At 61.3% G+C, this 57671-nt stretch carries 42 protein-coding genes, 1 other RNA gene and 2 pseudogenes (1 of these 45 running past the window's edge); 19 read left to right on the top strand and 26 right to left on the bottom strand.

Annotated features, from left to right (window positions below; all coding sequences use genetic code 11):
• Window positions 1-400 carry the 5' portion of a GntR family transcriptional regulator gene (locus IFU31_RS20295; protein WP_192104416.1) on the bottom strand. Its footprint begins 371 nt before the window's first position, so the window shows 400 of its 771 coding nt (coding positions 1-400); the start codon lies at window positions 398-400; the stop codon falls past the left edge of the window.
• 179 nt (window positions 401-579) lie between these two features.
• On the opposite strand from IFU31_RS20295, the gene IFU31_RS20290 reads away from it, so the two are divergent.
• The 8 genes and pseudogenes from IFU31_RS20290 to IFU31_RS20255 all read left to right on the top strand — a co-directional run bounded on the left by IFU31_RS20290 (window position 580) and on the right by IFU31_RS20255 (window position 8987).
• Entirely contained in the window at window positions 580-2280 is a 1701-nt protein-coding gene (locus tag IFU31_RS20290; RefSeq protein WP_122480205.1) for a lactate permease LctP family transporter, read from the top strand.
• Between the two features lie 216 nt (window positions 2281-2496).
• The gene (locus tag IFU31_RS20285) at window positions 2497-2769 is read left to right on the top strand and encodes a hypothetical protein (protein WP_122480206.1); all 273 of its coding nucleotides are present in this window, start codon (window positions 2497-2499) and stop codon (window positions 2767-2769) included.
• 78 nt (window positions 2770-2847) lie between these two features.
• Window positions 2848-3240, top strand: a transfer-messenger RNA (tmRNA) gene (gene ssrA, locus IFU31_RS20280).
• Window positions 3241-3532: 292 nt separating this feature from the next.
• The gene (locus IFU31_RS20275) at window positions 3533-5404 is read left to right on the top strand and encodes a DNA/RNA helicase domain-containing protein (protein WP_192104414.1); all 1872 of its coding nucleotides are present in this window, start codon (window positions 3533-3535) and stop codon (window positions 5402-5404) included.
• A 645-nt stretch (window positions 5405-6049) separates the two neighbouring features.
• Window positions 6050-7447: pseudogene (locus IFU31_RS20270) on the top strand (YfjI family protein).
• Window positions 7434-7793 (top strand): hypothetical protein, encoded by a 360-nt coding sequence (locus IFU31_RS20265; RefSeq protein ID WP_192104412.1) that lies wholly within the window; start codon window positions 7434-7436, stop codon window positions 7791-7793. Before IFU31_RS20270 ends, IFU31_RS20265 begins: the two are co-directional and overlap by 14 nt.
• Window positions 7771-8751, top strand: coding sequence for an integrase domain-containing protein (locus IFU31_RS20260; protein ID WP_192104440.1), 981 nt, complete (start codon window positions 7771-7773; stop codon window positions 8749-8751). The genes IFU31_RS20265 and IFU31_RS20260 overlap by 23 nt, the downstream gene beginning before the upstream one ends.
• Window positions 8748-8987: a hypothetical protein gene (locus IFU31_RS20255; RefSeq protein ID WP_192104410.1), complete on the top strand. Its 240-nt coding sequence runs from the start codon at window positions 8748-8750 to the stop codon at window positions 8985-8987. Before IFU31_RS20260 ends, IFU31_RS20255 begins: the two co-directional genes overlap by 4 nt.
• 117 nt (window positions 8988-9104) lie before the next feature.
• Here IFU31_RS20255 and qatC read toward each other — a convergent pair whose 3' ends face one another.
• The 3 genes from qatC to IFU31_RS20240 all read right to left on the bottom strand — a co-directional run bounded on the left by qatC (window position 9105) and on the right by IFU31_RS20240 (window position 12960).
• Complete coding sequence (gene qatC / locus IFU31_RS20250) at window positions 9105-10433, bottom strand: Qat anti-phage system QueC-like protein QatC (RefSeq protein ID WP_342345298.1); 1329 nt, start codon at window positions 10431-10433, stop codon at window positions 9105-9107.
• A complete protein-coding gene (locus IFU31_RS20245; RefSeq protein WP_192104406.1) occupies window positions 10412-10927 on the bottom strand; it encodes a hypothetical protein in 516 nt (171 codons plus the stop codon). The genes qatC and IFU31_RS20245 overlap by 22 nt, the downstream gene beginning before the upstream one ends.
• A gap of 236 nt (window positions 10928-11163) precedes the next feature.
• Window positions 11164-12960, bottom strand: a complete 1797-nt coding sequence (locus IFU31_RS20240) for a KAP family P-loop NTPase fold protein (protein ID WP_192104404.1) — start codon at window positions 12958-12960, stop codon at window positions 11164-11166.
• Window positions 12961-13519: 559 nt separating this feature from the next.
• On the opposite strand from IFU31_RS20240, the gene IFU31_RS20235 reads away from it, so the two are divergent.
• Window positions 13520-14041 (top strand): GAF domain-containing protein, encoded by a 522-nt coding sequence (locus tag IFU31_RS20235; protein WP_192104402.1) that lies wholly within the window; start codon window positions 13520-13522, stop codon window positions 14039-14041.
• A gap of 4 nt (window positions 14042-14045) precedes the next feature.
• On the opposite strand, the gene IFU31_RS20230 is transcribed toward IFU31_RS20235, so the two are convergent.
• Together IFU31_RS20230 and IFU31_RS20225 are read right to left on the bottom strand one after the other, a co-directional pair.
• Entirely contained in the window at window positions 14046-14705 is a 660-nt protein-coding gene (locus IFU31_RS20230; RefSeq protein WP_192104400.1) for an ATP-binding protein, read from the bottom strand.
• 59 nt (window positions 14706-14764) lie between these two features.
• Window positions 14765-15106, bottom strand: a complete 342-nt coding sequence (locus IFU31_RS20225) for a hypothetical protein (RefSeq protein ID WP_192104398.1) — start codon at window positions 15104-15106, stop codon at window positions 14765-14767.
• A gap of 360 nt (window positions 15107-15466) precedes the next feature.
• On the opposite strand from IFU31_RS20225, the gene IFU31_RS20220 reads away from it, so the two are divergent.
• Both IFU31_RS20220 and IFU31_RS20215 read left to right on the top strand, forming a co-directional pair.
• Window positions 15467-15670: a hypothetical protein gene (locus IFU31_RS20220; protein ID WP_192104396.1), complete on the top strand. Its 204-nt coding sequence runs from the start codon at window positions 15467-15469 to the stop codon at window positions 15668-15670.
• A gap of 1021 nt (window positions 15671-16691) precedes the next feature.
• Window positions 16692-18887: a TonB-dependent receptor gene (locus IFU31_RS20215; RefSeq protein WP_192104394.1), complete on the top strand. Its 2196-nt coding sequence runs from the start codon at window positions 16692-16694 to the stop codon at window positions 18885-18887.
• Here IFU31_RS20215 and IFU31_RS20210 read toward each other — a convergent pair.
• Window positions 18884-20491, bottom strand: a complete 1608-nt coding sequence (locus IFU31_RS20210; RefSeq protein ID WP_192104392.1) for an ATP-binding cassette domain-containing protein — start codon at window positions 20489-20491, stop codon at window positions 18884-18886. The two genes, IFU31_RS20215 and IFU31_RS20210, sit on opposite strands and share 4 nt — an antisense overlap.
• Window positions 20492-20739: 248 nt before the next feature.
• Here IFU31_RS20210 and IFU31_RS20205 point away from each other — a divergent pair, with 248 nt between their 5' ends.
• Window positions 20740-21666 carry a hypothetical protein gene (locus tag IFU31_RS20205; protein ID WP_192104390.1) on the top strand — a complete coding sequence of 309 codons (927 nt, stop codon included), beginning with the start codon at window positions 20740-20742 and terminating at the stop codon, window positions 21664-21666.
• Between the two features lie 42 nt (window positions 21667-21708).
• Here IFU31_RS20205 and IFU31_RS20200 read toward each other — a convergent pair whose 3' ends face one another.
• Window positions 21709-21990 carry a BrnA antitoxin family protein gene (locus IFU31_RS20200; RefSeq protein WP_192056360.1) on the bottom strand — a complete coding sequence of 94 codons (282 nt, stop codon included), beginning with the start codon at window positions 21988-21990 and terminating at the stop codon, window positions 21709-21711.
• 196 nt (window positions 21991-22186) lie between these two features.
• Between IFU31_RS20200 and IFU31_RS20195 the strand changes: the two genes are divergently transcribed.
• Window positions 22187-22756, top strand: a complete 570-nt coding sequence (locus IFU31_RS20195; protein WP_192104388.1) for an isochorismatase family protein — start codon at window positions 22187-22189, stop codon at window positions 22754-22756.
• Here the strand turns inward: IFU31_RS20195 and IFU31_RS20190 are convergent.
• From IFU31_RS20190 to IFU31_RS20165, 6 genes are all read right to left on the bottom strand, one after another.
• On the bottom strand, window positions 22669-23766 hold the full coding sequence (locus IFU31_RS20190; protein ID WP_197975956.1) for an ABC transporter ATP-binding protein: 1098 nt from the start codon (window positions 23764-23766) through the stop codon (window positions 22669-22671). The two genes, IFU31_RS20195 and IFU31_RS20190, sit on opposite strands and share 88 nt — an antisense overlap.
• Window positions 23766-24791, bottom strand: coding sequence for an ABC transporter ATP-binding protein (locus tag IFU31_RS20185; RefSeq protein ID WP_192104383.1), 1026 nt, complete (start codon window positions 24789-24791; stop codon window positions 23766-23768). The genes IFU31_RS20190 and IFU31_RS20185 overlap by 1 nt, the downstream gene beginning before the upstream one ends.
• Complete coding sequence (locus IFU31_RS20180) at window positions 24788-25675, bottom strand: ABC transporter permease (RefSeq protein WP_192059973.1); 888 nt, start codon at window positions 25673-25675, stop codon at window positions 24788-24790. The genes IFU31_RS20185 and IFU31_RS20180 overlap by 4 nt, the downstream gene beginning before the upstream one ends.
• Window positions 25676-25688: 13 nt before the next feature.
• Entirely contained in the window at window positions 25689-26639 is a 951-nt protein-coding gene (locus IFU31_RS20175) for an ABC transporter permease (protein WP_192104381.1), read from the bottom strand.
• 60 nt (window positions 26640-26699) lie between these two features.
• The gene (locus IFU31_RS20170) at window positions 26700-28376 is read right to left on the bottom strand and encodes a peptide ABC transporter substrate-binding protein (protein WP_192104379.1); all 1677 of its coding nucleotides are present in this window, start codon (window positions 28374-28376) and stop codon (window positions 26700-26702) included.
• Window positions 28377-28497: 121 nt separating this feature from the next.
• Window positions 28498-29832 (bottom strand): NAD(P)/FAD-dependent oxidoreductase, encoded by a 1335-nt coding sequence (locus IFU31_RS20165; protein WP_192104377.1) that lies wholly within the window; start codon window positions 29830-29832, stop codon window positions 28498-28500.
• A gap of 138 nt (window positions 29833-29970) precedes the next feature.
• Here IFU31_RS20165 and IFU31_RS20160 point away from each other — a divergent pair, with 138 nt between their 5' ends.
• Window positions 29971-30774, top strand: coding sequence for an IclR family transcriptional regulator (locus tag IFU31_RS20160; protein WP_192056350.1), 804 nt, complete (start codon window positions 29971-29973; stop codon window positions 30772-30774).
• 11 nt (window positions 30775-30785) lie between these two features.
• On the opposite strand, the gene IFU31_RS20155 is transcribed toward IFU31_RS20160, so the two are convergent.
• Window positions 30786-32087, bottom strand: a complete 1302-nt coding sequence (locus IFU31_RS20155; protein ID WP_192104375.1) for an NAD(P)/FAD-dependent oxidoreductase — start codon at window positions 32085-32087, stop codon at window positions 30786-30788.
• Between the two features lie 465 nt (window positions 32088-32552).
• On the opposite strand from IFU31_RS20155, the gene IFU31_RS20150 reads away from it, so the two are divergent.
• Window positions 32553-33896, top strand: a complete 1344-nt coding sequence (locus tag IFU31_RS20150) for an MFS transporter (protein WP_213016780.1) — start codon at window positions 32553-32555, stop codon at window positions 33894-33896.
• 9 nt (window positions 33897-33905) lie between these two features.
• On the opposite strand, the gene IFU31_RS20145 is transcribed toward IFU31_RS20150, so the two are convergent.
• A complete protein-coding gene (locus IFU31_RS20145) occupies window positions 33906-34865 on the bottom strand; it encodes a sensor domain-containing diguanylate cyclase (protein WP_192104372.1) in 960 nt (319 codons plus the stop codon).
• A 3-nt stretch (window positions 34866-34868) separates the two neighbouring features.
• Window positions 34869-35867, bottom strand: a complete 999-nt coding sequence (locus tag IFU31_RS20140; RefSeq protein WP_122480242.1) for a response regulator — start codon at window positions 35865-35867, stop codon at window positions 34869-34871.
• Between the two features lie 391 nt (window positions 35868-36258).
• Between IFU31_RS20140 and IFU31_RS20135 the strand changes: the two genes are divergently transcribed.
• The 3 genes and pseudogenes from IFU31_RS20135 to IFU31_RS21950 all read left to right on the top strand — a co-directional run bounded on the left by IFU31_RS20135 (window position 36259) and on the right by IFU31_RS21950 (window position 39954).
• Entirely contained in the window at window positions 36259-37845 is a 1587-nt protein-coding gene (locus IFU31_RS20135; protein WP_192056342.1) for an aldehyde dehydrogenase (NADP(+)), read from the top strand.
• A gap of 192 nt (window positions 37846-38037) precedes the next feature.
• A pseudogene (locus tag IFU31_RS21955) lies at window positions 38038-39099 on the top strand (methyl-accepting chemotaxis protein); the annotation flags it as partial.
• Window positions 39091-39954, top strand: a complete 864-nt coding sequence (locus IFU31_RS21950; protein WP_446731006.1) for a methyl-accepting chemotaxis protein — start codon at window positions 39091-39093, stop codon at window positions 39952-39954. The pseudogene IFU31_RS21955 and the gene IFU31_RS21950, both read left to right, overlap by 9 nt.
• A 104-nt stretch (window positions 39955-40058) precedes the next feature.
• On the opposite strand, the gene IFU31_RS20125 is transcribed toward IFU31_RS21950, so the two are convergent.
• The 6 genes from IFU31_RS20125 to IFU31_RS20100 form a co-directional block, all read right to left on the bottom strand.
• Window positions 40059-41477, bottom strand: coding sequence for a hypothetical protein (locus IFU31_RS20125; RefSeq protein ID WP_192104370.1), 1419 nt, complete (start codon window positions 41475-41477; stop codon window positions 40059-40061).
• 76 nt (window positions 41478-41553) lie between these two features.
• Window positions 41554-42450, bottom strand: coding sequence for a LysR family transcriptional regulator (locus tag IFU31_RS20120; RefSeq protein WP_122480246.1), 897 nt, complete (start codon window positions 42448-42450; stop codon window positions 41554-41556).
• Between the two features lie 69 nt (window positions 42451-42519).
• On the bottom strand, window positions 42520-43101 hold the full coding sequence (locus IFU31_RS20115) for an NAD(P)H-dependent oxidoreductase (RefSeq protein ID WP_192104369.1): 582 nt from the start codon (window positions 43099-43101) through the stop codon (window positions 42520-42522).
• 202 nt (window positions 43102-43303) lie between these two features.
• Window positions 43304-44518, bottom strand: coding sequence for an aldose 1-epimerase family protein (locus IFU31_RS20110; RefSeq protein WP_192104368.1), 1215 nt, complete (start codon window positions 44516-44518; stop codon window positions 43304-43306).
• A 158-nt stretch (window positions 44519-44676) separates the two neighbouring features.
• Window positions 44677-45567, bottom strand: a complete 891-nt coding sequence (mmsB, locus tag IFU31_RS20105; RefSeq protein ID WP_192104366.1) for a 3-hydroxyisobutyrate dehydrogenase — start codon at window positions 45565-45567, stop codon at window positions 44677-44679.
• Window positions 45568-45576: 9 nt separating this feature from the next.
• Complete coding sequence (locus IFU31_RS20100; protein ID WP_122480250.1) at window positions 45577-47103, bottom strand: CoA-acylating methylmalonate-semialdehyde dehydrogenase; 1527 nt, start codon at window positions 47101-47103, stop codon at window positions 45577-45579.
• A 100-nt stretch (window positions 47104-47203) separates the two neighbouring features.
• Here IFU31_RS20100 and IFU31_RS20095 point away from each other — a divergent pair, with 100 nt between their 5' ends.
• Complete coding sequence (locus IFU31_RS20095; RefSeq protein ID WP_122480251.1) at window positions 47204-48139, top strand: LysR family transcriptional regulator; 936 nt, start codon at window positions 47204-47206, stop codon at window positions 48137-48139.
• 28 nt (window positions 48140-48167) lie between these two features.
• Here IFU31_RS20095 and recD read toward each other — a convergent pair whose 3' ends face one another.
• From recD to recC, 3 genes are read right to left on the bottom strand one after another with little or no spacing between them, the layout of a single operon-like run.
• Entirely contained in the window at window positions 48168-50249 is a 2082-nt protein-coding gene (recD, locus tag IFU31_RS20090; protein WP_192104365.1) for an exodeoxyribonuclease V subunit alpha, read from the bottom strand.
• Complete coding sequence (recB, locus tag IFU31_RS20085) at window positions 50246-53941, bottom strand: exodeoxyribonuclease V subunit beta (RefSeq protein ID WP_192104364.1); 3696 nt, start codon at window positions 53939-53941, stop codon at window positions 50246-50248. The genes recD and recB overlap by 4 nt, the downstream gene beginning before the upstream one ends.
• A complete protein-coding gene (gene recC, locus IFU31_RS20080; RefSeq protein ID WP_192104363.1) occupies window positions 53938-57417 on the bottom strand; it encodes an exodeoxyribonuclease V subunit gamma in 3480 nt (1159 codons plus the stop codon). The genes recB and recC overlap by 4 nt, the downstream gene beginning before the upstream one ends.
• Window positions 57418-57671: the final 254 nt, after the last annotated feature.

The raw sequence follows: 57671 nt of genomic DNA, 5'->3' as shown, positions 1-57671 counted from the left end.
AGACATCCATCGCCTGCCTCAGTCGATCGCGGTCGATCTCGGTGGCGCGCTGCGCTGCATAGAAGGCGCACGACGCTTCCAGGGTATGGCGAAACTCGAGCAGGTCGCGTTGGCTTTCCGGATTGCTTTCCAGCAACGCCAACAGCGGATCGCTGAAGGTTGAGCCAAGCGTGTGGCAGACGTAGTTGCCCCCACCCTGACGGCTGACCAACATGCCCTTGGCCACCAGTTTCTGAATGGCTTCGCGCAAGGAAGGCCGCGACACGCCAAACTGCTCGGCCAGCGCCCGCTCGGCCGGCAAACGCTCGCCCGCCCTTAGCGTGCCCTCGAGAATCATGGCCTCCAGACGCTCGACGATGCCATCGGACAAACGCCGCTGACGGACTTGCTCAATACCCATGGGTGGCTCCAACACACGATTGCCCTGGCCGCACTCGACCAAAGTCATAGACAAGGAAATTGACAGCCCCACGGCTGCGTCCTAACCTGACCGGAACTTATTGTAAATTGGTATTACCAATTCCTGCAATACAGCGCCGTAGCGCCAAGCCTTCCAAAAAAAACAAGGGGCCTCAGTCTATGCAAACCTGGCAGCAGATCTACAACCCGCTCGGCAGCCTCGGGCTATCCGCCCTGGTAGCCGTCATACCCATCGTGTTCTTCTTCCTGGCGCTGGCCGTATTCCGCATGAAGGGGCACGTCGCCGGCAGCATCACCCTGGCGCTGTCCATCGTGCTGGCGATCTTCGCCTACGGCATGCCGGCCGACATGGCACTGGCTGCCGCTGGCTACGGCTTCATGTACGGGCTGTGGCCGATTGCCTGGATCATCGTCGCCGCGGTGTTCCTGTACAAACTCACGGTCAAGAGCGGCCAGTTCGAGATCATCCGAAGCTCGGTGCTGTCGATCACTGACGACCAACGCTTGCAGGTATTGCTGATCGGCTTCTGCTTCGGCGCCTTCCTGGAAGGCGCTGCAGGCTTCGGTGCACCGGTCGCCATCACCGCCGCCTTGCTGGTAGGCCTGGGCTTCAACCCGCTGTACGCGGCAGGCCTGTGCCTGATCGCCAACACCGCACCCGTGGCCTTCGGCGCATTGGGCATCCCGATCATCGTCGCAGGCCAGGTGACCGGCATCGACCCGTTCAAGATCGGCGCCATGACCGGCCGCCAACTGCCGTTGCTGTCGTTGATCGTACCGTTCTGGCTGGTGTTCATCATGGATGGCCTGCGCGGCGTCCGGGAGACCTGGCCGGCAGCATTGGTTGCAGGCCTGAGCTTCGCCATCGTGCAGTACCTGACCTCCAACTTCATCGGCCCGGAACTGCCCGACATCACCTCGGCACTGACCAGCATCGTCTGCCTGACCTTGTTCCTGAAAGTGTGGCAGCCCAAGCGCAGCGCCAGCACTGATCAAGTGGCCGTGAGCGGTGGTGCTGCGGTAATGGGCGGCGGGCCTGCGGGCAAAACCTCGGCAGTGGGCGGCTCCACACCAACGCCCTACAGCCTGGGAGAGATCCTCAAGGCGTGGTCGCCGTTCCTGATCCTGACCGTGCTGGTCACCATCTGGACCCTGAAGCCATTCAAAGCCATGTTCGCGCCGGGCGGCGCCATGTACAACTTCGTGTTCAACTTCGCCATCCCGCACCTCGACCAATTGGTACTGAAGACCGCACCCATCGTCGCCACAGCCACACCGATGCCCGCCGTGTTCAAGTTCGACCCCATCTCGGCCACCGGCACGGCGATCCTGTTCGCCGCGATCATCTCGATGATGGTGCTGCGCATCGACATCAAGACCGCATTGAAGACATTCGGTGAAACCCTGTTCGAGCTGCGCTGGCCAATCCTGTCCATCGGCATGGTGCTGGCCTTCGCTTTCGTCACCAACTTCTCGGGCATGTCATCGACGATGGCGCTGATTCTGGCGGGCACCGGCTCCGCGTTCCCGTTCTTCTCGCCGTTCCTGGGCTGGCTGGGCGTGTTCCTGACCGGCTCGGACACCTCGTCCAACGCCCTGTTCGGCTCGCTGCAAGCCACCACCGCGCACCAGTTGGGCGTCAGCGACGTACTGATGGTGGCCGCCAACTCCAGCGGCGGCGTGACCGGCAAGATGATCTCGCCGCAGTCCATCGCCGTGGCCTGCGCTGCCACCGGCCTGGTGGGCCGCGAGTCCGACCTGCTGCGCTTCACGCTCAAGCACAGCTTGTTGTTCGCGACCATCATCGGCTTGATTACCCTAGCGCAGGCCTACTGGTTCACCGGCATGCTGGTGCACTGATTCCTGACAGATATGCGTCCAACACACCCAACCTGGGGGCGATGTCGCCCCCTTTTGGTGCTAACTGAATTTATTTACATCCGCACACGTTTTCGACAGAACCCCTGCAAAAGGGCGAAGTCCATTCATCAGGCCCGCAAGCAATTGGGCTATTTCTGACTGCGGACGCCGATCCTACCGAGGAGCGCCGAGTCCACCTTGAGTAAGGAGATTCTTATGAAGCGTACCTATCTGTCCGGCCTGATCGTAGCCTCCGCCCTGATCGCATCCCCTGTGTTCGCCGCCGACGACCTGTGCGAAGTGAACATGCAGAAGCTGAACGACGCCAAGACCACTTCGATGCAGCTCGGCGACCCTGCCAAGAGCCAGTACGACGACGCGTACAAAGCCGCCATGGCCGCCCACGCTGCCAAGGACGAAAAAGCCTGCATCTCGCACTCCACCGATGCCATGAACATCCTGATGGATGCTCAGAAAAGCAAAGGCTGATCGCCAAGCCAACCATGGGGTTGGCCTGACGCCGCAAAATGACGTAGACTACGTCTCCCCTGCCTAACCGCAGGGACTGGGGCCGATTAGGATTCGACGCCGGTTGCGAAACTCTAGGTGCATGCCGACTTGGTAACAGAAGTCGTAAATCAACTGTTGCAACTTTCTATAGTTGCCAATGACGAAACCTACGAGGGCCAAGCTCTCGCTGCCTAACGGTAGCTGAGCCGCTCTTCTGGCTACTTCGGTGCCAGCGATCATCAGGGGATGCCTGTAAACCCAAAGTGATCGTCACGCAGAACAGGATCGTCGTGTAGCACGCTGTGGGCAAAGCGACTAAAACTTACACAGCTCGTCCAATGCACCCTGCCAGTCGGGCGGCTGCGGATTAACTCAGTAGACACGGCTAAGCATGTAGTACCGACAGCGGAGTACTGGCGGACGGGGGTTCAAATCCCCCCGGCTCCACCAAATCTGCAGAAGAAGGCGCCTTAGGGCGCCTTTTTTTGTGGGTGCGATTTGGGAGGTGCCGAAGCTCTGTCGGCTTATGACTATGTCTGTCCATGACCGAGGTTGGCACGTGGTGCTGAGCCTGCCTCATGGAAAACAGCCTGAGAGGAAGCGAAAAAAATCCGCTCCGAAAAGCGAAAACTCTTACAATCCGAGCCCACGTTTTCCGATCGCATGTAGCCTGCTACCGTCAAATCTGACGGCAGCAGCAAAACTACGATCAATTCTGAGCTTGGAGCTCTAAGGACCACGAGTGATCGTTTACGCTGCGACCAAACAGCAGTTTCTCAAAGACAGCGATAACGACGATATCGAAGAAGTGATTCTCAGGCATTTCAAAGAAGCCACCGGAAAGAAGGTTGGCGCTTCGGAGATCAAGTCCTGGCAGGGATCGCTGGCTTATATGGCTAAGGTGCTACGCGATGACGGTCTACCCTGCGACGCAGGCCTGGCCATCGAGCTGCATATCCCCCAGTCATCGAAACGCATCGACTTCTTGCTGACGGGCCGTGATGAGTTTCAAGCCAAAAACGCGGTCTTGATTGAGCTAAAGCAGTGGAGCAAAGCCACTGCCACCACAAAGGATGCCATCGTAAAAACGGCATTGGGCGGCAGCCAAGTCGAGACTGTTCATCCCTCTTATCAAGTTTGGTCGTACGCCGCCCTACTGCAGGGCTTCAACGAGGCTGTCTACGACAAAAGCATCGAGGTACGGCCCTGTACGTACCTGCATAACTACGTCAGCGACGGTGTTATCAATTCTGCTCACTACGAACCCTATACCAACAAAGCACCTTTGTTCCTGAAAGGCCCCGCTGAGCTCGAAAAGCTACGAAGCTTCCTGAAGAAACACATCGTCCACGGTGACAACAAAGAGGTGCTTTACGAGCTTTCGAACGGGAAAATTCGCCCATCCAAAGCTTTGTCCGAAGCCCTGAGTGGGCTAATGAAAGGCAAGCCTGAGTTCATATTGATCGATGATCAAAAGGCAATTTTCGAGTCTGCTCTCGCGGCAGCGAGCCAAGCCACTATTGAAGCTCCAAAGGTATTGATAATTGAGGGTGGTCCCGGTACCGGAAAAACGGTACTGGCGATTAACTTGCTGGTAAGGCTCACTGCATTGAGCCTGTTGAGCAAATATGTGTCCAAAAATGCTGCCCCACGCAAGGTGTACGAAAGTAAGTTGATTGGCACTGTAAAGCGAACCCACTTCTCTAATTTTTTTTCAGGTTCAGGTGCATTTATCGATACCGAACCTAACACGTATGATGCGCTCATCATCGATGAGGCTCATAGGCTCAATGAAAAAAGCGGCCTGTACGGAAACCTTGGCGAAAACCAAATCAAGGAGCTGATCGACTCATCGAAATGCGCAATCTTTTTTATCGACGAAGATCAGCGCGTGACCCTTAGCGACATCGGTAGCAAGCAGGCGATTCGCTCCTTTGCCATAGCCAAAGGCGCGACCGTGGAGGAGTACGTTCTGTCCTCCCAGTTCCGTTGCAGTGGCTCCGATGGCTACGTTGCATGGTTGGACGACGTACTGGGGATTCGCCCCACAGCCCACCCCGTGCTCGACACCCGCGACTATGAGTTCAAGGTATTCGATTCCCCCCAAGCCATGCATGCCGCTATCGAACAGAAAAATCACGGTAACAAGGCTCGCGTGGTCGCGGGTTACTGCTGGCCTTGGCTCAGCAAAAAAAACTCCAAAGCTTCAGATATTGTTATCGGCGACGACTACGCACGCCAATGGAATCTGGATGAAGATGGTAGCTTATGGATTATCGCTGAAAACTCTATCGAACAGGTGGGGTGTATCCATACCTGTCAGGGTCTCGAGGTAGATTACATAGGAGTGATCATCGGGCCGGATCTGGTGGTGCGGAACGGCCAGGTGGTGACATCGCCACATGACCGAGATAAGCATGACAAATCGATTCGAGGTTGGAAGAAGTTGATGAAGGAGCAACCTGCTCTGGCACAACAAGAAACAGATCTGATAATTAAAAACACTTATCGGACGCTGATGACCCGTGGGATGAAGGGCTGTTATTTGTACTGCACAGATCCTGAGACCTCACAGTATTTCGCCAGTAAGCTTGTCGAATACAGTCACGACTGACGATCTATAAAACCGTGGCCAAGCAAACATGGCAGAAGATGGAGGCAACCATCATTGAATCTGCCTCGCCATTGTTCCTACGGCCAACCCCCTGCGTTTAGGAAGGCTCCGCATTCCTAAACGCAGGGGGTTGAATTTGAAAGCGACTAATGGTTTCTCCTCCGTTGAGTGCCACGCACTTCCACAGCCATCCAACTCTTCCAAATTTCGAGCGACAGGGAGAAACTTTGCGCCATCCGCGAGCCCACGTCGAACGTAGCTTTGGGCCAAAGAGACTTGCGACAATTTGCGTGACAAACGTCGAATTCAACCGCAACACCCGATGCCGATGATGGCGCCGCAGCCCACGGAATGGACTGCACCTGACTGACAGTCAGGCATGCCCCTGTCATCACCTCGCTGCCTTCACCTGACTCAGGATCTCGCGGCATTGGTCTCGTCAGCCAGTGCAGCCTCCACCCGCCCACTTCTTAGGAGGTGTTCAGGAGGCCAGATCATGAGATGCCCAAGCTCCCGGTCGTAAAGAGCCGTCAGTCCCGCGTAGTGGACAAACCTCACAGGTCGCAGGGGCCTTGATCCCTGGCAACACTCAACAACCGTGGCGGGATGAGTGAGGACGAAGTCGATAATCTCAGGAGGATAGTGATGCAACTGTGCGAAGCGTTCGAGCCACCACAACCATTGCTGGAATACCAGCAGGCGCCACTGCCCTACCCGGTCGAAGCACTCGGGGATCTGTTGGGCCCTGCGGTCGAACGACTGGCCGAGGTGATCGCCGTACCCTGCGCCATGGCCGCTCGATCGGTGCTGGCCAGCGCTGCCTTGGTGAGCCAGGGCCATGCCAATGCCCAACTCGATGGCCGAACCTATCCGTTGTCCCTTTACCTGCTGACAGTGGCGTCTTCGGGTGATCGCAAAAGCGCGGTGGATCATCTGGCGCTGAAGGCTGCCCGCGACTGGGAACGACAGCAGTGGACCCTATATGCAGAAAAGCTCAAAGCCTATCGCGCCGCTACCAGCATCATGGCCAAACCCAAAACCTCAAAGAAACACGCGGAGATGGAAGGCGGTGAGCTATCCGAGCCGGTACCGCCGAGACTGATCATTGCCGAGCCCACCATTGAGGCTCTGGTCAAAAGTCTGTGCCATGGCGTGCCCAGCATGGGCTTGTTCAATGATGAGGGTGGCCAGTTCTTGGGCAGCAGCACCATGAGCAAAGAGAATCTGCTCAAAGCGATCACCACCTTGTCGACACTGTGGGATGGCAGCCCGATCGACCGGGCCCGATCTATGGCCGGAGAAAGCCTGCGCGCCTATGAGCGCCGCCTCAGCCTGCATCTGATGCTCCAGCCCTACCTAGCCAACCAGCTGTTCAAAGACCCGGTGATCAATGGCCAAGGCATCCTGGGTCGTTGCCTGATCAGTTGGCCCGAGCACCTGGCCGGCCAGCGGCTCTACAAAGCGATCGACCTGACCCGAGATGCCAAAGTCCAGTGCTACCAACAGCGGATCACCGCCCTGCTGCAAAAGCCCTGGTCGCTCCACAAGGATGGCTCACTCAATCCCGCCACGCTGGAGCTGACGCCCCGTGCCAGTCGTGCCTGGATTGATATTCACGACACCATCGAGTGCCAGTCTGGCGAATTCGGCGAGCTAGCCGGCGTCTAGCCTGTCGCGAGCAAGGCCGGGGCGAATGTACTGCGTATCGCGGGCGTGCTGGCCATGGTTGAAGAGGCCAGTCAGTTGGATGAAGCACACCTCCAGCGCGCCTCCACGTTGATGGATTACTACCTGGCCGAGATCCAGCGCCTGCCCGAACGGGAGCCGGTCGATAGCCGATGCGAAGAGGCGGATCGACTGCTGCGCTGGCTGGTGCAGAAAGGCTGGACTCACTTCACCATCCGTGACGTCAATCGCAACGGCCCTCGCTTTGCCCGCAAGAGCGCTGACCATACCGCCTCTCTATTGGTCGTGCTGATCACGCATCGCTGGCTGAGCAGCAGCGACGGAAAAACGTTTGAGGTCCGCCATGTTTCGCCATAATGACGCGGTGCGCCGCTACCAGGCGCAACTTCAACCGCAACCAGAATCGCGACGTGTCGCCGCCGCTGTCGCCACCCTGTCGCCACGCGCCAGGCCAGAAACAACGCGGGTTGTCGCCATTGTCGCCGCTGTCGCCACACCACCCTTTGAGCCTGCCAACCTCGCCCGGCTGATCAAGCAACTGCGCGAGGAAGGGGCATTGCTGCAACACCACGAGAACGCCCTCCTGATCCGCCCGACGCATTGGCAGCAGGTGGACAGGCTCAGCCCACACTGGAAAGCGCTGCTGCTATTTCTGCAAACAAACGAAAACGGTGAAGATGATGGCTCTGGTCGGTCGGCGTGAGGGGCGCAACTTTGGCTATGGCCGCCAGCTAAGCTACGCCGTCTCACAAGCGCTCAAGGATCTGTTTGCCGACGGCCACTTCGCCACGGTCAAAGCGCATAGCGATCGCTGGCAAGCGTTCGTGCGTTGGTGTCGGTCAGAGGATGTCCCCGGTTACAACGATGCGCGTCAGATCGATCGACGGACGCTGCAGGACTACGTCGCGTATCTGCGTCAGCAGATACAGCAAGGTGAACTCTGCATCGCCACCGCGCAGAACCGCCTGAGCAGCGTCAACCGCACCCTCGCCGCGCTGCGCGGTGATCAGGACGTGAGGATCGCCAGCCCGAGTCAGGCGTTGGGACAGCAGCGCTCGAGCGTACGCACCCGCGCACCGGATGGCCAAGACCACCAACAGGTGCGACGAGTATTCGAGGTACTTGGCGAACAGCAACACCAGCGGGTAGCCGCGATTGTCCTGTTGGCCCGAACAACCGGCATGCGCCTGCGCGAAGCGATCCTGGCTGACCTGCCACGACTGCAACGCGGAGCCAACCACTTAGGCCGCATCAACATTCAGGACGGCACCAAGGGCGGCCGTTCAGGGGCATCAGCGCCGCGATGGGTTGTGGATAATGAAGAGGTGAAGGCGGCGCTGCAGTTGGCTCGTCATGCGTCGCCGCCCCATAGGCGCAACTTGCTGGCCCGAGACGAAAGCTACGCCGCGTTCCTGCAACAGACCGTGCTCCCCGCCCGCGACACGCTACATGAACACGGGCTGAAGGGCTTTCATGAACTGCGAGCAGCCTACGCCTGTGAGCGTTACGAACAGCTCACTGGCCACGCCGCACCGGTCAATGGTGGCCACTGCTATCGCCTTGACCGTGACCTTGATCAACAGGCGCGGAAACAGATCAGCCTTGAACTCGGGCATAACCGGATCGATGTAGTTTCGGCCTACATTGGAGGTCGAGCGTGACCAAACCCTTCGATATGGCGCTGTTCCTGAGCGGCGTACTAAATGGCTCGCAGGCCATCCAGCAACGACACCTACCGCAAGCTCGAGTCATGCAAGCGGCCATTCAACAACGATGGCAGCGAGACAATCCCGGGACCTGGCAGCTCAAGCATGTGCGGTGGTTTCTCACTCAGCACCTGAAAGACCACTCCGACGCCACCCAGTATTACTATCGACTCACCACCCTCAATACCTGAAAGCCCCTTCCAGTGCCATCCGGTATTGCTATCGACTCACCACCCTATTGGTCTGGGAGTGATAAGGGTATGTGGCCGAAAGCCGCTATTCTCGCACTTCGAGATTACAGATCCCATTCAGAGCAGACCGAGAGACGATAGATAGCTTCTAACCTCCCCCATGCCTCTAGTGGCGACACCTATTAAATAATCACGAGACTGGCGGTGAAGTGGAAGCGGGCCGGATTGACGCACCCATTTCGCGACATCTTCTGCGGGCAATCTGCGGGCCGCCAGGATCATGGCCATCAGATCATCTCTGGCATTCGCATCCCGAACTACTGAAGTCAGATCCGCTCCTCTGGCATGGTACGCGGTGCCGTCCGTCATTCCGGCAGCGTGGAACGAGGCGCGTCGGATGACGCACGGGACGCACTTACCACACTGCTGGTGTGTCCGCTTCCACTTACCACACGATACCGTTTCCGATGCCAGATCCCTCAAGTTCGCTTGATCTAAGCACCCAGAAAGCATCTCTCCCTTCGTCTGAAGCGCGTACGGATTCTCGACTCGTACAGGCAGGCCGACCGTATCCAGGATTTTTTGGAATAGGCCCAAAAAATGTGGGTGCGTCGTCCTAGTACTCAACGCGCCAATGCGGCGAGCAGTCATTGGAGGGTTCAGCGCAATGAGCCCGTTCTCGGGAACGAAAAGTTCTACTGGTGTGCCAGTGACTCGTAGCTGCGCCAGTGTGGCCCCAACCAGTGCACCATAGGCGAGGAAATTGAAGCTTCGAGTGCGCATCTGCACATCGGTTTTTCTCCCAGTCAAGGACACCGGATTTGCTACCGCAGCGAATCTTGAGACCTCCACCGGTAGATGATCCCGAACCATGATTTGCTTTCCCGAGTCACCTCGATATGCATGACTTATCAACAATGGGCGCCTGCCCTCTGCTAATAAATTCAACGCTCCAATACCGCTATCCATCCCCCCCGAGAACAAACTGACGCAATCGTGGCCGGCCATAACGGTGATGCGACCGCGGTTCTGAGACGTGAGCTGTCTGGGTCCATCAGGCAATAGGATGATCTCCCAAAGATCGCCGCTTAAGAAATGCAGAGCCTTCTGTAAAAGCGGTATCGCGGGCTGCCAAAGTTGCGGATCAGCGATGGGGATGAATAAGCGAAGCTCCCGGGCCCAGCCATCATCAGCTTCTGCTTTATCAACAAAAGTATCTGCGGCTGTTACGGCCATGGCTATGGTCAATAAATCGAACCCGGTTCTACTGACCGGAGCACCCAAACGCCTCACTGCAGCGCGAACCGGCCCCCCTATAGAGCAAGTGCCCCGCGCCGGTGGGCGACTGCCGTACATCAGTACGGGAATTTCATTAGCCGTTTGCGAGCGAAGCTGATCAGCTTCGTGATGAAAAATGAGGTCTGTCACTCTTGGTATGCCTCCCATTCACTCCACACTTCGCGGATGGCGGCCATCTGAATCTTTTCAATTTGAGTGCTGGAGAGCGCTTTCAGACTGCCTCCCAACAAGGGACGCATGTGCTTGTCGGTCACCGATTCAACGAGGGAGTACAGTTCCTTCTCGGCCTGCTCGACCTGGCCAGGTGATTCAGCTTTTGCGAACGCATCGTTCGAATCGAGCACCAGCTGTCCAAACACGCATTTGGTGACGTACACCAGCATCATCTGTACAAGCATCTCGTCAGTGATGCTCGCGAAATCAAACTCTTGGTAACCTTCTAGGCATTCAGAGAGCGCCTCGTTCATCGCAACCCGAACGCGATCAGAATCACCGTCCTCAGTGGCAAGCGCCTGCACGATCATGTCGATAGCAATGTCCGTGTCCTGGCCGTTCAACGCAGCGAGATCCAGCCCAAGAGGAGAATGCCCTTCCCTCAATGTGGCCATCGCACCAAATAAGGCTCCACCGGCTCCGGCCATGGAGCCAAACCGGGCAGGTCCAATGCCACTGCCACCGGTTGCACCGCCTGCATAGCTGCTTATCGCAGAGCGAAGGTAATCGCCGTCTCCTGTCGAGACGAATCTCCCCAGGTTTGTTCGGAAGTCTTTAAATCGCTGCGGAGGAGCCTCGGGTACCTGCTGCCCATCGGTGTCCACCCACCCAGGCACAAATGGAGAATTACCCCCAGGCCCTTTGCTTGACGTAGAGGTTCCCATTACTTCTTCTCCCGCTCCTTGTACCAGCTCGCGCCCTTAAGCTTGCTGCTGAGCCAAGGCCGAATTTTGTCCGGCATTACGGTGTGAATGAAATCCGATAGCAGCGCACCGGCTTCTGGTGACTTCTCGGCAAGCAACTGCGCACCGTCGAAGCCGACTGGCTTGCTTGTCCACTCAGAATGCGACCGCATCGATTCAATTAACTGGGTCATGACGGCCGCGTGCTCACCACCGGATATGGTCTGTAGAGCAGCTTTTGCAGAAGGTGACGAGGTGTTGGACGTCCGTTTGAGCACAGCAAGCGCTTCGGCCGCATCAGCAGAAAGACCTGCGCGTAATACCCGTAAGGGAGTGGTTTCCCTGCTCAGATAAACGACCGGACGGAGGTCTACAGTCGAAAGCTGCGGTTCGAGCCTGATCCAATCTCGCACGAGATCTACTTTGGTCCATAAATCCGGACAAGCCTCCGCAAATTTCACGGGGTCTTCCAGTAGTCCCTCCAGTTCGGCCAGCACTTCCGGTTTGCCACCGGCAGCACCATTTATCATCGAGTAAAGATGGGCGACCGCTTTCTCCTCCATGCAACGCTCAAAAAGAGCTACCTTGGCGATTAGGGCCTCGTTTACAGGCATTTCACGCAGTGCCGCTACCCGTACCCTCATTCGAACGACGTTGAGCATACGCTTCACGATTCTGGGGTTACCCAATACGGAGCTGGAGCTAGCGAGCATTGGCGCAATTCGATCAGCAATCGGAAAAGCTTCGGCAACTTCCACTGGCACATTAGAGCCCAGCAACTCTAAGGCCCTCTCTGTGCTGATGGGTTCGTCTCTCCATGCCTTGCGCAAGTTATCTTCAAGCCCGACTCTTAAGGCCTCGACGCGCTCGCCAGAAACCTTGTTACCGGCCGAGGCAAATAGCATGAATAGGTACGCCCGAACCTCCTGAACTCCCAACCTTGGTACACGAACAGGCACTTGAATAAGTTTGTCCAAGTAATCAGTCACATGACGATCACCAGGATCTTTGAAATGCTCGCTGACCGAATGGCGAACCATCTCCTCATCTGCCGCCACGACAAAAGCCGTATGGTTCATGAAGAGGAACAGACGCAGAGCCTCCAAGGTATGAATCGTCTGCTTGGGCAAGCAGCGATCTAAGTTGTCGACAAAAACGACCAACGTTTTGTCGAGACCGATGAGGACATCTGAAAACTCCTTTCGGAACGCCTCGATCTGTTTGGGAGGAGTTTGCTGCGTTTCTGGGCCAAGCAGCCCGCTAAAGCTATCCTTCGCTTTACCACCTTCATCTTTGAGAGTTCCTAACGAGTCATGATCCGCTTCACCCGAAAAGAGCTTCCCCAGAGCTTCCACCCCTTTCGCACCCAAACCGAAAGCAGGCATACCCAAAGCAAGCGCTCCTCCTTCGACCATGAGACCAAGCATTCGCATTTTGTTGGCCCGCGCAAAAAGCTTCTTCGCTTCAGGTAGAAAGCTGGTTTCTTCGGCAGCGTCGATAAGGGTGGAGGCGATGACCTCCATCAGCGCGGCGCGGGAGTCATCGAAGCCCTGATACAACCAGGCGTCAAAACGAACGACGACGAATTCAGACACTCCCTGAGGAGGGTTCAGTCCATGCTCGATCAGATTGAGCAGCGTGGACTTCCCAGTACCCCAGGAACCGAACACGCCTACGGTAACCGGACGCATGGACGGATCACGGATGACGTCCACAACAAGATCGGCTACTTCTGAGTAATTCAGAAAATCGTTTTTTGTATCGACATCAGCCCACATCTGAGCCTCCTTGCTTGCGGACCATCCCTTGCTTACGAGCTGGGCTTGCTATCACAGACACGCAGCATCGCCTTCATGATCGACATCATTCGTTAAAAAGCGATTCAATGCCACTATTTCGAAATCTAGTGACAAACCTCTTCGTATCAGTTCATTAGGCTTTTGTAGTCACAGGCAAAAGCCCGCTCTGCGAACAAGCCTTGCATTAGATTGAGTTGCAGTACGAGGTTGAGATCATCGGACGCTTGCTAATCAACTTCAATTCATGGGTGCGCAAGTGAAATGCCATTTCGCACGGTATTCCAGTTGGTATTCCAACCAAAAAAATAAAATTATATTGCCTTATAAAACAATATTTTACTGAGTGAATTCAAGTTACCCCGGCACACCAAGCAAGCCTCACAAACCCAACACTGCACGTGTCTCGCCAATGCTTTTTCTGTGCCTGAACCGATGACTCAGGCTCAATCGCACCAGTGCCATAACATCGCTCCAGCCGCCCCCCCCTTGCAGAACCTCAATCACAGGCCGCAAACTCCCCAAAACGACGAGGTACCCCATGGCCCTAGACTACCCGCCCAGCCTCCTGTCCCAAGAAGAACGTTCAGCCATTGCTGAAATCGAAGCCACTACCAACATCCTGCGGTTGGTGACCAGGCTCACCAACATGCGCTTCGCCGCGATCACCAAATTTGGCGACGCTGAGTTGGTCATCTGCTCAGTGCACGATTCCGCTGACCTGGGAATCGGTGCGGGTGAGGCTTTTCCGCTGGAAGACACGATCTGCAGCGAGTTTCAGCGGGATCCCGCGCCGTTGCTGATCCCGAGAGTGAGCCATGACCAGAGCTTTGCCTCACGACTGATCGTCAAGACCTATGATCTGGACAGTTATGTAGGCGTGCCCATTTTTCTGCCTGATGGCCGGTTGTACGGAGCGCTCTGCGCGATCGATTCGCGGCCTGTGCTGTTTGAAGATCCGGATGTGTGCGAAACGCTGGAGATTTTTGCCCGGTTGATCGGGTGCATATTCTTTGCGAGCTTGGCGGTGAAGGTGGCGAGTGCCGGGATTGAGTTGGAGTGATAGCTCAGGTCACGTTCGAGCGATGTGTACACACCGCCCCACACAACAGGCGCGACAACTGCTCCACCGAATACGGTTTATGCAACAACTCGAATCCATCGGTTCCCTTCTCTGCCAGCACATGGCTGTATCCCGATGTCAGCACTACAGGTAACCCTTCGTATCGCCGACGAATCTCATGGGCGAGTTCGATACCCGTCATCCCCGGCATTACCACATCGGAAAACACCACTTTGAATCGGCTGGCGTCGCGGGCCAGCTCGGCCAATGCTTCCTGTCCATTGATGGCAAGGATCGGCCGGTAGCCCAAATCCGACAGTGATTGCATCGCAAAGGCGCCCACCTGAGGGTTGTCTTCGACGATCAATACACCGGTGCCGTGTCCGTGTACCAACTCATGGGTCGCCTCGACACTCCGTGGCTCGCGCGGCTCGGATGCCTGGGGCAGGTAGAGTGTGAATGTGGTGCCTTGATCGACTTCACTGTCCACGGTGATCTCGCCACCCGATTGCTTGGCGAACCCGAATACTTGCGACAGGCCAAGGCCCGTGCCCTGCCCCACGCCTTTGGTGGTGAAAAAGGGCTCGAATATCCTGGCTAGGTGCAGCGGCGCGATGCCGCTGCCGGTATCGGTCATCGAAATCACTACTTGATTGCCCGGCATTATCGGCTGTTCGTCAGACTCGGCTCCCCGGTACGCTGGGCCTACTCGGATGATGGGCGTTAGCGGTTGTCGAACCGGGCGTAAGCATGGCCATCAGCGGAGAGACTGGCGCCCTGCTGGGTGTGCGCCAGGTCGTCGCGGTGGATCAGTTCGAAAAGCGACAGGCCGTAGGCGTCGCTGTAGAGCAGCCACTGCTGCGGCCCCCAGTGAAGGGCCGCGATGCCTTTGGTGTTTAATACCAGCGATAAGGCAGTGCGCAGGGATGCAGGCCATGAGCGGCAATCGGCCAAGGCGGTGCGGGACCAATCCGTGTCGCGCACCACGTCCCCCATTTCTCCGCTGCCGATCATGGCCGGGACAGGAGCCAGCGTATTGGGGGAGTTCGAGCAAGTCTCCTTCACGACCCACGAGCCTCTTTGTATTTATGCTCGTGACACTGCTTGCAAACAATCAACCGGCGCTAGTGCCTGGGCTAGATAGGCATCACAGTTGACCTCCCCACCCACCCTGCCTATCCTCCCGCTCGTTACGCCACATGCGTGACCAGGTTTGACGGCCTGTCTTACATACGAACGCGCAGTCTCAAGACTCGGCACGGGCGCTCTTGCACCCGCTCCGGACTCTATGGCGGCTGTGCGTGGGGCACCTTCGGGTGCGCCGGGTTCGTATGTGACCGGTCCGTCAACCCATGCACAGCTGCCACCCACTCGTTTGACGGCGAGTGCTGGCAGATCTCCCCTCACATACGGAAGTCGCCCCCCATGAAAGATCAAACGAATCTCGCTGCTTACCAATCGCTTCAACGCGCTAGCCAATTGCTAGATACCGCGTCTGTGCTTGCCGCGGAAACGAGCGATGCCAACCAGCAACTCTGTCGCGCGCTTAACCAGGCTGTGGCCTTGCTGACGGAAACGAGCAGGACGTTGGTGGAGGATTCTCTGCTTGAAATGAAGTTGCGGTTCTAACCTCACGCCTGATCAGTCAGACGCAAAACTGAGTGCCTGTCGATCGCGAATGGTGTCGCTTTGAACATAAGCGGCCCCTCACTGGACTGGCCTCCCTACCCCATCGGACTAAACCCCGAACCCGCCGAACAATACCGCTCCCGCAGTGCCGAATTCCGCTCTACACGGCACTGCTCCTTGAACCACTGCTTCGCGCCTTTCCTGCACTCGCGGTATTCAATCGACCCGCTTCGGTAACCCCTGCACACGCTACCGTAATCCACCCGGTTATCGCTGACACTCCATGAAGCGGTGTATGAATTCTTCCTGTCCCAACCGAGTATTTGGTGCGACTCAGAGCTACTGCTGCTACCACCACGCCGAACCGGCTGAGTACCCTGCCCCGCCTTGTACTCCGCCAGATACTGCGCCGACACCATCCCCTGCACGGCCCGTTCCTCCCGCGCAGGCCTGGGCGCATCGCCATACCGACAGCGCAACGTCTGATCAGTAATCGCATTGTCCCCGCCCATGCACTCCTGCAAGCTTTTTGGCGCAGCTGGAGCCACTGCTTGCACAACGGGCGCAGATACAGGCGCAGGCTCAACAACTGGCCGTTCCAACCGCTCAACCGGTTGAGGTAGCGCAGCCGTGCGCGCCGGCTCCAGATACGCCGCAATCCGCGACCAGTTCATCCCCACCGCTACCACTGGCACCAACAGCCAACACCACCACCCCGGATGCACACGTTGTTGAACGCGTGGTCGCGGCGCTATGGGCTCGTCGAGCAGGTCGTCTTGCTGACTCATTTGAATTCCATTTCCCAGACAAAGGTAGAAACACCATCACTGAACTAACTATCGGTAGCCCTTTGCCATTCTTTAGACGTTGCCCCTCCGCTGCACCGTCATAGTGCCGTGTGAAAAATCCCTTAAAAAATCGTTAACGCTTCGTGAAACTCTTGCTAGGATATTCGACTGAGATTCATTCGCACCTGCCAGGAAGGCGCCCCTTAACCTCTATCTTCGTCGGAATTCCTTCCATGGTCCTTCGTTTTCCTTCTCGCCCTACTCTTCTGGCGCTGTGCTGCTCTGTGAGCATCGGCGCCCACGCGGCGGACGCTCTCGTGCTCGATGCCACGTCGATCGACGCGCAAACCAACAGAACCACCAAGGGCGCTTCACCCGATGTGTTTGCCGGTGGCCAAGTCGCGCGCGGTGGGCAGATGGGTGTACTGGGTAACCAGGACAACATGGATGTGCCGTTCACGCTGACCAGCTACACGTCGAAGCTGATCGAAGATCAGCAGGCGGAGGACGTGGGCGATGTGTTGCTCAATGATCCGTCGGTGCGTCAGTCGTTCGGTTTCGGCAACCAGGCGCAGGTGTTCGTGATTCGTGGTTTGCCGCTGTCGAGCGATGACATTTCCTACAACGGTTTGTATGGGGTATTGCCGCGGCAGATCATTTCCACCGATGCGGTAGAGCGGGTCGAGGTGTTCAAGGGGCCGAACGCGTTCATCAATGGCGTGAGCCCGACGGGGACCGGGCTGGGCGGCAGTGTGAACCTGGTGCCCAAGCGGGCAGGTGATGAGCCTATCCGTCGCTACACGCAAGACATCAGCACGGATGGCCGCGTGGGCGAGCACCTGGACTTGGGCCAGCGGTTCGGCGAGGACAACCGTTTCGGTGCGCGGGTGAACCTGGCGCAGCGCGAGGGTGATACGGCCATCGACGACGAGTCCCAGCGCACCAAGCTGTTTACGCTGGGGCTAGATTATCGGGGTGACAACTTCCGCCTGTCCGGCGATTTCGGTTATCAGAAGCAGCGCATCAACAACCTGCGCAACTCGGTGCGTTTGGGCACCATCACGAGCATTCCACGGGCGCCGGATGCCAGCCACAACTACGGTCAGGATTGGACCTACAGCCAGACAGAAGACACCTTCGGCATGTTGCGTGGCGAGTGGGATCTCAACGAGGACTGGACGGCCTACGTGGCGGGTGGCGCGAAGCACACGCGTGAGAACGGTGTGTACGGCACGCCGGTGCTGACGGATTCGAGCACGGGTGCGGCGACCATCGGCGGGTCGAAGATTCCGCACGATGAAGACAATGCCACGTTCATGACCGGGATCAACGGCAACCTGCAGACCGGGCCGGTCAGCCATCAGATCAGCGTGGGCGCGTCGAGCATCTGGACCGAGCAGCGCAATGCCTATGAGTTCTATCAATCCACGGGTACTACCAATATCTACAACACCGCGCCCCTGGCGAAGCCGACTGCAGTGAGCTTCGCGGCCGGAGACATGAGCGATCCCGGCATCACCGGCAAGACGCGCAACCGCAGCCTGGCGGTGTCGGATACTTTGGGTTTCTTTGACGACAAGGTACTGGTGACGGCAGGGCTGCGACGCCAGCAGTTGCTGGTGCAGAACTATGCCTATGAGTCGACCACTGGTGTCGGCGGCTCGCGCACTTCCATGTACGACGAGGCGATCACCACGCCGGTGTATGGCATCGTCTACAAGCCAGTAGAGTCGGTGTCGCTGTTTGCCAACCGTATCGAGGGGTTGTCGGCGGGGCCAACGGCGTCGGGTCAGGTCGTCAACGTGGGTGAGGCGTTTCCGCCGGGGCGCACCAAGCAGGTGGAAGCCGGGATCAAGCTGGACAAGCAATCGTGGGGTGCCACGCTGGCGGCATTTCGCATCGAGCGGCCAACCGATGGTTTCACGCAGAGCTTTGCAACGCCCGGTGGCGGCACCGTCGATGTGTACGTACGCGATGGCAAGCAGGTCAACCGCGGGGTCGAGTTGAGTGTGTTCGGCGAGCCGGTGGAAGGCTTGCGCTTGATGGCCGGCGGTACACGCCTGCAGTCTGAGCTCCAAGACACCGCGGGCGGCTTGAACGACGGCAACCACGCCATCGGCGTGCCGACGTTCCAGCTCAACGCGACTGTGGACTGGGACGTGCCGGGGCTGAACGGCCTGGCACTCAACGCCCGTGCCCTGCGCACCGGCGGGCAGTATGCCGACCAGGCGAACACCCTGAGCCTGCCCACCTGGAACCGCTTCGACGCGGGCGCGCGTTACACCTTCAAGGTCGAGCGCAAGGCCGTCACCTTGCGCATGAACGTGGAGAACATCACCGACAAGAACTACTGGGCCTCGGCCAACGGCGGCTACCTGACCCAGGGTGAGCCACGGCTGGTGAAGTTTTCCGGGACGGTGGATTTCTAAAGGGTGATGGAGTGCGGGTGTGGACGCTGCAGAAGCAACTCCTGGTCCACGCCCAGCGCATCGATGAAGGCGTCGTCGTGGGATACAACCACCAGCGCACCTTGGTACTGACCAAGCATCTGCTCCAGCGCCAGCCTGCTCGGCAGGTCTAGGTGGTTGTCGGGCTCGTCCAGCAACAAGAGCTGGGATGGCCGTTGCGCGTGCAGCAACGCCGCCAACGCTATCTTGAGACGCTCTCCGCCGCTGAGCTGTGAGGTCTGCAGCTGCACGCGGTCGGCGTCGATTCCCAATTGCGCCAGCCGGGTCCTGGCTTCGGCTTCGGGCAGCTCCGGGTTGCTTTCGTAAAGCCACTGCACGGCAGTGCGTTGCGGGTGTTCGAGCCCGGCGTGTTGGTCCAGCCGACCTAACTCCACATTGCAAATGACCTTGCCTGCGCGTGCGAGCAGACGGCCGCTGATGACCTGAAGCAAAGTCGACTTCCCGCTGCCATTCGCGCCCCTGACTGCGATGCGCAGGGGCCCGGTGAGGGTCAAATCGATCGGCGCTGCATGCCCGAACGGCAGTATCAGCTCGTTAAGCTGGAGTACCAGTTTGCCGTTGGGTACGACGGTTTCCGGAGGCAGCATGATGCGCTGGACATCTGTGGCGCAGCGCGCACGCGCATCGGCAATACGTTGTTGTTGCTGGTCGCGGGCGAGCTGTTGCGTGAGGCGTAATTTGCCCTGGCTGTTCTCGCTGCGTTCTTTCTGCGCGTTGGTGATCAGCTTGGTCTGGCTGCCATCACGGGCGTTACGATCGCCGCGGGCATTGCGGCGTTGCTGCCGCTCCATCTGCACGGCCATTTCCCGCTGCTCGCGTTTGGCTTGGGTGCGTTCGCTTTGCAAGGTCGCCTGGAAGGCGTGCTGCTCCTGCTCACGGGCGGCGACGTAATGGCTGTAGTTACCGCCGTAAACAGCAAGACCTATGGGCGACAGCTCGACGATTTCGTCCATGAGTTCGAGTAGGGCGCGGTCGTGGCTGATCATCACCAGTCCATTCGGCCAGCGCTGGATCTGCAGAGCCAGCTTCTGTTGTTGGTCACGGTCAAGATGGTTGCTGGGTTCGTCGAGGATCAGCCAGTCGGCGGTGGATAGCCAGGCGCCCAGCAATGCCACGCGCTGGCGCTCGCCACCGCTAAGGGTGTGCGTGGGTGTGTCGGCGGACAAGTGACCCAGGCCGTTCAGGTCCAGCTCAGCGGACAGGCGTGCTGCACAATCCCAGTGGCCCATCGCGAGCGTATGGTCGTGATCGTCGAGACTGCCCTCCGCAATCCGTTGCAACGCTCGCAGGATATGTTCGACGCCAGCCAGTGCCGCCACGGTGGGAAAGCGTTCGGGCTCGAGCAACTGCGAGACGAGATGGACATGCCCCTCGCAACGGACGCAACCACTGCTAGGCGCACGCTCGGCGGCCAGCAACTGACCAAGCAGGGATTTACCGCTGCCATTGGCGCCGACGATACCGGTGGCTTTGGCGTGGAAGCCGTGATTGAGGTTGTCCAGCAGCAGGCGTCCATCTGGCAGGGTGAGGCAAAGATGGTCTAGCCGGAGATGTCGTTGGGTCATGGGGCTCCTTGTGTGATGACCGTCGGATAGCATCAGCATGAACTGGGGGAATTACCACGTCACACCATTTCAGTTTCGAGTTATTGCCCCGGCCTTCTCTTGGAAAACAGCCCTGTTAGGATGCCCCCCCTTTTGCTGGCCTGGCAGGACAAAACACCTCCAGCCACATTGGACAGGGTGGCCAACAGCTGGCCATGTCCTGTGACTCAACCTCCATTGATCCCCCGGGTAAGGTTTCAGGTACTGATATGCAATGGTTGAAGGACAAGTACGCGGCCACTTCAGTGGCACATCGGCTTTATATGGTTTCGATAGTTCTAGTCTGCTTGGGTTTGTTACTGTCCAGAAGCTGGGGCACTGCCGCTTTGGATGTAACCAGCATGATCGCTGCCGGCTTCATGATTGCGGGCTTCATCATGTGGTGTCTGCCAGTGGCCCGCTGGATGCGTAAGAAATGGCATAAGCCGTTGTACAAAACGCCTATCGTTCTGTTGCACTTGTTAGCACTGCTGGTCGCAACCGGGTTATCGCGCTTTGCTGTTTCCGAAGCATTGGGCTTGCCGCCGCAGTCTTTTGATCTGACGGTTGGCCTGCTGGCGTTGCTGTTCTATATACCGGCGTGGATGGCGGTGGTGGCGTTTTTGCTGTTCCTTGGTGGACTGCTGCTGCTTGCAGTCACAGGTATTGCGGTGGTTGTTTTTGCGGCTATTCAGATGGGTGCCTCATTCCTGAAAATCTTCGGCGTTAATTACTCTCCTCAGTTCAATCCGGCTATGGCGTTGTTCCACTCTGGAGGCGCTATTGCAGCTGGCATGGTGCTGGTTGCGTGCTATTCGTTCTTCACTGACAGCTATCAGCCTTGGGTGCTGTCGGCGATCAGAACGACTGCCGTGATCGCCGATTTTCACCCCGCCCCGAATTACCCCGGTGTACGACCCGGCGAAAGAATTCACCCGTTGGATAACGGTTACACGGCCTATGCACAGGAGCAGCCTGACCACAGCATCGTGATCGGCGTCAGGACGCAGGAGAACAGCGCACATGATCAGCCGTTGGCCAATCCCATCCCCTCTCCGGGGCAGGTGATGAAGCCGCTTTTTGAGCGGTTGTCTGTTCCGGCAGAGCCGGGGAAAGGCGTCCTGAACGAAGCAACAGAACCGCGCGTTCATCCGTAAGAAGCTGGGCATGGCCGCGATGTTCGCGACGAAAACCCGCCGTTAACTCTGCAGATCCGAAGGGTCATGGGTCTTGAGCCAATCCGCCAATGCGGCATTCATGCGCGTTTGCCAACCGGGCCCGGAGGCTCGGAACTCAGCGAGCACGGCAGGTTCGATGCGGATCGAAATACGCTCTCGCACAACACCGGCCTTGGGCCGGCCACGACGGATCACTCGAGTACCTTCGTACTCGTCGGCGCGCTCGAAAAAGGCGTCGGTCAGCTCCGGGGCATCGTCAGGGTCGATCCAGTCGATGTCGGTAGCGGTCTTGTTCTCGCTCATTGGCTTTCCTCATGGAAATGATGCGGCGCACGGGATCCACACCTCGAGGATCACTCGCGCGTGCACAGGCCTGCGGCGCTGAAGATCATAGCTGTTTCAGGTACGCCTGCCACGCATCCCACCCCCACCCCCCATTGAACGCCCCTGCCCCTTACCGCACACTGCCCCCCATTCTTTTCCAATCAAACGGCCTTCCATGAGCGACCAGCCCAACCCCATCCCTCTCATCATCCTCGACGTGCAAGACGCCATCGACCAGCCGAAGTGGAATGGCAAAAGCAACCCCGGCTACCTGGAAACCATTCAGCGGCTGCTGCAGCTTTGGCGTACGAATGGTTGGCCGGTAATGCACGTGAAGCACGATGAACCAACGCCCACATCGACGTACCACACTCACGGGCCGTGGAATGGCATCAAGCGGGAAGTTGCCCCCTTGGACGGTGAACCGGTGATCACCAAACAGCAGAACTGTGCGTTCATTGGCACCGAGTTGGATACCGTGCTCAAGGCCATGCAGGTGACGCGCTTCGTGCTGACGGGCGTGGTCGTTCATAACAGCATGGATGCCACCGTTCGCGCCGGGAAGGCGCTGGGTTACAGCATCACCCTCCCCTCGGACGCCACTACTGCGGTACCCGTGACGGGGGCGGATGGAACCGTTTGGGATGCGGGCACCGTTCATGATCTGACGTTGGCGATACTCGGCAGCGAGTACGCCGAGGTGGTGCTGGCCAGCGATGTCGTCGAGGCGCTCGGGCTGGCGTGATCGGTGAGCGGCGAAACCAACTCCAAATCATCCCGAATACACGCCACCCCATGCGCCACCCCCACCTCCCTCAACAGCGGCCGATCCTGCGCGCAGGCGGGCAGTACGTACGGGCAGCGGGTGCGAAACGCACATCCCGAAGGCGGTGAAATAGGGCTCGGGATATCGCCCTGCAGCACGATCCGCTGCCGCCGCTGCCCCGGTTCGGGCATGGGGATCGCCGACATGAGTGCTTCGGTGTACGGATGGCGCGGGTTGCTGAACAGCTCGCGAGTGGGCGCGATTTCGACGATGCGGCCCAGGTACATCACGGCGACGCGGTCGGCGATGTGGCCAACCACGGCCAGGTCGTGGGTGACGAACAGCATGGTCAGGTTCATCTGTCGGCGGATGCGCGCGAACAGGTTGAGCACCTGGGCCTGGACCGATACGTCGAGGGCGGACACCGGTTCGTCGGCCATGATGAATTCAGGCTCCAGGGTCAGGGCGCGGGCGATGCCGATGCGCTGGCGCTGGCCGCCGGAAAATTCGTGGGGGTAGCGGTCCAGGTACTGCGCGGCGAGGCCGACGGTTTCCAGGGCCTGCCCGGCCTTTTCGCGGCGCCCGGCGGCATCGAGTTCAGGGTTGTGGAAACGCAGGGGCATGGCGAGGATTTCACCGACGCTCATGCGCGGGTTGAGGGAGCCGTAGGGGTCCTGGAAGATCATCTGCATGCGCTTGCGATAGGGTTTGAGCAGGCGGTCGTTGAAGGGCGTGATCTCGGTGTTGTCGAAGACGATGTGCCCGTCGGTAGGTGGGTCGAGCATCATCAGGCTGCGGCCCAGGGTGCTCTTGCCCGAGCCACTTTCGCCCACCAGGCCGAGCACTTCGCCACGGGCGATGCTCAGGTCGACGCCATCCACGGCGCGGACCAGGTTGTCGTCGCGGTCGCGGCGGCTGGCGAGAAACGTCTTGCGCACAGGGAAGTGTTTTTTCAGGCCGACGACGTCGATCAGGGGACGTTCTTTCATCATGCACCTCCGTGTTCGACGGGCAGTTCGCGCCAGCGCACGCAGCGCAGGTCATGGCCCAGTTCGATTTCTTCGAGTTCGGGCGCCTGGCTGTCGCAGCGGCCGGCGATGCTGTAGGCGCAGCGCGGGTGGAAAGCGCAGCCGCTGGGCGGCGAGCTGGGATCGGGGACGAAGCCGGCGATGGTGCCCAGCTCACCCTGCGCCAGCCCGGCCTGTTCGAAACGCGGCACGGCGGCCAGCAGGCCGCGGGTGTAGGGCATGCGCGGCGAGGACAGCACCTGGCTGACGCTGCCCTGTTCGACGATACGCCCGGCGTACATCACCATGACCCGGTCGGCGATTTCCGCCACCACGCCGAAGTTGTGGGTGATGAACAGGATGGCCATGCCGTTCTTCTTCTGCAGGCTGCGCAGCAGGTCGAGAATCTGCGCCTGTACGGTGACGTCCAGCGCCGTGGTGGGCTCGTCGGCGATCAGCACGTCCGGCTCCATGGCCAGGGCGATGGCGATCATCACCCGCTGGCGCATGCCGCCGGACAGCTCGTGCGGGTAACAGTCCAGGCGCTTGACCGGCTCGGGAATGCCGACCTGCTCCAGCAGTGCCAGCGCACGCGCACGGGCGTCGGCCTTGCTCAGCGATTGGTGGAAGCGGATCGCCTCGGCGATCTGGTCGCCCACGCGGTGCACCGGGTTCAGCGAGGTGAGCGGTTCCTGGAAGATCATCGCCACGCGGTTGCCGCGTACGTGGCGCATCTGCTGCTCGCCCATGGCCACCAGGTCGATAGGCTTGCCGTGGTGGTCGGCAACGATGGCGCTGCCGTCGATGCGGGTTTTCGGCGCCTCGGCGAGCAGCTTCATGATGGCCAGACTGGTGACACTTTTGCCTGAACCGCTCTCACCTACCAAGGCGAGGGTTTCGCCGGCGCCGATGGTGAAGTTGATGTCGTGCACCACAGGGACGTAGCCGGCCCCCTTGCGGAAGGCGACGTTGAGGTGCGCCACGGCGATCTTTTCATCTGCGTTCATTTCAGGTCGCTCCTGCCGTCCAGCGCGTCGCGCAGGCCGTCGCCGATGAAGTTGAAACTGGTCACCGCCAGGGTGATGGCCAGCCCGGGAATGATCGCCAGCCAGGGCGCCTTGCCCAGGTACTGTTGGGCGGCGTTGAGCATGTTGCCCCAACTGGGCAACGGTGGCTGGATGCCGTAGCCGAGGAAGCTGATGTAGGCCTCCAGCAGGATGGCGTTGGCGATGGTCAGGGTGGCCGCGACGATGATCGGGCCGATGGCGTTGGGCATCAGTTCGCGGAACATGATCCAGCGGTTGCTGGCGCCGATCATGCGTGCGGCCAGGGTAAAGTCGCGCTCGCGCAGCGAACGGATTTCAGCCTCGACGATGCGCGAGATTTCCATCCAGCTGGTCACGGCGATGATCAGGGTGATCATCATCGGGCTGGGCTTGGTGAAGGCTGCCAGAACCAGTACCAGGAACACGCTGGGAAAAGACAGGAACGCATCGACGAAGCGCATCAGGCCGGCGCCGACCCAGCCGCGGTAGTAACCGGCGATGACGCCGATCAGGGTGCCGATGACGATGCTGATGAGCATGGCGCAGAAACCCACCATCAGCGAGATACGCCCGGCGTTGAGCAGGCGCGCGGCGGTGTCGCGGCCCAGGGCGTCGGTGCCCAGGTAGTGATTGCCGGTGAACGGTGGCGCGAAGCGGTTGCGGATGTCGATAGTCAGGTCGTTGTAGTGCAGCAGGTAGGGGCCGAACACGCAGGCCAGCACCAGTACGGTGATCATCACCACACCGAGCACGGCCAGTTTGTGGCGCATGAAACGGCGCAACGTCGGGTTGGCCAGCCATGCCCAACGGGGCGAAGCAGGCAGGTAACGAGTGGCAGTGGTCATCGGCAATACTCCTTCAGGCCAGCCGTACGCGGGGGTCGGCTACGCCTATCAGCAGGTCGGCAAGCAGGTTGCCCAACAGCACCAGCACCGCCGAAAACATCAGGATGCCCATGATCACCGGGTAGTCGCTGTAGCCCAGGCTGTCGAGAAACAGCCGGCCCATGCCGGGCCAGGTGAACACCGTTTCGGTGACCAGCGCGCCACCGAGAATGGTCGGGATCTGCAGCCCGGCCAGGGTGATCATCGGCAGCAGCGCGTTGCGGATGACGTGGTGGGTGAGCACCCGACGATAGGGCACGCCCTTGGCGCGGGCGGTGCGGACGAAATCCTGGTCGATCACGTCCAGGGTGGCGGAGCGCATGTAGCGGCTCCAGATCGCCACGTTGACCAAGGCCAGCACCAGCACCGGCAGCACCAGGTGAATGGCGTAGTCACCCAGGGATTGGTCACCGATGGTGTACATGTTGCCGGCCGGCAGCCAGCCCAGGTGCAGGGAGAAAAAGAAGATCGCCACCAGGCCGAACCAGAAGGTCGGAACCGACAGCGCCACCATCGCACCCACCGTGGCCAGGGTGTCGAACACCGAATAGCGACGCACTGCGCCAAGCACGCCGACCCAGGTGCCGATGACGATCGACAGCACGGTCGAGGTGCCCATCAGCAGCAACGTCGCGGGCAGGTGTCCGGCAATCACGCTGAGCACCGGGCGGCCGTCGCGAAACGAGTGGCCCCAGTCGCCGACGAACAGGTGGCTGAACCAGTCGATGTACTGCACCAGCAGCGGCCGCTTCAGGCCCAGTTGCTCGGCGATGCGGTCCAGCTCGGCCTGGCTCATGCCGGGGTTGAGGGCGAATTGCGACATGGGCCCGCCGGGGGCCAGGTTTAGCACCATGAAGCCGATCAGCGAAACCAGCACCAGCACCACGGCGCTCTGCCCCAGGCGGTTGAGAATGTAGTTGGGCATGCGTCAGATCCTCTGCGGTACGAACGACGCCCGGCCGTGCGGCCAGGCGTGGGCGTGCATTCAGGTCCAGGACCAGGTGTTGACGTTCCAGGGTTCAATGCGCAGGTTGATGTTGCCGGTGAAGCCCTTGAGGCCCGATTTGTAGCCGCGCACGTAGGTGTACTGGAACAGCGGCAGAATGGGCAGGTCCTGGCGGATGAGGTCCTGCACCTGCACGTACACCGCCTTGCGCTGGGCGACGTCCTGCATGGAGGCACCCTGGGCGAGCAGTTCGTCGACCTTGGCGTTGACGTACTGCGAGTTGTTCTGCCCGGCGCCACCCTTGGCATTGGTCGACTGCGAACCGAAGTAGTCGCGGGTGTCGGGGTCGGCCCCGGTGAGGAAGTTGTTGCCGACGATCACCGAGTCGAATTTGGACTGCACCCAGTACTCGCCCCACATCACGGCGGGCGGCAGGTTGGAGATTTTCATTTCCACGCCGATGGCCAGCCAGGTCTGCTGGATGAACTGCTGCGCCTGTTCACGGATCTGGTTGCCAGCGGTGGTGGAGTTGGTGAACGACAGGCGCACCCCGCCCTTCTCGCGAATGCCGCCTGCACCCGGTTTCCAGCCCGCGTCATCGAGCAGTTTGCTGGCCGCTTCGATGTTGAAGCTTTGCTTGGGCAGGTTGGGGTTGTAGTAGGCCGACTGCTGCGGCATGTAGGTTTCGGTGGGCAGCACCAGGCCGAAATACAGCTCGTCGATGATGGTCTTCTTGTCGATGGCCATGTACAGCGCCTGGCGCACGACGGGGTCCTTGAACTGCGGGCGCTCCATGTTCAGCGTTACCGATTCGATGGTGGCCACCGGCAGGATCACCACGGTGCGTCCGGCCAGGTCCTTGGCTTCCTCGTAATGGTCGGGGGTGATGCCCTGCATCGCGGTGACGTCGATGTCGCCGGTCTTGAACTGGGTGTAGAGCACGGTGAGGTCGGGGATGTACTTGAAGATCACGCTTTCAAGCTGCGGTTTGGTGCCGTAATAGTCCGGGTTGGCCTTGAGCTGGATATGGTCGCCCGCCACCCGCGTGCCCCACTTGAACGGGCCGGTACCGATCGGTGCATTGTTGAACGGTGCGGTGTTGACGTCGGCGGCAGCCGAGAGGATGTGCTTGGGCAGCATGAACGTGGACGACAGAATCGACGCGTAGGGCGCGTAGGACTTCTCCATGCGCCAGTGGATTTCGGTGGGTGAAACCACGGTGATGTCGCGCAGCAGGTCATGCCCCGCGCGGCGGCCACTGCGGAAATTCGGCGAGACGATCAGTTCCAGGGTGTACTTCACGTCTTCGGCGCTGAAAGGCCGACCGTCGTGCCACTTCGCGTCGCTGCGCAGCTTCACCTTCCATTGCAGGCCGTCGGCAGAGATACCGCCATTGGCCACGGTTGGCACTTCAGTGGCCAGGGCCGGGATGAATTCGCCCGTGGGCGCAATGCCGAACAGCGGGTCGAACACGTTCCAGTGGATGCCGTCATCCACCTCGATGTGCGGCATGTGCGGGTTGAACACCGTGGGCTCCTGGGACAGGCCGATGATCACCTGCCCGGACGGCGGCGCTGCCATGGCCGCGAACGATTGGCTGCTGCGGCCCAACGGCAGCAGCGTCCCCGCAGCACCGATGATGGCCATGGCCAGCGCCTGGCGGCGGGTTGGGTTCAACAGAGCGTTGCTTTTATCCGAGTCATCGCGTTGCGACATGCTGAAGCTCCCACTGTGAGGAAGAAAGGGCAGGTGGCAGGCGCTGGAAAGCGTCAGGGACGCTGGACCCGGGCTCGTTCGGACGAGCTTCTGAAGGGTATTGCCGGGTGAACGGGTGGCTCTAGAATCCGGAAATGGGCCGTGGGTTGGAGCCGTCGGTGAAGCGCGAGAGACGAAACGCTTGCGGGTCGACGATCGGGGTTTCGCCGGTGACCAAATTGGCCATCAGCCGCCCGGCCGCCGGGCCGATGCCGAAGCCATGACCGGAGAATCCGGTGGCGATGAAAAAGCCAGGTACGCCCTCTACGGCCGAGATCACCGGCACGGCATCGGGCGTGACATCGATCATGCCGCCCCAGCGCTGCGCGACCCGTACGTTGGCGAACACCGGAAAGGCGCGGGTCAGGCTGGCCAGGGCGCGGTTGGACTGGCGGATCGACGGCACCGGGTCGAGCACGCGGCGGTATTCGAAGGGGCTGGCTTCGTCCAGCGCCCAGCGCTTGGGCAGCACCGCTTCCTGGAAGAAACGCTGGCCCAGGCGAAACGACAGGGACTTGTGTTCCTGCTGCAGAGCAGGCCAGAACTGCCGTGCGTAGCGAAAGGAGTCGGGCACGATGTCAGCAATGTTCTCGTGGCCAGAGGCAACCGTGTAGCCACCGTCCTGACGCTTGCGCACGGCAAAATCCATCGCCCAGATGGCTGCTTCCGGACCACCCTGCAGCGGCGTGGTTCGGATCACTGAATTGAGTACCTTGAGCTGGGGCAGGTGCACCTTCAATGGCGAGCAGAACAGGCTCGACCAGGCGCCGCCGGCCAGCACCACGGACGTGCAGGCGATCGGGCCACGCTCGGTGATGACGCCACTGACCCGGCCCGCCGCGCGCTCGATGCCGCGCACCGCGCATTCGGTGAGGATCACTGCGCCCCGGGCCCGTGCCGCTTCGGCAATCGCCGGGGCCGCCTGCTGAGGCTCGGCGCGACCGTCGTCGGGGGTGTACAGCGCGCCCTTGATCGCTAGCCGCGCGACACCGGGCAGCAAGCCGGCCAGGTCGGTGCCCGAGACCATTCGCGCACGCACCGGGTACTCGTCCAGGTTGGCCTTCCAGCGCTCGTGTTCGGCGTAGCTTTGATCATCCGCGCAGGTGAAGAGAATGCCGGCGCGGGTGTAGCCGACGTCCTTGCCGATGCGCGCGGCCAGGTCGTTCCAGATGTTCAGCGCATGGGCCATCAACGGCAGCTCGCGCGGATCGCGGCGCGAGATGCGCACCCAGCCCCAGTTGCGGCTCGACTGTTCGTGGCCAATGCCGCCTTTTTCGCACAAGGCCACTTTCAAGCCGCGTTCGGCCAGCTCCAAGGCGGTGGATGCACCGACGATGCCGCCGCCGATCACCACCACATCGACTCGGTCCGGCAGGTGTTCATCGCCCTGTACAGGTACTACGCGAGGTCCAGGCATCGGTTGCTGTCATCCCTATGGATCGTGGTGAGAAGGGCCGGGAGGGCCCGGATATTGCACTGCACTTGCCGTGCCTGCCAGACCCAGCCTTGTGCTCGGTGCGGGTTCGGCCATTGTCGTTTCCAGGGAGAGCTACACATGCCCCAAACCGACTCATCCCCAGCTCGTCTGCCGCGCTGCACGACCCAGGGCACGCAAACGCTGGACCGCTCCTTCGACATTCTTCAGGCGATTGCCGCGCGCGGCGCGCCGGGCGCGACCATCGAAGAACTCAGCGCCGATACCCAGCTTAGCCGCGCGACCCTGTATCGGCTGCTCAAGGCGATGAAATCCTACGGCTTCGTGCGCCTGCCACGGCTGCGCGGGCCTTACTTCCTGGGTTACCAGTTGCTCAGCCTGGGTGCCCAGGCCGGCAACACCGGCGGCGTGCGCGAGCTCGCCCGCCCAGCCCTGCTGCGCCTGTGCGAAACCTTCCAGGACAGCTTCTTTCTGTTCGTTCAGGATGGCTACTACGCCTTGTGCCTGGAACTGCACGAAGGAGCCAACCCTACCCAGAGCTTTGCCGATTGCGTGGGCGCGCGCGTGCTCAGCGGCGTCGGCCAGGGCTCGCTGGCATTGCTCAGCCACCTGCCCACTGCGGCACGCGCGCAGATTCTGGAACACAACGCACCGCGCCTGCTGCGCGAATACGCCATCAGCGACAGCGCACTGCGCTCCACCTTCAAGCAGGTGCGCCAGCAGGGTTACGCCTGTGGCCTGGCCGATCGCGTACTGCCGCTGCACACCGGCGTGGCGGTGCCGATCCTGGACGCCGACGCCGCCCCCGTGGGCGCGCTGAGCTGCGCCCTGCCGAGTGTGCGCATGACCCCGCTTTATCAGCAGCGGCTGGTGCAAGCCATGCGCCAGGAAGCGGACCGCATCGCGCAACGGCTCGGGGCTTGAATATGAGCGTGTCATCGGGCGAACCGAGCGAAACGAAACGGCGCGGGATCGACCAAAGGCGCGCTGCCGGTGATCAGGTCCGCCATCAAATGCCCGGCGCCCGGCCCGATACCGAAACCGTGCCCGGAGAAGCCTGTGGCCAGGTAGAAACCGGGCAGGCTCTGCACCTGGTCCATCACCGGCACGATATCGGGCGTGACATCGATCAAGCCGGCCCAGCGCTGCTCGATCCGGGCCTGGGCGAAGATCGGAAACTGCTCGGCAAGCATGCTCAAAGCCTGGTCGAGGTAGGCATCCACCGGCTTGGGGTCATACAGACGCTGTGTCTCGAACGGTGAAGCCTGGGCATTGCTCCAACGCCGGGGCGTGTTGAGCTCCTGCCAGCTCTGGCGGGTCACGCGCAGGCGGTATTCATGGTGGTGAGCCCTGACCATGGGCAGAAAATCGGGCAGGTAGCGAAAGCTGTCCGGTACCAGCGCCGCGACGTTGGCGTTGCGCAGAGCCACGGTATAGCCGCCATCGGCGCGCTTTCTGAACGAGACCTTCTCGGTCGCCACCGCGCACTCCGGGCCGCCTGGCAACGGTGCGGTGCGCATCACCGACCCCAGCACCCGCAGCTGCGGCAGGCGGATACCCAAGTTGCCGCAGAACAGGCTTGACCAGGCACCGGCCGCGAGCACCACGCTGTTGCATCTGATTTCGCCCAGCTCGGTAACCACGGAGCTGATCTTGCCGCCCGAGGTTTCGACACTGCGCGCGGCGCAGCGCACGAACAGCTTCGCGCCGCGTGCCCGGGCGCCCTCGGCGATGGCCGCAGTGGCGATGTCCGGCTCGGCGCGGCCGTCGCTCTCGGTGAACAGCGCGCCGGTCCAGGAGGACGGCACCTTGGCCTGGAGGCGGGCTTGAATCTGCGCGGTGTCGAGCAGCCGCGCCTCGATGCCCAGCGGTTTCGCCTGATCCAGCCAGGCGACCTTGGCCGCCAGCTCCGCGGCGGACTCGCAGGCGTAGAGAATGCCGGAGCGGGTGAAGCCGGTGTCGTGCTGCAACTTCCCCGCCCAACCGTCCCACAGCTTGAGACTGGCGATAGCCAACGGCACCTCGGCCACATCGCGACCCATGGTGCGCACCCAGCCCCAGTTGCGCGACGACTGCTCATGGGCGATGCCACTCTTTTCCACCAGCACCACCGACACGCCCCGTTCGGCCAGGAAGAACGCGGTGCACACACCGACGATGCCGCCACCGATGATCACCACATCGGCGCTGTCGGGCAGTGAGGTGTCGCTGTCGACGTGGGAAATGAGCGGGTACATGGGACTTCCTGCCAATGTCGATACCCAAGGTTTACGCTCCGACACGGCCAACGGCAACCCTTCTGGCAGGGATGCGGCCATGCTCTCACATGCTGAGACGAAGGCATGACCCGGGCTGATTCTGCGATTTTTTTTCAGTCATTATTTGCAACACCTTAGCCGCCATGAGACGTGGCCTGCGGCCATTACCACCGGGCACGTTGTCGCAGGCAAAGCCAGTCCAAGCGGTTGCGCTGAATCGTTTCAGATGCGATAACAAACAGGCAAACGGCGCGAAAATCGCGAATAAAGCAGATCAAAGGGCCCATGCACGCCGTACATCGGCGATCCTCATGTGCCCGCCCCCGCCGTTTGTGCCATCCCTTCGTGGCGTTCTCCTGCTCCTGACCGAGCCTGCCTTTCAACCTCATCGAGGCCATTCATTCGGCGCGCCCAAGCGCCGTGCTGCACACAAGGAACGGACCATTGAGCAATCAATCCACTCCGAACACCCGCCTCTCTCGCCTGTGCGACAAGATCGGCATTCCCTATCCCCTGTTCTGGGGCTTCGTCGGCCTGCTGATTTTCATGATCGGCGACGGTGTCGAACTCGGCTACCTCTCCCCTTTTCTCAGCGACCGCGGCATGCCCGACGGTGAAATCGCCATGGTGTTCACGCTGTATGGCGTCACCGTGGGTATCTCGTCATGGCTGGCCGGTGCCCTGTCCAATATCTGGGGCCCGAAACGGGTGATGATGCTCGGGCTGTTGATCTGGAGCGTGTTCGAAGTGCTGTTCCTGATCTACGGCCTGGAAACCCTGAGCTACCAGATGATCTTGCTGACCTATGGCCTGCGCGGCTTTGGCTATCCGCTGTTCGCCTACGGATTTCTGGTGTGGATCGCCGCGGCAACGCCGTCGCGCAAGATGGGCCTGGCCGTGGGCTGGTTCTGGGTGGCCTATGCAGCCGGTCTGCCGACCTTGGGTTCATTGGTGGCGAGCGTGAGCATTCCACTGATCGGTGCGCTGCAGACGTTCTGGCTGTCGTTCGCGCTGGTGGTGGTTGGCGGCGTGATCGGTCTGGTCGGCATGCGTGAGGCCCACGGCATGCGGCGCCTGGCACCCGAAGGTGAAAAGCCGCTGGTGTCGATGGCCAAGAATGTCACCATCATGTGGTCGCACCCCAAGGTCACGCTCGCCGGTGTGGTGCGCATCATCAATACCTCGTCGATGTTCGGCTTTCTCGTGGTGCTGCCGGGGTTCTTCATGGACACGGTGGGTTTCACCCTGGAGCAATGGCTGCAGCTGCTGACCATCGTCTTCGTGTTCAACATCATCGGCAACATGGGTTCCAGCGTCATCAGCACGCGCATCGGCTACCGCAATACCATCCTCTGGCTGGGCGCGGTGGGCAGCACGATCACCACGCCGCTGTTCTTCTTCATGCCGCAAGCCTTCCCGGATAACTTCCTGCTGGCCTCGGTGTTCGGCGCGCTCTATGGCCTGACACTGGCGTGCTTCGTGCCGCTGTCGGCACTGGCTCCGGCACTGGCGCCGCACAACAAGGCAGCGGCGCTGTCGGTGCTGAGCCTGGGCGCGGGTGCTTCCACCTGGGTGGGGCCTGCGGTGGTGGCGATCTTCAACGAAAGCTTCGGCCTGGAAGGGGTGGTATGGGCGTTTACCGGCCTGTACGCGTTGAGTGCGGTGCTGACGGTGTTCCTGAAGGATCCGGAGCCGGTGCACGAGCCCTTGTTCAGCAAGGCCAAGCGCCGGATCAAGGTGCGCGCGCCACGCCTGGATTATCGCTGGGCGCATGCCTCGAAAGATTGATCGGCACCGTCAGGGCCGCTCGTAGACCGTCACCCGGTTGCGGCCGGCGCGCTTGGAGGCATACAGCGCCTGGTCGGCCCATTCGATCAGTTGCTGGTGCTCGTTGCTGGGGTAGCCCAGATCGGCGACGCCCAGGCTGATGGTGAACCGCACCGGGCCGCTTTCGTGCTCGACCACTTCGGCTTCGATAGCCAGCCGCAGGCGATCGGCCAATATGGCACCGCCCGCCTTGTCGGTGTCCGGCAGCAGCACGGCGAACTCTTCGCCGCCGTAGCGTCCGGCGATGTCCGAATCACGGACCATCGCGCGCAGCACCTGCGCCACGCGCTGGATGACCTGGTCGCCCACCTGGTGGCCATAGGTGTCGTTGACCCGTTTGAAGTGGTCGATGTCGAACATGATCAACGAGGTCGCGTGGCCATAGCGCCCGTGTCGTGCGTACTCGACCTTGAGTGCTTCCTCCCAGTGACCACGGTTGTACAACCCGGTCAGGCGATCGGTGCTGGAAAGCTTCTGCAGTTGCAGGTTCGACGCCTGCAACTGACGGCGGTTGGTGGCCACGTCGGTCACATCGTAGATGACCACGCAGATGTGCTTGATCTCGCTGTTGGTGGAGCGCAACGGCAGGATGGTGGTGTTCTGGTACATGAACGCTTCGTGCCCGGTGATCGGCTGATAGTTCTTGAAGCGCACCAGGTACGGGCGTTGTTCCCAGATGGTGAAGGCCGGCGTGCCGAGGGTGACCACGCTGCTGACCTTCTTGCGGAACCACTCGCGGTCGATCTCCGGGAACAGGCTGAAGAAGGCCTGGCCGATGGCGTCCCTGGGTTGCACGCCGGAGCGGTTTTCCATGAAGGTGTTCCAGACCTGCACCTGGTAGTCGCTGTCGAGCACCACCACGCCAACGTCGATGCTCTGCGTGATCGCCAGCAGCCAGTGAAATTCGTCCAGTTCGATAGGTCTGTTCATGGCTCAGTTCATCAGGTAGTCGAGCTTGTCGCGCAGCAACTGCACCGAGTCTTCGGTGAACAGCAACAGCAAGTCGAAATGAATGCAGTGGCCTTCCAGCGCGTAGCTGATTTCGACAGTCAGGGTCTTTTTCCAGCGGTGCCTGCCGACTTCGATCAGGTCGTCGATCGCGCCGTGGTCGCCGAGAAGGTGCGGATGGCTCTGTGAGAACATCACGTCCAACTGCTGGGCCAGGCCGCTGAGGCAGGCGCCGATGATGACCGACGAGAGGTCCAGAAGCATTTCCTGGTCGGAGTAGTCCAGCGCACTGCGGTTCATCAGTCGAGCCAGGTCGGCGATGTCGCAGTCGTGGAAGATCAGCATCGCTTCACCGGCGATGCCGCCGCCGATGAAGCCTTGGCAGATTGCCGTGATCGGCTGTGTACTCTGCACGTCGGCCAGGACCATGTGCAACTCGCTGGCTTCGAGCAGGTTGACGTTGGGTACGGGCAAGTGGATGAACACGCCGAGCACCTTGGCCAGCATGGCAGCAGCCTGGCCCATGGCAACGTTGATGGCCTCGCGCAGAGCGTCGATGAAGCCGATGTGGATGGTGCTGTCGCTGCCGCCGCGCAAGGGGCCGCCGGTAGTCTTTTCCAGCAGGCCGGCCTGGAGCAGGACTCGGCGCAACTCGTCGGGCTCGGCCGGCTTCTTGATGAAGGCCAGCGCACCGAGTTCGCGTACCCGGCGCAGCGCCTGATCCTGCACGTCGCCGGAGACGACGATGACCTTGCAGCGCAAACCGTGCTCACGCAGTGCTGCCAAGACCTGGTAGCCGTCCATGTCGGGCATGGTCAGGTCGAGCAACATGACATCGCCTTTACCCTCACGGATAGCCTCGAGCGCCTGGCGGCCGTTCACCGCTTGGGTGATGGTGGTGTCCCAATCCGCTGGCAGGGCGCGCAGCAGCTGCTTGCGGGCCATGTTCGAGTCATCGCAGATCAGCAGGGGAATGGGCGGCATGGCCTCTCGTTCTCTTCATGGGGCGACGCGCATGATCGCCATTGATGCACCATTGCTCACCTTACCTCCAAGGCCCTGTTCGCCGCTACCTTGCGTGCTGGCTATTTGCTTTCTTTCGGCGCGAATGCCGATGTGGCTTAGCGCGGTCTGCCTGATTCACCGCATCGACCGCCGACGCGGCTTGCGCCGCTGCTACAAGGGTTGCGAATCGACCACGACAGGCCTCTGTAGCAGCGGCGCAAGCCGCGTCCGGGCTCACCGCGGTCTGCCTGATTCACCACATCTGCGGCCGAGGCGGCTACAGTAGGGGGTTCGGGGGGCAACTTGCCCGGTATATGCTCAAGTTGTATGATGTCTGTTAACAACCCGCCCACAGGACACGGAGACAACAATGCCTAACATCCTCGGTCACAACTTCATCGGCGGCAACCGCAGCGCCAGTGGCGAGCCCAAACTCAAGAGTGTCGACGCCACCACTGGCGAGGCGCTTCCTTATAGCTTCTACCAAGCCACCGATGCCGAAGTCGACGCCGCCTGCCAGGCCGCCGACGACGCTTTCCTGGAATATCGCCAGCTGAGCCCCGCTCGCCGCGCTGAATTCCTCGATGCCATCGCTGACGAACTCGATGCGCTGGGTGATGATTTCGTGGCAGTCGTCTGCCAGGAAACCGCCCTGCCTGCCGGCCGCATCCAAGGCGAACGCGGTCGCACCAGCGGCCAGATGCGCCTGTTTGCCAAAGTGCTGCGCCGTGGCGACTTCCTCGGTGCCCGGATCGACCTCGCCCTGCCCGACCGCAAGCCGCTGCCGCGCGTCGACCTGCGCCAGTACCGCATCGGCGTCGGCCCGGTTGCCGTGTTCGGCGCCAGCAACTTCCCTCTGGCGTTCTCCACGGCCGGTGGCGACACCGCCGCCGCGCTGGCCTCGGGTTGCCCGGTTGTATTCAAGGCCCACAGCGGGCACATGGCGACAGCCGATCTGGTCGGCACCGCCATCATCCGCGCGGCAGAAAAGACCGGCATGCCCAAGGGCGTGTTCAACATGATCTTCGGTGCCGGCGTCGGCGAGCCGCTGGTCAAGCATCCGGCCATTCAAGCAGTCGGCTTCACCGGCTCGCTGAACGGCGGCAATGCGCTGTGCAAAATGGCCGCCGAGCGTGCCCAGCCGATCCCGGTGTTCGCTGAAATGTCCAGTATCAACCCGGTCGTCCTGCTGCCGGACGCCTTGGCCACCCGCGGCGAAACCGTGGCCAAGGAACTGGCGGCGTCCGTGGTGATGGGCGGTGGTCAGTTCTGCACCAACCCGGGCTTGGTGATCGGCGTTCGCTCGCCGGCCTTCAGCGCTTTCCTCGAGCAGCTGCAAACGCAGATGGCTGCCCAGGCGCCGCAAACCATGCTCAATGCCGGTGGTCTGCGCAGCTACAGCAAAGGTGTCGAACACCTGCTGGCCCATGAAGGCATCACGCACCTGGCCGGTAACCCGCAGGAAGGCCAACAGGCTCAGGCGCAACTGTTCAAGGCTGATGTGAGCCTGCTGCTCAATGGCGACGAACTGCTACAGGAAGAAGTCTTCGGCCCGGCCACCGTGGTGATCGAAGTCGCCGACGATGCCGAGCTCAAAACCGCGCTGCAATCGCTGCGCGGACAGCTGACCGCCACCCTGATCGGCGAACCGGCCACCGACCTGGTCAAGTACCAATGGCTGGTGCCGGTGCTGGAACAGAAAGTCGGCCGCATTCTGGTCAACGGCTACCCGACCGGTGTGGAAGTGTCCGACGCCATGGTCCACGGCGGCCCTTACCCAGCCACCTCGGATGCGCGCGGTACCTCTGTCGGCACCCTGGCGATCGACCGCTTCCTGCGTCCGGTCTGCTACCAGAACTACCCGGACGCGCTGCTGCCCGAAGCGCTGCGCAATGCCAACCCGCTGGGCCTGCAACGCCTGGTGAACGGTGAGTGGAGTTCGCAGCCGATCGCTTGATGCAACGGCCGCAACAACCAGACGGCGCGATCTCGATCGCGCCGTTTTTTTTTGCCTCGGTGATCCGACTTTTTGTTTCAGCTCTGCGACGAGGTGCCGATATGGGGGGATCAAGAAGACCTTTTCATGGCGACCACCCATAACCACAACGACGGTCGTCCGGTCTGATCCTTTACTGTCAGGAGCACATTTATGAACGGCTGGTTCGGCAATATCAGCGTTACCCGAAAACTTGCGCTGGGCTTTGGCCTGGTGCTGGTATTGACCGCGCTGCTGGCGCTGACCGGCTGGACCAGCTTGAGCAGCCTGATCCAGCGCAGCAACTGGATGAGCGACATTTCCGAACTGAACAACAGCCTGACCAAGCTGCGCATCGTGCGCCTGCAGTACATGCTCGCCAACGGCGATGATGCATCTGCGCAAACCGTACAGACCCAACTGGACGCTTTCGAGACCCAGCAGAAGAACTTGATCGACGGCTTCAAGAGCCCCGAGAACCTGCAGCGCCTCAAGGCCCAGTCCGAGCAGATCGACGCGTATCAGAAGTCGTTGAACCAGATGCGCGACGGCTACAAGGCCAGCAATGTCGCGCGGCAGAACATGACCGCCACGGCGACGGCTGCCACCGAGCTGGTCAACCAGATCAATCAGGCAGTGCTTGCAGTGCCCGACGGCGACCTGCGCTTCGACGAATTCCAGGCCATCACCCGCGTCCGTGAACTGATCCAGCAGACGCGCTACGACGTGCTCGCCTATACCAGCAACGTCAATGAAAAATCCGAACAGGCCGCCTTCGCCCAGATGGACCGCGCCGTGGCCGAACTGCAGCAGCTGTCCGCCCGCCTGCCCACCGAGCAGTCTCGCTTCCAGCAACTCAACGCCGCGCTGGGCAACTACCGCACTGCAGTCGCCGGCTTCAAGGCGGCAATCGCCAACATCGCTACGGCGCGTGCCGAGATGACCGTGGAAGGCGCCGAAATCGTTCGCCTGAGCGACGAGCTGTACAAGATCCAGATCCAGCGACGCGATGCCGAAAGCGCCGAAGCGCGCAGCTATCAAATCGGCGCCGCGCTGCTGGCCCTGATCTTCGGGATCCTTGCCGCGTGGATCATTACCCGCCAGATCACCCGCCCGCTGCAGCAGACACTCGAAGTCGTCGAACGCATTGCCGGCGGCGATCTGAGTCAAAACCTGCAAGTCACCCGCAAGGACGAGCTGGGCGTGCTGCAACAAGGCATCCAGCGCATGGGCGCAACCCTGCGCGAGCTGATCGGCGGCATCCGCGACAGCGTCACCCAGATCGCCAGCGCTGCCGAAGAATTATCCGCCGTCACCGAACAGACCAGTGCCGGGGTCAACAACCAAAAGGTCGAGACCGATCAGGTCGCCACCGCCATGCACGAGATGACCGCGACCGTTCAGGAAGTGGCGCGCAACGCCGAACAGGCCTCGGTGGCCGCCACCACCGCTGACGATGAAGCGCGTGAAGGCGACAAGGTGGTGGGCGAAGCCATCGCGCAGATCGAGAAACTGGCCGACGAAGTCCGTCGCTCCACCGAAGCGATGAACGCCCTGCAGAAGGAAAGCGACAAGATCGGCAGCGTCATGGACGTAATCAAGGCAGTCGCCGAGCAGACCAACCTGCTGGCCCTCAACGCAGCCATCGAGGCGGCCCGCGCAGGCGAGGCCGGACGCGGCTTTGCCGTGGTGGCCGATGAGGTTCGCGGGCTGGCCCAGCGCACGCAGAAATCCACCGAGGAAATCGAAGGCCTGGTGGCCGGTCTGCAGATGGGCACGCAACAGGTGGCCAGCGTGATGTTGAGCAGCCGTGGCCTGACTGACAGCAGTGTCGAGCTGACACGCCGCGCCGGCACTTCGCTTGCGAACATTACCCGCACGGTGTCCAGCATCCAGGCGATGAACCAGCAGATTGCAGCTGCGGCCGAACAGCAAAGCTCGGTTGCCGAGGAAATCAGCCGCAGCATCATCAACGTGCGCGATGTATCGGAGCAGACGGCCGCCGCCAGTGAAGAAACGGCCGCCTCAAGCGTCGAGTTGGCACGCCTGGGCAACCAGTTGCAGATGATGGTCAGCCATTTCCGCGTCTGAGCACGCACACCCAAATACTGACGCGGCTCACGCCGCTGCTACGGAAACCGATCCCCTGTAGCAGCGGCGCAAGCCGCGTCCGGCCGCAACACGACCCAACCCGCTCACTCCACTTCCTTCAACACCCGCTCTTCATGAAAGAACGCGTTCGGGTCCACACCCGCGCGGAAAAAGTACCCGTAATCCTCCAGGTAATACAGCGTCTCCACCCGCTTGAGGTTGTCTTCCAAGTGCGAACAGCGCAGCTTCTTCGCCTGACCGCTCAAGCGGCCATTGACCTGGGTCGCGGGCAACTGCTGCTCGACACGGCAGTCGAACGCCTGACGCGGCTTGCCGTACTCGCCGACCACGCTGTTGCTCATCTTGCCATCGGTCACATAGCCCAGCTGCGCACCCACCGGCATGTTCTTCCAGTCCCCGCTGAACGCAATGGCATTCAAACCGACGTTGTCCACCATCGGCGCTTCGCCGCTGTAGACGGTTTGCTGGGCCAACGCTACCAAGCCGCGAAAGCTCACCGCCTGCCCCTCGAAATTGCTGCCTTTGGTGCGCACCGAGAGCAGACCCGACGCCTTGTCCTGGCTGAACGATTTTTCCTCGGTGAACGGTGCGCTCTGCCCTTTGAGATGGGCCGTACCGGTTTCCACTACCCGTTTCAGCACCTTTGCCGGTTTCGGCAGGTTCAACTGCTTGACCGCCGACAGCGCCGGCGCCTGCACACGCGGGGTGGCCAGCACCAACGGAGCCTTGCTCCGCGGCTTGAACGCCGGCAATCCGGCCAGGCCTTCGGGCTTGCCGCAGGCAGCGTCGAACACCCGTCGATAATCCGGATCGCTGTCCTTCACGTTGTAAGTCTTGGGCTCGAAGAACACCCCACCATCGGTCACCGTGTTGTGCTCATCCAGGTCATACCCGGCCAGCAGGCTGAACGTCTGCTTGGTGCAGTCCAGGGCATAGCGCTCGCGTTTCTGTGCATAGGGCGCGTTGTGTGGCTGATCGTGGCCGATGGTCGGCGAGTCGTAGGCCGCCCAGAACTGCAACTGCCCCTCGACGGTAGCCAAACTGTTACGGTCGATCAGCACCCATTGCTCATCGCCCTTGCCCAACAGCACCCGCCAATCGGGCTGGGGAGTGGCGGCGCAGGCGCGCTGGAAAGCGGGATTGGCATTCAACGCCGCTACCTGCGCAGCCGGGATCGGACGGGCCGGCGCATACTTGCCATCGGGGCTGGCGAAATAGATGCGTTTCACCCCGTCCAGATAGATGAGGCTGGCGCTGGGGCTGGAACACGCCGCCTCGACTTGCAGCAAAAAGCCGAACGGCGACGTGTCGGTCTTGGGCTGCAGCAACATGAAGCTCAGGCGATCACCGTTGCGCAGCACACTCTGCGGCACGGGCGGCTGCGACATCGCCTCCTTGAACATGTCCTGCGCCTGTTCGTTGCCAAGGCTGCCGTCGTCAGGCCCCTTGCTGGAACAACTGGCCAGAGTGACGAGGGCGGCGAGCAATGCGATGCGCTTCATGATGAGTCCCGGGAATGGCGATCAGGCGTCATGGTAAGCGGCGTATCGAAAGCGGCGCAATCCACCCGCCGCCGCTTCAGCAGGCGTAGGCCGCCAACTTGTCCTGAATGAAGTCCAGAAAGCACTGAATCCGCAACGCCAGCTGTGAGTTGCGGTAGTACACCGCATTGATCGGCTGGCGGTAACCGCTGTTGGCATCGGCCAGCACCACCTGCAAGCGCCCCTGGCGAATGTCTTCGTGGGTCATGAAGTGCGAGAGACAGACGATCCCCTGCCCTTCCAGCGCCAGCTGCCGTAACGTTTCGCCACTGGACGCCGCCATGCGTGGCTGGATCTGCAGTCGATCGCCCTCGGCATGGCGCAACGGCCAGTGGTTGAGCGTTTCGGTCTGGGTGAAGCCCAGCAGCACGTGCTGACTCAAGGCCTCGACCGTTTCCGGCACGCCGTGGCGCTCGAGGTAGGCGGGGCTGGCGAGGATGTTCAGCGGGCTGCAACCCAGCGACCGGGCGTGCAGGGTAGAGTCGGCCAATACCCCGATACGGATGGCGACATCGGTGCTGTGCTCGATCAGATCAATGATCAGATCATTGCTGTTGAGCTCCAGCAGAATGTCCGGGTAGCGCTGACGAAACTCCGCCACGTACGGCACGATCGCGTGCAGCATGAACGGTGACGCGGCATTGATGCGCAAGCGCCCGGCCGGCGTCTGGTGACGCAGCGACAAGCGCTCTTCCAACTCATCCATGCGCGCCAGGATCTCCTTGGCCTGCTCGAAGAAAAACCGCCCCTCTTCGGTCAGGTCCATGCGCCGCGTGGTGCGGTTGATCAAGGTGGTGTCCAGCTTGGCCTCGAGCTTGGACAAGGTACGGCTGACCGCCGAAGGGGTCTGACCGAACTGCTCGGCGGCGGCAGAAATGGAGCCGCTCTGAATGACGGCGACGAAGACTTGCAGCTCATCGGATCGAGATTTCAACCCAGGCCTCATCGGATCTACCAGGACCTGCGAAACATACACCAATCCTCGCCCCTGGCGAGCGTGCCGTCAGCCCAGCACCTTGGCCAGGTGTGCCTGATACCGCGCGACATCGTTGTCGATGTTCGGCATCTTCATCACGTCGACGCTGAGGAAGGTCGGCAAAGCGGTCATGTCGAGAAATTCGTTGGCCTTGTGGAACGGGAAATACACCGCGTCCACGCCTTTGCCCTCGAAGAAGTCGGCCGGATCGTCGAACGCCTGCTGCGGCGCGTTCCAGGTGGCCGAAATCATGTACTGCTTGCCCTTGAGCAAGCCACCGCTGCCATATCGCTGCGAGGCATCGGAACGCGTCCTGCCGTCATTGGCATACAAGCTGCCATGGCCTTCGGTGAACACCTCGTCGATGTATTTTTTCACGGTCCATGGCGCCCCCATCCACCAGCCCGGCATCTGGTAGATGACCACGTCGGCCCAAAGGTATTTCTGCACTTCTTCGGCAATGTCGTAGCCACGGTCGATGAAGGTCTGCTTCACGTCGAAGCCGGCGCGGTCCAGGTAGGCCACGGCGGCGTCATGCAGGGTCTGGTTGTAGCGACCGTCGGAGTGGGCGAACTGCTTGCCGCCGTTGAGCAGAAGAATCTTTTTCATGAATGTGGCCTCGTTGACTGTGCGAGAAATATCGATGGGCGCAGTCTAGAGGCCTTGCCCGCGAGGAGTAAGCGGGCAGTGCGCAAATCTCTCTTGCTTGAGAGTCACGAATGAGTGGCCATTGTTGCGTAGTTGTCGGCAGCAACGCGCCCTGGCCCCACCGTCGCGGAGCAAGGCTGCTCGGTTGCCGCCAACGCTGTTGCTACTCCTTGGTCAGGTCCACCAGCGGCGTCTGCCGCACTTCGGTCTGGCGCTCGCCCTGAATCGTCTGGATGGTTTTCAGCGCCTTGTCCACGGCCGGTTTGTCCGCCAGCAGGCTGTAGCTGATGCTGAAGTGCTTCTGCTGTTTGGGCTCGATGGTCGGGACCAGATTCAAAGGCCGCTGGTAACGGCGGTTATAGGAAAAACTGGTGCCCGGCTCCAGCCCGGTCACATAGCCCTGGCCTTGCGTATCGGTGTTCTTCCACAATGAAAACACCGGCAACTGCTGGACGTTGAAACCCACCGCCACGCCCAGGCTGCCGGCCTTGTTGTGCAGCACGGTCAGGGTGTCGCCCTTGGCATCGGCATAGGGCACCACGTTGTACACGGTTTCGTCATAGTCCCTGGTGGGTGCGCGATAGGTCTGCCAATCGCCCAGATCAGCCTTGGCCTTGTCGTTGAAAGGCGACACCTGCTTCACCGCCGCCGCAAACCGCGCGCCCTCTTCCAGGAACGGTGTGCTGAAGTTGCTGTGGTACAGCGCCTGGTATTCCTTGGGGTAGTCGCCGTTGTTGGTCAAGGTGTCGTTGAGCACGAAACGGGCCGTCCCCGGCTCGGTCACCAGCTCGGTCTGCGCGGTGAAATCGACCTTCTTGAAAGCCTGCTCCTGCAGCTCGCCACGCACATGAATCGCATACGGCGGCGCCTCGTCGATGTGCACCGTGACCTTGCTGGCCGGAATGTTCGCGGCGCGACCGTGCAGGGTCAGCAGCTCACCGTTGTCCATGCCCGGATGGCCGACCCATTCGTAGCCGCAGCGTGTCACCAGTTCGTTGAAGCCCTCCAGCCAGCCCAGGCCTCCCCGGCCGTTGAGCTCGATGAAGGCCGGATTGACCACTTCTTTCACGGGCGAATCCCAGCCCATGCGCGCGTCGCCCACCTGGGCGTGGAGCACGTTCATGCCCCGTGTGGGCACCAGCGTCAGCTTCATGGTGCCGTTATCAATGTCGATCAGGCTGACACCTTCCTGGCGACCCCCGTGCAGGGTGCGCATCGTGATGGAGAACGGCTTGTCGACCTTGACGCCCAACTGTTCGCTGGTGATGCGCTGGTTCTGCGCAGGCTTGTCGCTGTCCAGCAACACGAAGTCCCAGGCCAGAGCGTGGGCGCTGAGGGTGAGTGCGGAGATGGCACAGGTGAGGGGAAGCAGTTTCATGGGGGGGCCCTTTCTTGGAGTTATGGATCATGCGGTGAATCGATTCAGCTATCAGCCGAGTCTAGTCCCCTTCCGCCCATTTGGAAATCCGCGTGTAGCAGCGGCGCAAGCCGCGTCCGCTGCACCGCGCACCCTCCCCCGTTTGCTATGCGACCGTGTTACTCGGCAGGACGCTGATACGCCTTCACGATCGCAGAAAAATCCAGCTGCCCCTCTCCCCGCAAGCTCATTGCCTGATACAGCTGTTGGGCTACGGCACCCAGAATCACCGGCTGGCGTGCCTGCTTCGCCGCTTCGGTAGCCAGCCCCAGGTCCTTCAACATCAGCTCGGCGCCGAACCCCCCACTGTACCCGCGGCCCGCGGGCGCTGTTTCAATGACCCCCGGCCAGGGGTTGTAGGTGTCCGAACTCCAGCAGCGCCCGGTCGAGCTGTTGATGATGCCCGCCAGTACCTGTGTGTCGATGCCCAGGGCATTGCCCAATGCCATGGCTTCCGACACGCCGACCATGGAGATGCCCAGCAGCAGATTGTTGCAGATCTTGGCGATCTGTCCGGTGCCGACCTCGCCACAGTGGACGATGTTGCGGCCCATCTGCGCCAGCACCGGCTGCAGCTGGCCGAACAATTGCGCCGACGCACCGACCATGAAGGTCAAGGTACCCGCCTGAGCGCCACCGGTGCCGCCCGACACAGGCGCATCGGCCAGATCAACGCCCTGCCTGGAGGCTGCGGCAGCGATATCGCGCGCAGTCTGCGGATCGATGGTGCTGCAATCCACTGCTGGCGTACCCGCGCGAATGCCAGCAAGCACGCCTTCCTCACCCAGGTAGACGCTGCGCACGTGCGCCGCTGCCGGCAACATGGTGATCACCAGTTCGCCCTGGGCAGCGGCGTTCTTGGGCGAAGCACTGACGTGGCCGCCCAACTGCGCCAATTCCGCCAGTACGTCCTGGTTCAGATCGAACACATGCAGCGTGTGGCCTGCCTTGAGCAGGTTGCGCGCCATGGGCGCGCCCATGTTGCCCAGGCCTATGAAAGCAATGTTCATGGCAATGCCCTATTTCAAGTTGATGGTGGTGTTGACGCCGTCGTTCACGCTGTCATCGTCGAACCAGCGCGCCGTGACCGTCTTGGTCTGCGTGTAGAACTGCACCACCTGCTTGCCGTAGGGCCCCAGGTCGCCAAGTTTGGAACCGCGCGACCCGGTGAAGCTGAACGACGGCACCGGCACGGGAATCGGGATGTTGATACCTACCTGGCCTACGTCGATCTCGCTCTGGAACTTGCGCGCCGCAGCGCCGCTCTGGGTGAACAAACCCACGCCGTTGCCGAACGGGTTGGCATTGACCAAAGCGATGGCTTCGTCGAGGGTATCCACCTCCAGGGTGATCAGCACCGGCCCGAAAATCTCCTGGGTGTAGATCTGCATGTCCGTGGTGACCCCGCTGAACAAGGTCGGGCCAACGAAGTTGCCCTGCTCGTAGCCAGGCACCTGCACACCGCGACCGTCGAGTTCCAACGTCGCGCCTTCCTCGACGCCACTGTCGATCAAGGCCGTCACACGCTCGAGCGCACGGCGGGAAATCACCGGGCCGACGTCGGTGCCCGGTTCATTGCCAGCGTTGACCTTGAGCTTCTGCGCCAGCGCCTTCATATCGGGAATCCACTCGCGCGACTTGCCCACCAGCACGGCGACCGAGGTGGCCATGCAACGTTGCCCGGCTGCACCGAAGGCGGCGCCGACCAAGGCGTTGAGCGTTTGCTCGCGGTTGGCGTCCGGCAATATCACGGCGTGATTCTTCGCGCCCATCATCGACTGCACGCGCTTCCCATGCCGGCCGGCCAGGTCATACACATGGGTGCCGACAGCGGTCGAACCGACGAACGACACCGCCTTGATGTCGGCATGGGTGCACAGCGCATCGACGACGTCCTTGCCACCGTGCACCACGTTCAATACACCGGGCGGCACGCCTGCTTCCAATGCCAGCTCCACCAGCTGGACCGTGGACAGCGGATCCTGCTCCGAAGGCTTGAGCACGAAGGTGTTACCGCAGACGATCGCCATGGGGAACATCCACAGCGGAATCATCGCCGGGAAGTTGAACGGCGTGATTCCCGCGCACACACCGATGGGCTGACGCAGCGTGTAGGTATCGACGCCACCGGCGACGTTCTCGGCGAACTCGCCCATCTGCAGGCTGCCGATGGAGCAGGCATGCTCGACCACTTCCAGGCCGCGGAAGATATCGCCCTCGGCATCGGCAATGGTCTTGCCCTGCTCGGCACTCAAGGTCTGCGCAATGCGCTTGGAATGTTCCCGGATCAATGCCTGCAGCTTGAGCATGATGCGCATGCGCGCACCCAGTGGCGTCAGGCGCCAGGTCTTGAATGCACGCTGCGCGGCGGCTACTGCAGCATCGACCTCGTCGGTCGTGGCGAAGGGCACCCGCGCCAGCACTTGCTGGGTGGCCGGATTGACGATGTCGCGCCATTCCTGGGTGGTCGAGGCGACCCACTGCCCATCGATCAGCAGTTTTACATCGTCGATCTTGCTGGCATTCGGTTGAACGGACACGTTCATGGATGACCTCCGCGTATTTATTGTTGTGGCGAGACGGTTCTGCGATGGAGTATAGATGCTGCAAACATCTAACAAGAACTCACAATAAAGCCGGTCCAACATGCAAAAAGACCTTAGCAGCCTGAACTGGGACGATCTCAAGTTCTTTCTCGAAGTGGCTCGTACGCGCAAGGCCAGCATCGCGGCCAAGCGCCTGGGCGTGGACTACACCACCGTATCGCGGCGCATCGGCTCGCTGGAAAATGCCTTGGGTACCCTGCTGTTCGAGAAGTCGCGGACCACAGGCTTCGTCCTCACTGCCGAAGGGCAGCGCCTGCTCGCTTCGGCCGAGTCGATTGAAAGCACCCTGCACATGGCCTGCGAGCAGGTTTCCGGGTCCGGCGTGGCGCTGTCAGGGCATATCCGCATGGGCTGCACCGAAGGCTTCGGCAGCTTCTTCATCACCCCGCAGCTCAGCCACTTCGTCGACACATACCCGGCCATCTCGGTCGATATCCTGCCGCTGCCGCACTTCATCAGCCTGTCCAAACGCGAAGCCGATATCGTCATCGCCTTGGAGCGTCCCGAACATGGGCCCTACGTCTGCTGCAAACTCTGCGACTATCGGCTCAAGCTGTATGCCACGCGGACCTATCTAGATCGTCATCCCCCCATCGAAAGCAGCGCCCAACTCAGCGAGCACCGGTTCATCAGCTACGTCGACGACCTGGCCTTCAGCTCCGAGCTGCTGTACCTGAACAAACTGCTGCCCAACGTCAACGCCGGGCTGCGCAGCACCAGCGTGATTGCCCAGTACACCGCAGCGCTCCAGGGGCATGGGTTGGTCATATTGCCGTGCTTCCTCGCCGCGCAGGACGAACGCCTGGTGGAAGTCCTGCCCGAAGAAGTCGATATCACTCGGCAGTTCTGGATGTACTGCCGGGAGGACCTGCGCAAGCTCAAGCGGATCATCCTGCTGTGGGATTACATCCGCGACGTCACCGACCGCAACGCTGCACTGCTGATGGGACACTCGCGCACCACCGAGCCCCTGTAGCAGCGGCGCAAGCCGCGTCACGCACGTCTCACGACTTCCACTCGAGCATCAGCCCACTGAGTCTCTTGACCCTGCGCCGCACAGCCTCTTCGAACACACCCCTGCGGGTTTCGATCAAGGTGAACCAATGCTTGGCCCGCGTGATACCGGTGTAGATCAGCTCCTTGGTCAATACCGGATTCAAGGCATCAGGCAGGATCAGCGCCGTGTGCGCGAACTCCGACCCTTGGGATTTGTGCACCGTCATCGCATAGACCGTCTCGACGTCATTCAAGCGACTTGGCAGCACGAAGCGGATGCCCCCCTGCCCGTCGTTGCGCGGAAAGGCCACGCGCAGCACCATTCGATCGCGCTCGCCACCCTCGGGCAGCATCAGCGCAATGCCGATGTCGCCGTTCATCAAGCCCAGGCCATAGTCGTTGCGTGTCATCAATACGGGCCTGCCCTCATACCAGGGTTGGCCACCCTCAATGAGGCGCGCTTGGGTCAAGGCCTGGGTCGCGCGAGCGTTCAGGCTTTCCACACCCCAAGGCCCCTTGCGCACGGCGCACAGCAACTGGAACTCATCGAACGCGTTCAGCAACCCACGGGCCCAGGTGGCCCAAGCTTCATCTTCCAGACGTGTTTCGGCCGGCGGCCGAGAGGTACCGATCTGCTCCAGATAACGTCGATAACCTTGTGGTCCGTCGGCGTCGCGACCGTGTCCGTCCAGCAGCAGGCGCAGCAACGCCACATCGTGCTCGCCCTTGAGCGGCAGCCAATGAACATCGGGATACTGGCCTTCCTGCAGCAAGGCACGCGCGCCGTCGGCGTCCTGCAAATTGACCCTGGCTGCCAGCTGGCCAATGCCGCTGTCCTCGCCGAATCGGCGCGAGTGCCGCAGCATGACCACCTGCTGCGCGAGGGCGTGATCACGTTCGTTGCCTTCGAGCAGCCCGCTGCGTGCGAGGTCCTCGCCGCTGACCTGCTCCAACCAGGCGCGCGTCGCCGGGCTGTAGTAGCCGGACTCGGCCTGGCTGCACAGGTCGCCCAGCACCGCACCCGCCTCGACCGAGGCCAACTGGTCCTTGTCGCCCAGCAGCACCAGCCGGGCATGGGCCGGCAGCGCATCGAGCAGATTGGCCATCATCTCGAGGTCGATCATCGAGGCTTCGTCCACCACCAGTACGTCCAAGGGCAAAGGGTTGGCTGCATCATGACGAAAATGCCGCGTGCCCGGACGGCTACCCAGCAGGCGATGAACCGTGGTCACCTCGGTCGGAATACGCGCCTTGATTGCGGTGTCCACCTGCAGGCTCTGCACCTGCAAGCTGATCGATTCGGTCAGCCGCGCCGCCGCCTTGCCGGTCGGTGCCGCCAGCCGGATACGCAACGGTTTGTCCTGCGCCACCGCGGGCCCCTGCAGGAGTGCCAGCAGGCGCACCACCGTGGTGGTCTTGCCCGTTCCCGGGCCGCCCGTAACGATACTGAAAGCACCCCGCACGGCCAGTGCGCAAGCCAGTTTCTGCCAGTCGATCCGAGCGCCGTCGGTGGCCCCGAACAATTGCGTCAGACGTTGCGCAAGGTCCTCCGGTACCGGCTCGCGCGTGGCCAGCCGCTGACGCAGCGCATCACCGATACGCCGCTCGTACGCCCAGTAACGACGCAGGTACAGGCGCTGGCTCGAAAGCACCAGAGGCGAGCTGCCTGTCGGGTCATCGGCGCCCCCCACCAAGGAGCTGTTGGCCAGGCTGGCAAGCCAGGCTTCGGCACCCAGGCCTTGAAGCAACTGCGATGGCAGCAGGGCCGCGCCCCCTTGCAAGTCGCCCTCGGGTGGCAGGGACAAGGCAAAATCCGGTGCCTGCAGCGTCGCCGCCAGATCCAGGCAGACATGCCCATGCCCCAGCTGGTGGCTGGCGAGGGCGGCAGCAAGCAATACGAGAGGGTTGCCCTGCGGGTCGAGGTCGGCAAGAAACGCTACGAAGGCTTTGTCCAGCGCACGCAGCCAACCGCGCTCCACCCAGCGCTCGAGCAACGCCAACAGGTCGGCCGTGCGTGTTCGGGGCTGCAGCTGAGCAAGGCTGTGTGCATCCAGAGGGGTGGGCAGCAGGTCGGCAAACGAGCGGGTCATGGTGCACTTTCCTCGAACAGGTCGGCCTGGACATCACGGCGTCCGCCTTTGAACAGCGCATCGAGTTCCTCGATGAGCTCACGGGGTGGCCGGGTGAAGTACACGCCCTGGCTGGGTGCCCCAATGCCGCGCAGAAACACGAACGCCGCACCGCCCACGTGTTCGTCGTAGTCGTACCCTGGCAGCCGCGCCTTCAACTGGCGGTGCAAGGCGAGCAGGTACAGCACGTATTGCAGGTCGTAGCGGTTGGCCAGGATGCATTCGGTCATCGCAGCGTGGGTATAGGCGGCATCATCCGGACCCAGCCAATTGGATTTGTAGTCGGCAACGTAATACTGTCCCTGATGCTCGAAACACAAGTCGATGAAGCCCTTGAACATGCCGTTGAGCATGGCGCCTTCGGCTGGCATTCGAAGCGCGCCGGGATGCGTGTACTGGCGCACCAGGGTATCGAGACGGCTTACGTCGACCTTGTGGCTGGCGAACCAGAACTCCATCTCGATCTGGTATTGGTCGAGATCGGCCATGCGTACCGGGGCTCGTTCGGACCCAAGCTGCAATGGCTCGTCGATGAAGCGCCGCAACCAATCGTCCAGGGTAGGGATCCAGCCGCTCCAGCCGCGCCGACTGCAACGCCGCGCGACGTTGTCGGCCAGTCGCTCCGGGGCCGCGGCAACGCTGGCAAAACCTTCGCGCCCTGCCCATTCCAGCAAGCCGTGCAGAAAAGTGCCCGGCCCGGGGCCACGGGGAAAACGGTGAATGTCGCCACTGGTGGCCGGCACCTCGCGCGGCACCTGCGCGTCCAGGCGCTCATCGTCCATCAGTTTCTGCTCGAGAGCGCTGTCGGGCGCCTGGTCATCATCCGCGCCCAGGGTGTCGCTGATGCGCAACGCGCTGTAGGACGCTATCCACCAGTTCTCCCGCGCACTGCGCTTTGGCAGGCGCACCTTGAGCAGCGCGGCGTCGCTGCGCAAGGGTACGTAACGGCTATCGTCCACCTCTGGCACTGGCACACTCACGATGTCTGCGCACCCCGCACTCGACGCCTGCAGCCAACTCGCAAGCTGGCCTGCATCGGCAAGCGGCTGCCCGCCGCCAAGCAGATACCCGATGGCCGAACGATGGAACACCGACTCCTTGGTCGCACCGCGCTTGAGGTCGGCGATGCCGAGCCAGCAGCCGTGCTGAGCCCGGGTCAGGGCCACGTAAAGCAAGCGCAGGTCCTCGGCCAAACGTTCGTCGTCGGCCAAGGCCACCTGTTCGGATGTAGGGTTGAGCGTCAATTGCACGCGGTGAGCCGCGTCGTGGTAAACCAACGGCAATCGCTTGCCGTCGACCGGTTTGCAACTGCAGATGAAAGGCAGGAAGACCAGTGCGTACTCTAGCCCCTTGGACTTGTGGATAGTCACCACCTTGACCAACTGCTCGTCGCTTTCCAGACGCAGGATATGCTCCTCCGCTGCGCTGCCGGAAAGTGCCAGCTGTTCGCTCAGATGACGGATCAGCGCCTGCTCGCCGTCCAGCTCGCTGGACGCCTGCTGCAAGAGTTCGCACAGGTGCAGCAGGTTGGTCAGGATACGCTCGCCATCGTCACGGCCGATCAGCGCCAGTGGCAGGTCGAAATCATGCAGCAGGCGGCGCAGCATCGGCAGCACGCCCTGGGTGCGCCAGATGTTTCGATAGCCACGGAACTGCATGACCCGCGCTTCCCATTCCAGCTCGCTCAGGTTCAATTGCTCCAACTCGTGCAAAGAGCGGTTCAGTGTGACGCTCGCCAAGGCGGCTCGCAGTTGCCGCTCCGAGTCAGGCTCGGCGCACGCCTTCAGCCAGGCGAGCAAGTCATGGGCTTCCTGAGCGGCAAATACCGAGTCCTTGTCCGACAGGTACACACTGCGGACTCCACGGTTGGTCAACTCAGCACGCACGGCCTGGGCTTCTTTGCCATCACGCACAAGAATGGCGATATCGGCCGGCAGAATACCGCTGACCCTGCGTTCCCCCACCTGAAAACCGGCATGCCCAGCCTGCCCCGCATTCAACAGACGCACGATTTCCGCCGCGCAGGCACTGGCCAGCGCCTTGCGGTACGCGACGCCGGAAACGGGCTGGTCGCTGGGCAGATGCCAGAGCGTCAAGGCCGGTACGGCCTGCCCGTCCACGATCAAGGACTCCTTGCGCCCCTGGGCCCGCACATCCAGAAATGGCACAGGGTTGTCATCGCCTTGGCGGAACAGGAATGCACCTCGCCCCTGCGCACGCTGCTCGGCCTGCATGAACATATGGTTGACCGCGCCGACCATGGCCTGGGTAGAGCGGAAGTTGGTACCCAACGTATGCAGCCTGCCCTCGGTTGCCCGACGCGCCTGCAGATAGGTATGGATATCGGCACCCCGAAAGGCGTAGATCGCCTGCTTGGGGTCACCGATCAGGAACAGGCCGGTCTCCTGCTCGTTTCGCTCGATGTGGTAGATGCGTTCGAAGATGCGGTACTGAACCGGATCGGTATCCTGAAACTCATCGATCAGGGCCACGGGAAACTGTTCACGAACCAGCTCGGCCAACTGTTCACCACCAGCGCCCTGCAAGGCCCGGTCCAGCCGCACCAGCATGTCGTCGAAGCCCATCTCGGCACGCCGGCGCTTTTCTTCCTCGAAGCGCGCGCCGATCCACTGCGCTGCATGCCTCAGAACCGCGCTCTCAGGCGTCGGCAAAGCCGCCAGTGCCGCAGGCAGCTCGACCATCGCGTGCAAGCCGGCGTGCTCCGGCGCATCGCCTTTCCAGGCTTCGGCCATGCCGTCGGGGGTCAAGCGGGTAAAACCGGTACCGATATCCAGGTCGTGTTGGTTTGGATCCGTAGCCCAGGCGGTGATCTTTTCAAACCAGGGTTCGAAGTAGCGTGCCTGCATCTTGCGGCCATCGACTGCCTTGGCCGCCACCGCCTGCAGGCAGATTTCACGCAACTGAGTGGCCCACTGAGGCCAAGGTTCCTTGAGTTCGACCAAGGCTCGCTCACGCTCGGCCAGACAGCGGTCGATCAACTGGCCGGGCTCATCGCCCGATGCATCTTGCTGTACATGCGCGAACAGCCCCCGCACCCGACCAAGCAATGCCGCAGGCCCGCCAAGATGAGCGCGTACCCAATCCAGCGCAGCGCCATGCATCGGGTAATAGAACCGCCGCCAATAGTCACGCACAACCTCGCCCAGCAGTTCGCTGTGATCGGTTTCCAGGCTCTGGGTGAACAGGCTGCCGCTGTCGAACGCGTGTTCGCGCAGCATGCGCTGGCACCAACTGTGAATCGTGGAAACGGCAGCCTCGTCCATCCACTGGGCAGCGATATCCAGTCGGCTGGCACAGGCCGGCCACTGGCCAAGTTCGAATTCGTCGCGCAACTGCTCGACGAGCGCATCCGGTGCCGTTATCTCGTTTCGGAAAAACCGCGCGGCTTCGGCCAGACGGATCCGAATGCGCTCGCGCAGCTCCTTGGTTGCGGCATCGGTGAAGGTCACTACCAGGATCTGCGGGGGCAGCAGTTCGCGTCCGAAGCCGTTGATGTCTCCACCATGCCCAAGTATCAAACGCAGATAGAGTGCGGAAATGGTGAATGTCTTGCCGGTGCCGGCACTGGCTTCAATCAATTGGCTGCCACGCAGTGGAAAAGCCAATGCCAGTGGACGTTCGAGCGATGTCATGAGCGAGCCTCCTTGTCATCGACCGATCTCCAGGGCGCCTCCAGCATGGGCTGGTACAAGGCTTGCGCCCAGCCTTCGAATTCTTCCCCGTCCATCAAGGCATCGAAATCAGCGAACTGGCGCATCAGTGCCATCGCCTCCCGACGCTCGCCATTACTCGTCACACCATCGCCCTCGTACGCTTTGCGTGCTGCCAACAAAGCCTTTTCCTCATCGTTGTGCGAAAGCCAGGCCACGGCCGTTTTCACGGCTACCGGCAGGGGCCGGGTCATGCCCGCTTGCCAGGCCAGCAGCAGATCGCTCAGGGCGTTCCGAGCCTGGTCCAGGGGCAGTGGCTCGAGCAGCAGGGTATCGTCACTGGCAACTACCGCAGTGGTCAGCGGCAATCCAACGGCGCAGGATGCCAGGTGCAAGACCCAAGGGCGTACCAGCCGATGCCATTTGCGCGAACGCACGCCGCCAATGGCGTTGGCAATCGTTGAAACGCTGAGGTAGCTGCCGTCTTCACGCTGGTAGACACCCGCCAGCCATCCCTCCAGTACGACGCTCTGGGCCTGGAAAGTGATCGGCAGGGCACTGTCCAGTCGCGACGGCCACATGACGAGCAACTGACGGTAGCGCTCGAGCAGATCGGGCAGTGGCTCGATCAACTCCTCGCGCAACCGAGTGCCGAATTCCGCCATGGGCAACAGGCCGCTGCCCTGCAACTTGCGCGCATGGCTTTCCAGCGTCTCGGCAATGGCGTCGGCACTGGCCATGCCGGCACCGAGCAGGCTGTCACTGAGCGTGTAACGCTCCAGCGCATCGAGCACGAAGGGCTCGATGTCGGCCACAGGCTTTTCCGCCGACTCGAAGAAGACTTTCAGCCGCTGGCTGAAGAAATGCCTGACGGGATTGCGCAGAAAGTCCTGCAACTGAGCCACGCTCAGCGGCTCATCCTGACGATGAGCCTGCAGAGGCGACTGCGCATGGGGTGCCGCCACTTGCGCATGCAAGTGCTGCCACTCCCTGGCAAAGCTGAAAAGAGCCGGGTGGCCTTGATGAAAATACCGAGCGCTGAAAGGTTGGAGAGGATGCTCCAGCGTGAGTGCCTGCAACAGCTTCTCCCCGCTGGCCGAGTTGTCCAGCGCCTCATCGCCCGACAGCCTCCAGCCACTGGCCAAATGATCTCGCAATTGCCCGACCAGTACCGAGGGCGGTCGTTCGCTGTTGTCTCTGATACTGCGCCCAACCCAACTGATATACAGCTGTTCGCGGGCCGAGAGCAGCGCTTCCAGTAATAGATAGCGATCGTCCTCGCGCCGCGAACGGTCACCGGGGCGATAATCGCTGCCCATCAGGTCGAAATCGAGCGGTGGTTGCGCCCGAGGGTAATCGCCATCATTCATGCCCAACAGGCACACGATCTTGAATGGAATTGCACGCATCGGCATCAAGGTGCAGAAGTTGACGGAGCCCGCCAGAAAACGCTGGCTCAAGCGGCCCTGATCCAGTCCCGCGAGCCAGGCTTCACGCACCACCGTCAGCGGCAATGCTTCGACCAGCCCCACGGCCTCGCAGGTTTGCAGCCACTCTTCACGCAGCTCTTCGAGCTGGTTGAGCAGGTACTCGTCATGCTCGGTGTCGGCAGTGAAGAACAACTGCAGCATCTGATGCAGACGCACACCCCACTCGGCCGGGCTGACCGCGTGATCAAGTTGCTGACAGGCTACTTCCAGGGCATCCAGCAGCGCTGCCAGCGGGCCGATAAGCGCTGCGTCCAGGCCGCCGATCTCGTCGTAGGGCTCGATATCACTGCAGACCACACCGGTTCCGACGGCATAGCCGAGCAACATTCGCCGCAGCCCAAAGCGCCACGTGTTCTGTTCCAGCTCGATCGGCAAGCCCAGGTGCTGGCGGTGCGCCGCGTGAAGGCCCCAGCGAATGCCTGCGCCTTCGATCCAGCGACGCAAGGTCGGCAGATCACGCTCCTGAATCGCGAACCGACGCCGCAGGGCAGGTACGTCCAGAAGGTCGAGGATCTCGCTCACGGGGAAGCGGCTGTCCGGCAGCTTGAGCAGGTGCTCGACCGCTATGAGCAGAGGATCTCGCCCGCGCTGCCCCTGGTCGGTCAGCGTAAAGGGAATGAATCGGCGGTCTTCCCGGTCCAGTTGGCCAAACACTGCGCGAATGTGCGGCGCATAGCTGTCGATATCCGGCACCATCACTATCACGTCACGGGGGCGCAGTCCGGCATCGGCACTGAACCGTGCCAACAACTGGTCGTGAAGGATTTCCACTTCGCGCTGCGCACCATGCGCGACGTGGAAGCGGATGCTCTTGTCGGTCTTGATATCCACGGGTGGCCAGGTGGATTGCGTTTCACCCAGAGGGCGCAGCTCCAGAATGTCGTCCTGCAACTGACCCAGTAGATGCTGTGGCTCGCTTTCGCTGAAGAGGTCGATGCGACCATCCCGAAACGCCGACTGATAGCTGGCGGGATCATCATAGCTGTCGAGCAGATTGATGTAGTCACGGCCCTGCTTGCCCCAGGCAGCAAGCAATGGGTGTGCATGCTGATGAAGGCTGTCGGTGTCCAGCACCGCTGGCATGCCCTGCTTGCGAGCCTGACGTTTGTATTGATGACGCAGAAGGTCTTTGTCCGCCACGATATCTGCCCAGTGGTGCCTGCAGGGATTGTGCACGCACAACAACACCTGGCTGAATCGACCCAGCGCCGCCAGTGCCTCCAGACCCTGTGCAGGCAACGAAGAGATACCGAACACGATGACCCGCGAGGGTAGCGCTGCCGGCGGCTTGTCGAGCGCCGCCGCAGCTTCCATGAAACGTTGATGCACCCCTGCACGGCTTTGCGCCATGCCTTCGGAGCCTACATCCTGCAGCAGTGCCCGCCATAACTCCGCCTGCCAGCAATTGCCTGCCGGCAGAGGTTTGCTCAGCCCCCTGCCATTGCGCAGCTGATGCTTGCCTTCCGCCCAGTCCTGCAGCCAATCCGCGCGGTAGACCTGGTATTGGTCGAACAGGTCCGCCAGACGCTCGGACAGCTGGTAGCGCTTGCGCAGGTCGTTGTCGTCGAGCAGGAAGCGCTGCAGGGGTTCGAAATGGGGCTGGTCAATCAGTTGCGGCAGAAGACGCATCAAGCGCCAGGTGAGCGGCGCCTTGTCGAGCAGCGAGGACGACGGGATCTGGTCCTGCCCCAGTACGCTTCGATACAACTGCCACATGAAACTACCCGGCAACTGCACGTCTACCGCCGCAGAAATGCCTACGCCGCCCTCGTCATCCGGGCCTTCGTCCGCAGCAAGCGCGAGTTTGAGCCACTGGGCGATACCGTTGCTCTGCACCAGGATGATTTCATTTTCCAGAGGACGCAGTGGGTACAGGCGCATCCAGCTCACGACAAGGCTGCGCAGTTCGTCCAGACGATTGCCGTGTACGACCATGAAACCGGGGGTAAGGGGTGACACAGCCGACATGGGCGAAGTCCTTGAGGTGAGCGTGAATCAAGGTTCAACCTTATCAGATGTGGCTTTGCGAGTTGAGCCAGCCGGATCTGCCCCGCCTGTAAGAGACAGCTGAATGTTGAATTGATAAGTAGGAGGGGTCTTACAAAAAAAGCCGCGCAAAAGACAAAACCCCTACCTGCTTACGCAGATAGGGGTTTCGGAATTGAATCTTGACGATGACCTACTCTCACATGGGGAAACCCCACACTACCATCGGCGATGCA

Source organism: Pseudomonas sp. CFBP 13602 (genome assembly GCF_014842725.1).
In the GTDB taxonomy this organism is placed as follows: Bacteria; Pseudomonadota; Gammaproteobacteria; order Pseudomonadales; family Pseudomonadaceae; genus Aquipseudomonas; species Aquipseudomonas baltica.
The sequence above is the reverse complement of the archived record's forward strand: the minus strand, read 5'-3'. Positions and strand labels throughout refer to the sequence as shown.

What these genes read in the sequence shown, in the direction of transcription:
- IFU31_RS20290 (WP_122480205.1), top strand. Translation starts at nt 580, where the DNA reads ATGCAAACCTGGCAGCAGATCTACAACCCGCTCGGCAGCCTCGGGCTA.
- IFU31_RS20285 (WP_122480206.1), top strand. Translation starts at nt 2,497, where the DNA reads ATGAAGCGTACCTATCTGTCCGGCCTGATCGTAGCCTCCGCCCTGATC.
- IFU31_RS20265 (WP_192104412.1), top strand. Translation starts at nt 7,434, where the DNA reads ATGTTTCGCCATAATGACGCGGTGCGCCGCTACCAGGCGCAACTTCAA.
- IFU31_RS20260 (WP_192104440.1), top strand. Translation starts at nt 7,771, where the DNA reads ATGGCTCTGGTCGGTCGGCGTGAGGGGCGCAACTTTGGCTATGGCCGC.
- qatC (WP_342345298.1), bottom strand. Translation starts at nt 10,433, where the DNA reads ATGGGAGGCATACCAAGAGTGACAGACCTCATTTTTCATCACGAAGCT.
- IFU31_RS20245 (WP_192104406.1), bottom strand. Translation starts at nt 10,927, where the DNA reads ATGGCCGGAGCCGGTGGAGCCTTATTTGGTGCGATGGCCACATTGAGG.
- IFU31_RS20240 (WP_192104404.1), bottom strand. Translation starts at nt 12,960, where the DNA reads ATGTGGGCTGATGTCGATACAAAAAACGATTTTCTGAATTACTCAGAA.
- IFU31_RS20235 (WP_192104402.1), top strand. Translation starts at nt 13,520, where the DNA reads ATGGCCCTAGACTACCCGCCCAGCCTCCTGTCCCAAGAAGAACGTTCA.
- IFU31_RS20230 (WP_192104400.1), bottom strand. Translation starts at nt 14,705, where the DNA reads ATGCCGGGCAATCAAGTAGTGATTTCGATGACCGATACCGGCAGCGGC.
- IFU31_RS20220 (WP_192104396.1), top strand. Translation starts at nt 15,467, where the DNA reads ATGAAAGATCAAACGAATCTCGCTGCTTACCAATCGCTTCAACGCGCT.
- IFU31_RS20215 (WP_192104394.1), top strand. Translation starts at nt 16,692, where the DNA reads ATGGTCCTTCGTTTTCCTTCTCGCCCTACTCTTCTGGCGCTGTGCTGC.
- IFU31_RS20210 (WP_192104392.1), bottom strand. Translation starts at nt 20,491, where the DNA reads ATGACCCAACGACATCTCCGGCTAGACCATCTTTGCCTCACCCTGCCA.
- IFU31_RS20205 (WP_192104390.1), top strand. Translation starts at nt 20,740, where the DNA reads ATGCAATGGTTGAAGGACAAGTACGCGGCCACTTCAGTGGCACATCGG.
- IFU31_RS20200 (WP_192056360.1), bottom strand. Translation starts at nt 21,990, where the DNA reads ATGAGCGAGAACAAGACCGCTACCGACATCGACTGGATCGACCCTGAC.
- IFU31_RS20195 (WP_192104388.1), top strand. Translation starts at nt 22,187, where the DNA reads ATGAGCGACCAGCCCAACCCCATCCCTCTCATCATCCTCGACGTGCAA.
- IFU31_RS20190 (WP_197975956.1), bottom strand. Translation starts at nt 23,766, where the DNA reads ATGAAAGAACGTCCCCTGATCGACGTCGTCGGCCTGAAAAAACACTTC.
- IFU31_RS20185 (WP_192104383.1), bottom strand. Translation starts at nt 24,791, where the DNA reads ATGAACGCAGATGAAAAGATCGCCGTGGCGCACCTCAACGTCGCCTTC.
- IFU31_RS20180 (WP_192059973.1), bottom strand. Translation starts at nt 25,675, where the DNA reads ATGACCACTGCCACTCGTTACCTGCCTGCTTCGCCCCGTTGGGCATGG.
- IFU31_RS20175 (WP_192104381.1), bottom strand. Translation starts at nt 26,639, where the DNA reads ATGCCCAACTACATTCTCAACCGCCTGGGGCAGAGCGCCGTGGTGCTG.
- IFU31_RS20170 (WP_192104379.1), bottom strand. Translation starts at nt 28,376, where the DNA reads ATGTCGCAACGCGATGACTCGGATAAAAGCAACGCTCTGTTGAACCCA.
- IFU31_RS20165 (WP_192104377.1), bottom strand. Translation starts at nt 29,832, where the DNA reads ATGCCTGGACCTCGCGTAGTACCTGTACAGGGCGATGAACACCTGCCG.
- IFU31_RS20160 (WP_192056350.1), top strand. Translation starts at nt 29,971, where the DNA reads ATGCCCCAAACCGACTCATCCCCAGCTCGTCTGCCGCGCTGCACGACC.
- IFU31_RS20155 (WP_192104375.1), bottom strand. Translation starts at nt 32,087, where the DNA reads ATGTACCCGCTCATTTCCCACGTCGACAGCGACACCTCACTGCCCGAC.
- IFU31_RS20145 (WP_192104372.1), bottom strand. Translation starts at nt 34,865, where the DNA reads ATGAACAGACCTATCGAACTGGACGAATTTCACTGGCTGCTGGCGATC.
- IFU31_RS20140 (WP_122480242.1), bottom strand. Translation starts at nt 35,867, where the DNA reads ATGCCGCCCATTCCCCTGCTGATCTGCGATGACTCGAACATGGCCCGC.
- IFU31_RS20135 (WP_192056342.1), top strand. Translation starts at nt 36,259, where the DNA reads ATGCCTAACATCCTCGGTCACAACTTCATCGGCGGCAACCGCAGCGCC.
- IFU31_RS21950 (WP_446731006.1), top strand. Translation starts at nt 39,091, where the DNA reads ATGGGCGCAACCCTGCGCGAGCTGATCGGCGGCATCCGCGACAGCGTC.
- IFU31_RS20125 (WP_192104370.1), bottom strand. Translation starts at nt 41,477, where the DNA reads ATGAAGCGCATCGCATTGCTCGCCGCCCTCGTCACTCTGGCCAGTTGT.
- IFU31_RS20115 (WP_192104369.1), bottom strand. Translation starts at nt 43,101, where the DNA reads ATGAAAAAGATTCTTCTGCTCAACGGCGGCAAGCAGTTCGCCCACTCC.
- IFU31_RS20110 (WP_192104368.1), bottom strand. Translation starts at nt 44,518, where the DNA reads ATGAAACTGCTTCCCCTCACCTGTGCCATCTCCGCACTCACCCTCAGC.
- mmsB (WP_192104366.1), bottom strand. Translation starts at nt 45,567, where the DNA reads ATGAACATTGCTTTCATAGGCCTGGGCAACATGGGCGCGCCCATGGCG.
- IFU31_RS20100 (WP_122480250.1), bottom strand. Translation starts at nt 47,103, where the DNA reads ATGAACGTGTCCGTTCAACCGAATGCCAGCAAGATCGACGATGTAAAA.
- IFU31_RS20095 (WP_122480251.1), top strand. Translation starts at nt 47,204, where the DNA reads ATGCAAAAAGACCTTAGCAGCCTGAACTGGGACGATCTCAAGTTCTTT.
- recD (WP_192104365.1), bottom strand. Translation starts at nt 50,249, where the DNA reads ATGACCCGCTCGTTTGCCGACCTGCTGCCCACCCCTCTGGATGCACAC.
- recB (WP_192104364.1), bottom strand. Translation starts at nt 53,941, where the DNA reads ATGACATCGCTCGAACGTCCACTGGCATTGGCTTTTCCACTGCGTGGC.
- recC (WP_192104363.1), bottom strand. Translation starts at nt 57,417, where the DNA reads ATGTCGGCTGTGTCACCCCTTACCCCCGGTTTCATGGTCGTACACGGC.